Genomic DNA, 56204 nt, shown 5'->3' on the forward strand with positions numbered 1-56204 from the left:
TCAACTGATCCGCCGGCTCGACTTCGCGATGGTGTCCGTCAACGGCGCGAAATTCACCGGTGCGCCGATTCCATTCGGCGGCATCAAATCATCCGGACTCGGCCGCGAAGGCGGGGCCGAAGGTTTCGAGCCGTTCGTCGAAACCCGCTATTTCTGCCTCGGCCAGCTTGGCTTGCCGGTAACCGACAGCCTTCCCGCTCGCCGCGTAGCCGCTGCGACCGCAGCCGCCGCGACGGCCTGAGCCAGCCCATTCATTCATCGATCATACGAAGGAGATTCCGATGACCCAACTCGACCAACTCTTCGACGCCGACCGCGCGCACTTCATGCATCCGTCGACGCACGCTCACGACCATGCGAGCGGGGCGTTGCCCGGCCGCATCGTGACTGGCGCCAAAGGCATTCGCATCGAAGACCATGAAGGCAAGTCGTATATCGACGCTTTCGCGGGTCTGTATTGCGTGAACATCGGCTACGGCCGCACCGAGGTTGCCGAAGCGATCTACGAGCAGGCGAAGAAACTCGCGTATTACCACACGTATGTCGGCCACTCGACGGATACGATCATCGAATTGTCGTCGCGCATTATCGACTGGGCGCCGCAGGGCATGAAGAAGGTGTACTACGGCCTGTCCGGCTCGGACGCGAACGAAACGCAGATCAAGCTCGTCTGGTACTACAACAACGTGAAAGGCCGCCCGAACAAGAAGAAGATCATTTCGCGCCAGCGCGGGTATCACGGTTCGGGGATCGTCACCGGTAGTCTGACCGGTTTGCCGAGCTTTCATCAGTTTTTCGATCTGCCGATCGAGCGCGTCAAACACACGGTATGTCCGCACTGGTATCGGCAGGCGCCGGCCGGCATGAACGAGGCGCAATTCGTTGCGTACTGTGTGGAAGAACTGGAGAAGCTGATTGCACAGGAAGGCGCCGATACGATCGCTGCGTTCATCGCCGAACCGGTAATGGGCACGGGCGGCATTCTGCCGCCGCCGGCGGGTTACTGGCCGGCGATCCAGCAGGTGCTGAAGAAGCACGACATCCTGATGATCAGCGACGAAGTAGTGTGCGGCTTCGGCCGTCTCGGCTCGAAGATGGGCGCGCAACACTACGGCATCACGCCGGATCTGATCACCGTGGCGAAGGGTTTGACCAGCGCTTATGCGCCGCTGTCGGGGGTGATCGTCAGCGAAGGCGTGTGGGACGTGATCGATAAGGCGTCGCAGGAATCGGGCGCGATGGGGCATGGCTGGACCTACTCCGGCCACCCGATCTGTGCGGCGGCGGCACTCGCGAACCTGGATATTCTGGAGCGCGAGAACCTCACGCAGAACGCGGCGCAAACCGGTGCGTATCTGCTCGAACAACTGCACGCGGCGTTCGATGCTCATCCTTTGGTCGGCGAAGTGCGCGGTGCGGGCATGCTGGCCGCGCTCGAATTCATGGCCGACAAGGACGGCCGTCAACCGTTCGACGCAGCGCTGAAGGTCGGTCCACGCGTCTCCGCTGCGGCGTTGCAGCGTGGGTTGATTGCGCGCGCCATGCCGCACGGCGACATTCTCGGCTTCGCGCCGCCACTGGTCACGTCGCGCGGCGAGGTGGACGAGATCGTGAAGCTGGCGCGCGCGGCGGTGGATGAAGTTGCGTCGCAGGTTCTCGCTCCGGCGACTTCCGTGTAATGGGTCGGTGCGTGTAGGCAATCATCAATTGTGAAGTTGATAAAACGAAGCCGGACCAGCGGATACCGCTGGTCCGGCGTGTTTCATGCATGCCTGTTATTCAAGCCTGATTTGCGGCTTGCACGTAATGCCGGTCCGGAATCACGACGATATTGCCCACGAAGCGCTTGCCCATGAATTGCGTTTGCGCTTCATGAAACTTCGACAAGGGATAGGCTGCGGCCAGAATCGGTTTGATCGTGCCGGCCTGGATATAGTCAAGCACGCGTTTGAAAGCATCGCGTGTCCCTTGCGAAGAACCGTTCAACTGCAACTGCTTCAGATACATGGTGCGCAAATCCAGCTGGACTACCGGTCCGGCAATGGCGCCCGCCGTGGTGTAGCGACCTTCCGGCCGTAGCACGTTCAGCAACTTGCCGAACAGCGCGCCGCCGACCAGATCGGCCACCACATCGACTGGCTGGCCGCCGGTCATCCGCTCGACATCCGCAGCGAAAGTCTCGCTGTCGCGAAGCATCACGCGTTGCGCGCCGAGTTTGAGCACGGCATCTTCCTTGCCCTTGCTGACTACTGCGTACGGAATCGCCCCGCGCGCGCGGCATAGCTGAATGATCGCCGAGCCGACACCGCCGGAAGCGCCCGTAATCAGCACCGTTTCGCCGCTTTTTACCGCAGCCCGCTCGATCATCTGTTCGCCGGTGTGATAGGCGCACCAGAACGTCGCGAGTTCAGCATCCGAATAAACGGATTCGACGCGATGCGCGCTCTCGGCAGGCACTGCGGTGTATTCCGCGTAACCACCATCACGGCCGTGGCCGATGTAGTCGATATCGGCGAGACTGTCGTCGTCGCGGTTATAGATCGACGCATCGACGATCACGCGTTCGCCGATGCGCGCATCGCTCACCCCGTTGCCCACCGCGACCACGCGTCCGACGATATCCGCGCCCTGAATGCGCGGGAACGACAGCGTCGAGCGTCCGCGTCGCCAGGTGGAGACGGCTTGCGGGTCGTCGTCCGTACCGTACGCGCCCTCGCGGACCCATACGTCGGTATTGTTCAGCCCACAAGCGGTGACGTCGAGCAATACTTCGCCCGCTCGGCAGGCGGGAACCGGCACGTCGTCGCGATAGACGAGTTTGTCGAGACCGCCATGCGCGGTCAGTACGACGGCCTTCATTGTCGTCGGAAGCATGTTTCCCCTTTTCACATAGGCCTGTGCGCGCCGCGCTCGCGGCGGCACAGGGTTTTGACGGGCTTACGGTTTGACGAACAGCTTGCGCGGCGTGTTGCAGAACGGCTCGACGCCGGACTCGGTAATGAGGATGCTTTCGGTGATTTCGAGTCCCCAATCGTCGAGCCAGAGACCTGGCATGAAGTGAAACGTCATGCCAGGTTCGAGGACCGTCTTGTCCCCCGGCCGCAGGCTCATCGTGCGTTCGCCCCAGTCCGGCGGATAGCTCGCACCGATCGGATAGCCGCAGCGGCTGTTTTTCTCGATGCCGTATTTATGCAGCATCGCGAAGAACGCGTTGGCGATGTCTTCACACGTATTGCCGGGTTTGGCCGCGGCCAGACCGGCTTCAATGCCTTCGACCACGGCGCGCTCGCCTTCGATGAAATGCTTCGGCGGTTTGCCGAGGTACACGGTGCGCGACTGCGGGCAGTGATAGCGCTTGAAGCAGCCGGCGATTTCGAAGAACGTGCCGGCGTCTCTTGCGAATGGCGTGTCGTCCCAGGTCAGATGCGGGGCGGCGGCGTCGGCGCCGGTCGGCAGGAGCGGCACGATGGCCGGATAGTCGCCGCCGTGACCGTCGATACCGGTAATCCCTGCCGAGTAGATCTCGGCGACGAGGTCGTTTTTGCGCATGCCGGGCTCGATGCGCTCGACGATATGCGCATGCATTTTTTCGACGATGCGTGCGGCCACGCGCATGTACTCGATCTCACGCGGCGATTTAACGGCGCGCTGCCAGTTCACGAGACCCGTCGCGTCCAGCCATTTCGCCTTCGGAAGATGAGCGACGAGCGAGCGATAGGCCGCGGCACTGAAATAGTAGTTGTCCATTTCCACGCCGATCTTCAACGCGCCCCAGCCGCGCGCTTCGATCACTTCACGGGCCAGATAATCCATTGGATGGCGCTGCGTGGATTGCACGTAATGATCCGGATAGCCGACGATCTGCTCGTACTCCATGAACACCGTGCGCTTTGCACCATTCGCGTCCTGGCCACGGCCGAACCAGACCGGCTCGCCGTCCAGCGCCAGCAGCACGCACTGATGCACGTAGAACGACCAGCCGTCATAACCGGTGAGCCACGCCATGTTGGTCGGATCGGACACGATCAGTAATTCGATCCCTGCTGCCTGCATCGCTTGACGCGTTTTACCGATGCGGGCGGCGTATTCGGCACGTTCGAACGGCAGGCGTACGACGGGCGCCGTGGCTTGCCGTTCCTGTTGCGTTGTATCTGACATCTTCCCCTCTCTTTGAGCGTGACGGCGTTGCGGAAGGCAGTGCCTCATGCACGCAATGAGACACCTGGAGGCGTTTCTGGGCGCAGTCTAATGCCGCGAAAAACGGGCTTTCAATGTGCTAGTTCAATCTTCCTCACCGATACGATTCGGGCGTGCTGCGCTTATAGGTGTTGTCCCTGACCCGGACGTGGGCCGTCCGCACGCACCGACGTCCGCGCCATAAAAAGAATTGTTCTAGAGCAATCGGATCCCGAATATGGCTTTGTATTCTGGTTTGCAGAGTTGTTCTCGCAGCACTCTCTCAATCAGGTCAGGCATGACGAATGGGAACGGAATCGATATGAACACCGCACGAGTCACCGACATGCTGAGCGCTTCCGGCGCCGCCCCGGCGACCTTTCCATCGGACTTATCGGCGGCGCCTGCCGACAGCCGTGTACCACGCCGGGAGGCGTCGATGACGAAGCCGTTGATCAGCATCGATCGCATCACCAAGCGTTACGGCGCACTAACGGTACTCGACGAACTCTCGCTCGATGTGATGCCGGGCGAGAAGCTCGCGCTGATCGGCCCGTCGGGTTCCGGCAAGACCACGATTCTGCGCATTCTGATGACGCTCGAATCGATCGATGGTGGCCATATCGAAGTGGACGGCGAGGAACTGTTTCATATGCAGCGTGGCGGCCAGATGGTGTCCGCGAACGAGCGGCACCTGCAGAAGATGCGCGAGAAGATTGGCATGGTGTTCCAGCATTTCAATCTGTTTCCGCACAAGAGCGTGCTCGAGAACGTGACGCTCGCGCCGATGCTGACCAAAGGCGAGAGCCGTGAGTCGGCGGAAAAACGCGCGCTGGAATTGCTCGACATGGTCGGCATGGCCGACAAGGCAAAGAGCCGGCCGGCGCAACTCTCCGGCGGCCAGAAGCAGCGCGTGGCGATTGCGCGGGCGCTGGCCCTCGCACCAAGAATCATGCTGTTCGACGAAGTGACGTCAGCGCTCGACCCCGAGCTTGTAGAAGAAGTGCTGAATGTGATGCAACGGCTCGCCAAAGAAACCGACATGACGATGCTGCTCGTCACGCATGAAATGGGCTTCGCCCACGATTTCGCGGACCGTGTGCTGTTTTTCGACCGCGGCAGGATCGTGGAGGAGGGCAAGCCCGAAGATATTTTCAGTCATCCCGAGCATGAGCGAACCCAGGCGTTCCTGCGCAAGATCATCGCCGCGGGTCACCGGATCTGATCGCCCGACGCCACACGCGCTTACCGTTGCACACCACCACGCCTTAGGAGAGAAAAATCATGAAACTGAAGGGGATTCTGATCACGGGGACGTTGTCGCTGCTGACCTTGACCGGCATTGCGGTCGCCGCCCAGGACAAGTTGGCGCAACTCAGGGAGCAGGGTTTCGCGCGCATCGCTATCGCCAATGAGCCGCCGTTTACCGCGGTCGGCGCCGACGGCAAGGTGACAGGCGCCGCGCCCGATGTGGCACGCGCGGTCTTCAAGAAGCTGGGCGTCAACGACATCGTCGCGTCGGTCTCCGAGTATGGCGCGATGATTCCGGGCCTCGCCGTGGGGCGACATGATGCGATTGCCGCGGGTCTCTTCATGACGCCGCAGCGTTGTGCCGCTGTTGCGTACTCGGAGCCGGTGCTGTGCGCGGTGGAGGCGTTCGCCGTCAAGAAGGGCAACACCAAAAGCATCAAGACCTACGAGGACATCGCCAAGGATCCCAAGGCTGTGATCGGCGTGGAAGGCGGCACGACCGAACAGAAACTCGCGACCGCCGCGCATATTCCGACCGAACGCGTGGTCATCGTGCCGGACGGCCAGAGTGGTTTGAAGATGCTGCAGGACGGCCGTATCGACGCGTTCGCGCTGCCGCTGCTGTCGATCAGTGATCTGCTCTCGAAAGCGAAAGATGCCAATCTGGAATCCATCGCGCCGGTGCAAGGCACACCCGTGCAGTGTGACGGCGTGGCGTTCCGCAAGCAGGACACCGCACTGCGTGATGCTTTCGACGTCGAACTGAAAAAGATGAAGGAGTCCGGCGAATTCGCAAAGATCGTCGAACCGTACGGCTTCTCGGCTAAGGCGGCGATGTCGACGAGCCGCGACAAGCTGTGCGCGGCGAAGAACTGATTCTTTCCTGCCTGTTTGACGCGCTACGCGGTAGCACGCCAAATGGCCATTCCGTTGTCTGCGAGGTGCGCTCATGAACGACTGGTCCGGCTATCTGCAGCTGATTCTGAAAGGCGCGCAGGCGACTGTTGAACTCACTGTGATGGGGACGGCGCTTGCGCTCGTGATGGCGTTCGTCGCCGGACTCGGACGGCTGTCGCGATTCTTTGCGGTGCGCGCGCTCGCCACGTCGTATATCGAGTTCTTCCGCGGCACGTCGGTATTTGTCCAATTGTTCTGGGCATATTTCGTGTTGCCGATGGTCGGATTCACGCTCGCGCCGCTGCAGGCCGGAGTGCTCGCACTCGGCTTGAACGTGGGCGCGTATGGCGCGGAAGTCGTACGTGGCGCGGTCGTCGCGATCGGCCAGGAGCAGAGGAGTGCCTGCATCGCGTTGAATCTGTCCACGTATCAGCGCATGCGTCACGTGATCCTGCCGCAAGCCTTGCCGCTCATGCTGCCGACCTTCGGCAACAACGCGATCGAGTTGCTCAAGGCCACGGCGGTCGTGTCGCTGATCTCGCTTGGCGACATGACATTCCAGGCGCAGGTCGTACGCTCGCAGACCGGCAACACGTTGATCCCGTTCGCGACGATTCTCGCGCTGTATTTCGCTATGGCCTGCCTGATTTCGTTCGGTGTGCGCAAGCTCGAACGCCGGATGACTTTCGGTCTCGACGGCATGAGGAGATAACCGTATGGAATGGGACTGGAGTTTCGCGCGCGAGATCATGCCGATCCTGCTGCAGGGTCTGAAAATCACGGTGCTCGCGACCTTGCTCGGCGCGGTGGTGGCGGCGGTGGTCGGCATGGCGTTCGCGATCTTGCGGCTGTCGCCGAATCGCGCGGTGTCGCGCACCACCACGGCGGTGGCGAGCTTCATTCGCGGCACACCTTTGCTCGTGCAGCTTTACTTCGTTTTTTACGTGCTGCCCGATATCGGCATTCGCATGCCGGCGCTCGCCGCCGGCGTGCTCGCGCTCGGCGTGCATTACGCGACGTATGCGGCCGAGGTCTATCGGACCGGTATCGAAAACGTGCCGCGTGGGCAATGGGAAGCCGCCAAGGCGTGCAACCTGAGGCCGGCGCAGATGTGGCAGCACATCATCCTGCCCGAAGCGATCCCGCCGATGCTGCCCGCACTCGCGAATTACCTGATTTCGATGTTCAAGGAAACACCGTTGCTGTCCGCGATCACGGTGCTCGAACTGATGAACGAGGCGAAGATCATCGCCAATACGGACTACCGTTACCTCGAACCGATGACGCTCGTTGGCGTGCTGTTTCTGTGTATCAGCCTGATTGCGGTGATCGGCGTGCGGCTGCTCGAAAAACGCTTTCCCAATCCGGGGCATTGACACATGCTGACTTTCATCCATCTGTCACGCAGGGTGCCGCATCTGGACGAACGCGCGTTCGACAAACGCATCGGCCTTGTGATTCTCGCCACCGATCACACGTCCGAGCCGGACTTCGCGACGCTCGTCGCGAATGAGCGCATCGGCGTCTATGTGAACCGCGTGCCGTACGCAAACCCGACTACGCCGGAGAACCTGCTGGCCATGCAGCCGTCGTTGACCGCAGGCGCCGCGTTGATCTTGCCTGACGAAGCGCTCGACGTGGTGATGTATTCGTGCACGTCGGCGTCCGTCGTGATCGGAGACGCGGCGATCGAGCGGGCGATTCATGCAGCGAAACCCGCGGCACAAGTTGTCACGCCCACGGCCGCCGCGGTCATCGCGCTGAAAGCGCTGGGTGCGCGCCGCATCAGCGTGCTGACGCCCTATACCGTTGAAACCAGCGAGCCGATGGCCGAGTACTTCGCCGCACAGGGTTTCGTCATCGACCGCTTCACGTGTATCGGCCTGACCGATGACCGCGAGATGGCGCGGATTTCGCACGACGATATCGTCGCGTTCGCACGTGACGCGATGGCGGAAGAATCCGATGCGCTCTTCATCTCCTGCACGGCTTTGCGGGCCGCGGCCGTCATCGCGCGGATCGAGGCAGCAATTGGCCGGGCGGTCGTGAGCAGCAATCTCGCCACCGCATGGATGTGTTTGCGTCTTTGCGGCGACAACACACCTAACCCCGCGCGGGGACGGTTGATGACGCTGCCGCTGCCTGCAACGTGAGTCCAACGCGTCAGCACCCGATAGTGGGACACCATGGAAAACCCCAATGACTGCATCGTCCTAGAACATCGTTCTGCTCGAGCCTCAACGGTATTGTGAATAGAGGCGATGTTTAACGTGTCGCAAAAGCCAGAAATTCAGGAGGAGCAATGAACTACGCACAGCCATGGAACGGCGAGACCGTGCAACACCATTCACCGAGCCTGTTGCGGCGCGCCATCGCCGCATCGGCACTGGGCAACGCTACGGAATGGTTTGACTACGGCATTTATGCATACGGTCTGACCTATATATCGGCTGCGCTTTTCCCGGGCAGCACGGCGCAGGCGACGCTGTTCGCACTCGCCACGTTTGCTATTTCGTTTCTGGTTCGTCCGCTCGGCGGGCTGTTCTGGGGGCCGCTGGGTGACCGGCTGGGTCGCAAGCACGTGCTGGCGCTGACCATCATCATGATGTCGGTGGCAACACTGCTGGTCGGGCTCGTGCCGAGTTACGCCCGCATCGGATGGTGGGCTCCGGCACTGTTGATCGTCTTGCGGATGGTCCAGGGTTTTTCGACTGGCGGCGAGTACGGCGGTGCAGCGACCTTCATGGCCGAATATGCGCCCGACAAGAAGCGCGGTTTCTGCGGCAGTTTTCTTGAGTTCGCGACCCTTGCGGGTTTCTCGCTCGGCGCGTTCCTGATGCTCGGTTGTTCCGTCGCGCTTGGCAATACAGCGATGCACGCCTGGGGATGGCGGCTGCCGTTTCTGATCGCGGCACCGCTTGGCCTGATCGGTTTCTATCTGCGTTCGAAGCTGGAGGACACGCCTGTCTTCCTGGAACTGGAACAATCGACCCACAAGGAAAAGCAAGACTGTGTGCCGCTGAAAGCTCTACTGGCCGGATACTGGAAGCCGCTGCTGCTGCTCGGTGGTTTGGTGGTGGCGTTGAACGTCGTCAATTACGTTTTGCTGGCTTACATGCCGACCTTCATGCAGAAACAGCTCGGCATGAGCGATAACATGTCGTTGCTCGTCCCGCTGCTCGGCATGTTGGCGATGATGGTCTTTCTTCCTTTTGCCGGGACGTTCTCGGATCGGGTCGGCCGCAAGAACGTGTGGTGGTTTTCGCTGGTGGGGCTCTTTCTCGCAGCCATTCCAATGTTCCTGCTGATGAAGCATGGCATCGTCGGCGCACTCGTCGGATTCTCCGTGCTGGGTCTGCTGTACGTTCCGCAACTTGCCAGCATCTCGGCCATGTTCCCGGCGATGTTCCCCACGCAGGTGCGTTATGCCGGAATGGCGATTGCCTACAACATCTCGACATCCATTTTCGGGGGCACGGCGCCGATGGCGAACGAATGGCTCATCGCACATACGGGCAATGCGCTGATGCCGGCGTACTACATGATGGGCGCATGTGCGATTGGCGCAGTCGCGCTGATCTTCGTCACGGAGACATCGGGCTGCTCCTTGCGCGGGCGCGGTATTCCCGGCAAGGCGTGAGGTAAAGGTGAACGGCTCTCTCTTTTTTTGAACCCAGCGGCATGCGTCAGACATGTAGAGCGGCCCGACAGAAATAAAATACGCCGCGGGGATCGAATTCGCGCTGTCCAAGTCTCGCGCTCTACGAAATCGCGCAGGCAGGGGAGGCCCTGGCGTACGTCGGTGGATTGCGCGAGCCTCGCCTCACGGGGTCCGTGCAGGAGACCGAACTGTTCGCCGATCCTTACGTCGTGGCCTTGCGCAAGGGACATCGACTGGCCAGGCGGAAAACTGGCGAGCTCCTTGATCTCGCCGACTACGACTGGGTCATGCCTCAGCGCAACGTGCCGCAACGCGCGGTAATCGATTCGATTTTCGGGCAGTTGACTACGAGCCGTGACGCCCGGCTGCCGCGCGAACGGCGGTCAAGGGTAAACCCGATTAGGGAATTTGCATAAAATTAAAATATTGACGTTAAATTAACGAGCGACTACCTTTACCTCTAATGCGACGGACTACCCGGGGCGCAGCAATCGCGACGAGAGAGTTGCCATGTCACACACCCTGTTTCGACGTTTTCGAGGATTGGTCGTCAGCGCCCTGACGGGCGCAGCACTGGTCATGTCGACGCCCGCCTTTTCGGCCGGGGACACGCTGAGAGTCGCAACGGAGGGCACCTATCCGCCGTGGAGCTTCAAGGACGCCTCCGGCCAGCTTCAGGGCTTCGACGTAGACATTGCAAATGCCCTTTGCGCGCAGATGAAGATGAAATGCCAGATCGTCGCGCAAGCGTGGGACGGCATCATTCCTGGCCTTCAGGCCAATCGATATGACGCCATCGTTGCGTCGATGTCGACGACACCTGCGCGACGCAAACAGGTTCTGTTCACCAATAAGTACAAGGACACCACGTCCAGTTTTATCGCGGCAAAAGACAGCGGGATCAAGGACGTCTCGCCCGCGGCACTGAAGGGCAAGCGCATCGGCGTTCAACGCGGTTCCTCCCAGCACCAGTGGCTCGTCGCCAACGGTTACGACAAGGCGGCGTCACTCGTGCTGTATGACGACACCCGTCAGCCGGAACTGGACCTCGTCGCGGGTCGTGTCGACCTCATCATCGGCAACAAGGCGACGTTCTATTCCGACTTCTTCAAACGGCCTGACTCGAAGGACTTCGCCTTTATCGGACCTGAGTTCAAAGGCGGCGTACTCGGGGACGGCAACGCCATTGCAGTCCGCCTCGACGACACCGAGCTCTGCAATCGTATTAACGCAGCGTTGGCCACAATCATGGCGAACGGCACCTACGACCAGATTAGAAAGAAATATTTCCCTTTCTCTCTGATGTAATGCGGGGGCCAGCATGCTCAGCTTCACTCTGAACGGTTATGGCGGACTCATTCTGCTGGGGGCCCTGACGACGCTGCTGGTCGCACTCGCGGCCACAGCCATCGGCTCGGTAATCGGAGTTCTGATGGCGGCGGCCAAGCTGTCTTCAGTGCGGATACTCAGGCAGTTCGCCGGCGCATACACGACCACAATACGAGGTGTGCCGGACCTGCTGGTCATTTTCCTTGTCTACTACGGCGGCAGCGCAACCCTTTCTCATGTCCTAAGCCGGCCCATTGAAATCAATGCGTTCGGTGCGGGTGCTGTGTCGCTGGGACTGGTGTTCGGCGCCTACGCAACGGAAATCTTCCGGGGCGCAATCCTGGAAGTTCCACGCGGCCAATTTGAAGCCTCCGCAGCGCTGGGATTGTCGGGCGCAGGGGGCTTTGTGCACGTCATTGCACCGCAGGCGTGGCGCCTCGCTGTACCTGCTTTCGGGAATCAGTTGACCGTATTGCTGAAAGAAACTGCGCTTGTCTCGCTGGTCGGTCTGGAAGACCTGATGCGACGAACAGGCTTCGCCGTCGAGGCGACAAATCGCCCTTTTTTCTTCTACCTGGTTGCCGGCGTGCTGTACTTTGTTCTCAGCTTCGCTTTGACAAACGGTTTTAGCACGGTTCGTCGCAAGACGTCGACCGCATTGGCGAGGTGACGCATGTTTGACTTCTCATTGCTCATTTCGAGCTTTCCGCGTCTGCTGGCCGCGTTGCCCAACACGCTCGAGTTGTTCGTCGCCATCGTGGTCGTCGGTCTCATTGTGGGTGTGCCCACGGCGCTTGTGGGATTGAATTCGTCCAAAGTTCTGAGCGGTTGCGTGAAGATTTACATCGGAGCATTCCGCGGCACCCCGGCGCTCGTGCAATTGTTCTTTCTCTACTACGGATTTGGACAGTTCTCTTTTATTCGACATTCCGTCGTCTGGCCGCTCTTGCGTGACCCATTCACCTGTGCGGTCATTGCCTTGGGGCTCAATTCAGGCGCGTACACGGCGCGCATTCTGATGGGGGCGCTGTCTGCCGTACCGAAAGGCATTGTCGAAGCTGCCGAGGCACTCGGCTTGAGCCGAACTTCCATACTCGTTCGCATCAAAGCACCGATTGCCATTCGTATTGCAATCCCCGCGTATGCGAACGAAACGATTCTGAATCTGAAGGCGACTTCGCTGGCGTCGACGGTGACCATCATGGAATTGACGGGAACGTCGAAGCTGCTGGTTAGTGAGACCTACGCGCCCTATGAGATTTTCGTCGGCGCTGGAACGATTTATCTCGCGCTGACGTTTTTCCTCTCGCACGCATTCCGGATTCTCGAGTTGAACATTGCCCGCAGAACGGGGAAGGACGTCGACGTCGTCAACCCTCGAAAGCCTAAACAAGCCGCGATGTTGAAGTCTTCTGATTCTGGAGACGCTCACGCGACCTAGTCCTCTTGCAGCGCATTTTTATAGGTGGACTCATGTTCCCGAGCCCCCTACGCAAAGTTAATGGAGAAACGCAAATTGCTTCGCTTTCTGACACTTGGACCAGGTGGTAGCAATCACGAGTTCGTGACTGCCCGATACATTCAACATCACGGTCTGGAAGGGCGGGCGTCGATGGCTCTGGTGTTGAGCTTTGACGAGGCGGCACGAATGGTCATTGACGGCGAGGCCGACTATATCGTTCAGGTTGCAGTCCATCCTTCGACGGCTGACATCGTTGCGAAGTACCGCAAACAACTTTTCGTTATCGATGCATTCGTCTCTTCCAGCAAAGACATGGCCGTAGTGACCCGTATCGACGTCGACACACCGCGCACGCTCGCACTTCAGCCCGCCACGCGTGACTATGTCAATACGGATGGACTCACGCTCATTCCGGAGACATCGACAGCATCGGTTGCGAATGGACTCCTCTCGGGCAAATACGAGAGCGGTCTGACGTACTCGTCCCTTGCTACCGAGAACCCCACCCGCTTCAGAATCGACGAGCAGATCGGTACGGTCGACGACCCCTGGATTGTCTACGGCCGCGAGCGGTTGTCGGACGGGCAGGTTGTTGCCTGGAAGGAGAGCCCGGCGGCTCAGGCATTCCACGCTCAGACACTCACGCGGCTTGACACCTGAGTCGCACGAATATGCACAGGACTTTCGCTATGAATACGATCCCGAACAACGAATTCGCGATATCTATCAACGGACTCTCAAAGAGTTTTGGCGAGTTCAATGTCCTCAATTCTATTTCGCTGAATGTCCGGCGAGGCGAAAAGATTGTTCTGTGCGGACCGTCCGGCTCAGGAAAATCGACGCTGATTCGCTGCGTGAACCGACTGGAGAGGCATGATTCGGGAGACGTTCACGTCGACGGAATCGAACTCACTGACGATGTGAAACACGTCCGCATGGTACGTGCGGATGTCGGCATGGTGTTTCAGCATTTCAATCTGTTCCCTCACATGACGGTGCTGGCAAACTGCACATTGGCTCCCATGCGTGTTCGTGGTCTGAAGCGGAAGGAGGCTGAAGCACGGGCCCTTGAAATGCTCGAACGCGTTCGCGTGGCGAGTCATGCCGGGAAATATCCCTCGCAGCTTTCCGGCGGTCAACAGCAGCGGGTTGCGATTGCAAGAGCGCTTTGCATGTCGCCGACCATCATGCTGCTCGATGAACCGACATCGGCACTCGATCCGGAGATGGTCAGGGAGGTGCTCGACACGCTGACGCTGCTCGCGCAAGACGGCATGACCATGCTTTGCGTCACCCACGAAATGGGATTCGCCAGGGCGGTCGCCGACCGCATTCTGTTCATGGACCAGGGAGAAATCGTGGAAGACAACGAGCCCGCTCATTTCTTTGATGCGCCGAGGACTGAGCGAGCGAGGCGATTCCTCAGTCAGATGATTCACAAATGAATGCGTCATGTTGACCATGCGCGCGAACGCGAACTCCTCAAAGAGGTCGAGGCGCTTCGCTCACAGTAAAACGGTATCCCGCAGATCTTCAGGAGTAAGGCATGGCCACAATCAGATTTGGCACCCTCGGTCCATCCGGAACGAACCACGAGTATGTGACTCGTCGTTACATTGAATTTCACGGACTTGAGGCGGAAGTCAAACTCTTTGATAATTTCGACGACGCGCTAGCTGCGTTTGACGCCGACGAAATCGACTATCTGATTCAGTGCGCGGTTCATCCGGATACCCCGCGAGTGATGGGCAGCAACTTCCGCGAGCGGTTCGTTGTCGACACCTTCATCTCGCCGAGTCAGACATTGGCGATTCTCACGCGCAAGGACGTCGGCAAGCCGGAAACCATCTCGCTGGTTTCCCCTGCAACCGATGACTACGCAGACCTCGGTGCATATTCCAGGCTGATTCCCGCGGTCTCGATTCCGGTGGCTTTCGAACGACTGATGAAGGGAGAATGCGATTCCGCGCTGGTCTATCGATACTATTTCGATTCGCAGCCGGAGACGCTGCGAGTGGATGCCACGATCGGTTCGCCCGATGACGCCTGGATTGTGTACGGCCGGGAGCGCGTTGGAGCGGGAGAGATTGTCGCCAGTCGGGAAAGCGCGGTGGCAAAGCAATTCGCGGAGCTGCAGCGGTCACAACGATAAACCGACACGCGCGATAGGGCGGTTGAGAGAGGGTATGGCCTCTATTCTAGCTGTATTCGCGGATGTTGAAGAACACTGCGAGAAACCTGACCGGTACGCTTTCGATTTCTTCCGGACCATGCGCCGCATTCGGGTCGAACAGCAAACTGTCGCCGGGTTTCAGATCGTAGAGTCGATTGGCGTATCGGTATTTCATCTTGCCTTCGAGTACGTGAAGGAACTGAATACCCGTTGTCTGGTGGGTTGACCACGGCTGGGACTTTTCGTCGAGCGTAACGACGTACGGCTCAACGGAAAGATTCCCCGACAATACGTGGCCAACGAGCCGGTAGATGTGGCCATACGACGAACCTTCCCTGTCGACAGTCACGCCTTGTCCCGCGGGTACGAACGAGCAGTCGTGGCGTTCACTCTGATCGACGAAAAAGCGCGACACGGGTTTGCCCAACGCATTGGCCAGCCGTGTAAGCGTTTCTATCGACGGAGTGGCTGTTCCTTTTTCGATTCTTGAGAGCATGGAATGGGAAATGCCGGCCATTTTCGCGAGCGTGCCCGAAGCGATTCCTGCTGAGGTTCGGAAAGCATGAATCTGTGCAGCCAGAGCACGGGACACTTTCTCCACTGCAGGGTCTGTCTGCTTCTCTGCTACCTCGATGTCCGGGGATTCTTCAGCGGGTGACCGACTCTGAGTTTTTGGCATGGTGCCTTCAATGAAGGAGCAGTTCAAAGATGACTACTTGTTGCCATTATATGAGGCATTGCCGTGCATGAGTGTCAAGTCAGCCGCTTTTTGGCAGCACCGCGCGAGATAGCAAAGGAGATTGCCTTGATGCGTATTCGCCCTATTGCACCGACAGATGCTGGTGCCATTGCGCACCTTGTGGATGAACTTCTCGTGGAGCTTCACCATGGCGAGCTCGAACCCGCGAACCGGGTATCTATCGCTGAAACTGTGCTGGCCCAAACGAGTCGCAGCTTCGGGTATCTGGCGCTCGAAGGTGATAGTCCGGTGGGCGTACTTCTGATGACGGAAGCAATGGCAATATACGCGGGAGGGGCCTTCGGACAGATTACCGAGCTATACGTCCGACCGGAATGCCGGTCTGGTGGATTAGCCGCGGCGCTGGTCCGCGAAGCCGCGAGGTTCGGCAAGGAACGCGGATGGAAGCGACTCGACGTGGGCGCTCCTGGCCAGCCTCGTTGGACCCGGACGCTTGCGTTCTATCTGTCCGCGGGTTTTGTCGAAGTTGGACCACGATTGCGTCTTGACTTGTGATGCTGTCCGTCAGCCCAATTGGCAGCACCAGAACACGAATTTCGCTGAGGTTAAAAATGAGCAAGATCGAGCGCCTGCGATTGCCCGAAAACGATGCAACGTTCGGCGGTAACAAGATTTTCGACCTTTTCCAGTATTCGCCTGCCGTGTCGGCGAACGGTCTGGTCTTCATTGCAGGGCAGGTCGGGCTGCGAGCGGACGGGAGCATTCCGGTGTCGGTTGAAGAGCAAATCGATTTGGCGTTCAAGCGCGCCGAAGTCATTCTTCAGAATCTCGGTCTCGACTTTACCGACCTCGTCGAACTGGTTTCGTATCACGTGGACATCGCGTCACAGCTCGGTGATTTCAGGGCCGTGAAGGAGCGTTACATCCGCTCCGACTTCCCTGCATGGACGATTCTCGGTGTGGCATCGCTGGCGCGGCCCGAGTTGTTAATCGAAATCAAGCTGGTCGCCGCGCTGAGGAAATAACGTCGAAGTTTTGCGGTGAATTTTTGCGGGGTTGCAAAGGCGGGCCTCATCGGCAGCTGAAAATGTTTGTACATTACAGTATGCAAGCATAACGGCGTCGGGAACGGCCGGCCGCCATCGCACCCTTGAGCGCCCATTGATGAACCACATCGTATTCTTCGAAGGCCTGCTTCTCGTTCTGCTCGGCGCGTGCGTGCTATCGCTCATCGCCAGCCGTTTCAATCTGCCGTCGGCTGCCGTATTGCTGGTCGGCGGTGCGGCGATCGGCTTCGCGACCGATGCGCCTGTCATTGCGCTCGACCCCGACGTCATCATGGTCGTGCTGATTCCGCCGCTGCTGATGTCCAGTGCGTTCTATACCGCCTGGCGAGAGTTTCGCCGCGAGACCGCGCCAATCGCATCGCTTGCGCTCGGATCGGTGATCTTCACGACCGCGTGCGTCGCGTGCGCCGTCCATTGGGTCGATCCGCAGCTACCGTGGGCCGCGTGCGTCGCCCTCGGCGCGATCGTGTCGCCGCCCGATGCGGTCGCGGCCAAAGCCCTGCTCGGCGAGCTGCCGTTGCCAGAGCGCCTCGTCACCGTGCTCGAGGGCGAAAGCCTCGTCAACGACGCGTCAGGGCTCGTGATCTATCGCTTTGCGCTGGTCGCGCTGGCGGCGGGCACCTTCAGCGCCAGCGACGCCGTCCTCACCTTTTCGACGCTTTCGCTCGTCGGCATCGCAACGGGCGCGCTTATCGGCTGGGCAACGATCAAGCTGCTCGGCTGGCTCGAAGACACGCATCTGGCCGTCGTGCTGACCTTCCTCGCCGCGTGGGCCGCGTATCTGCTCGGTGAACGCCTGCACGGCTCCGGTGTGCTGTCGGTGGTGGCGTGCGGCCTGATCGTTGGACTGTGCCAGCACATGACACTCGACGCGACCACGCGGCTGAAGACCACGGGCACGTGGGACGTCGTCGTCTTCGTGCTGGAAGCGCTCGTGTTCATCCTGATCGGCGTGTCGCTGCCCGGTACGCTGGCAAAGCTCGACGCGGGACACGCGTTCTCATGGTGGCTGCCCGAGCGCGTGTGGGTGGTGGCCGGCGTAACGGTCGCGGTTGTGATCGTCGCGCGGATCGTCTGGGTGATGGCGGCGATCGCGTTGCCCGAATACCTCCTCTCTCGCGCGCGTGGCACCCAGCCCAGAACGGACCTCAAGCAGGCGACGATCCTCGGTTGGGCCGGAATGCGCGGCGTTGTGAGTCTCGCCGCTGCGCTGGCGCTGCCCGAGTCGCTGGCTGAGCGCGATCTGCTGATTTTCTCGACATTCGCGGTGATCTTCGTGACGGTCCTCGTGCAAGGTTTGACGCTGGCGCCGCTCGCGCGCCTGGTCGGTTTCAACGATGCCCGCGCGACCGCCGAATCGAAATATCTCACGCAATATCAGGCCCGATCCCTCACGTTTCAGGCGTCGCTGGACGCGCTGAAGCAGATCGATCTCGCGCAATGCAAAGGCAACGAAGACGTGGTACTGCGGCTGATCGACGAATACAGCTATCGTATCGACAGCAACGCGCGTGCGCACACGGGTGGCGAAACGCTCGTGCACTTGCGGCTGACGCGCCTGAACCTCGGGTTGCGGGCGGTCCAGGCGGGCCGCGCGGCGCTGCTTCAGTTGCACGACGAAAACCGGATCAAGGACAAGACCCTGCACCGGATCGAATCGGAACTCGATTTCGAAGAGGCTCGGCTGAAAAGATTGTTGGGGCCGTAAAGCGGCGATGCACGAGGAAAACGGCACAAATGCAAAGCGCAATGCTTACTGCAGGCTTGTTCCGTCGCTCCGCTCCACTCGGCCGCCAAAACGGATCTGGCCCGGCCCGGCAATCGCGATCGTGCCGAACAGAATCAGCAGCATCCACGCGAACTGTCCTTCCGCCAGCGACCAGTCGCGATGGACGAAGGCCAACGCGACCACCGTGACGATGAGGATCGGCAATGCAGCGAGCCGCGTCGCGATCCCGAAGATCATCAGCGGCGGACAGATGACTTCCGCGAAAATCGCGAATGTAATCGACACTGTTCTGCCCAGGTGAAACGGATCTTCGATCGCCGCTGCCTGGCTCGCGTAGTGCATGGCTTTCGGCAAGCCGTGAACCGCGAGGACGAGCAGGCTCGCGGTCACTCGTAAATACAACAGCCCAAGATCCGTGGTCGTAGCCCTTGATTTCACGCGCGCCTCCTTGTTCTCACCTGGATTGAGCGATCATAGGTTAGCGCGGAGTAAACGTCCTTCCAGACTCCTTAATTGTTCTTAAGTGTGGGGTAAAAAGTGTTCATGTCGGCCGCTAACCTGAACAACGGGGCCTATTTCGACTTGCTAACTCGTACTCGTCAAAGCGACGATAAAGTCAAGAAATACCCTTGCCTTGGCCGGCATGTGATGCCGTGATGGATGGTACGCATAGAGCGGGAAGCGCTCATCCGGCCAGTCCGGGAACAGGTTGACGAGCTGTCCGTCCCGGAGCAGATGCTCGGCTCCGAGCAGAAGCATCTGCGCGATGCCGGAGCCAGCCAGACACGCGTTGAGGAGTGCGCTCGGATCATTCACCGTAAGCCGTCCATTCGTTTCGACAACAAGCTTTTTGCGCTTGCGATGAAACTCCCACGGATACGGCTTGCCGGTATCCGGGTTCCGGAATTCAAGACACCTGTGCACGCCACGACCCAGCTCTTGAGGTTCCGCCGGCCGCCCCCGGCGAGCGAGGTACAAGGGCGATGCGACCGTGACAACCGCGGTGTCAAGGAGCTTTCGCGCAATCAGACTGGATGAGCGAGGTTCGCCAAATCGCAAGGCCAGATCGAAGCCGTCCATGACGAGGTCGCCGAGCTGATCTCTCGCAATGAACTCGAGCTCGAGTTCAGGATGCGCATCCATGAATTCATCGAGCTTCGGGCCCAGAATGATTCGCGAGAAAACCGGGTCAAGATTGATTCGCAGCGTCCCGCGCACTCTCGCGGCGCCTCCTGCCGCGGCTGCGGCCGCTTCCTCCATTCCCCTCAAGTGCGGCATGACCTGCTCGTAGAACCTTCGGCCCTCTTCAGTCAGGGAAACGGCGCGGGTCGTCCGGTTGAAGAGCCGTGTTTTCAGCCGCCTTTCGAGTCGAGCGATTGCCCGGCTAACCCCGGGCGGCGACATACCCATCAATTCGGAGGCGGCTGCGAAGGTCCCCGCATCGACGACGGCGGCAAACACGCTGATACCGCTAGAGAGATTCTCGCTGGACGATCTCATGGGCGCTGCATCCTGGTCATTGACTGGCTCTGCACAGTGCGTCAAAAACCGCACTATGACTGATTAGTGACCATCAGTCACTTCACAAGTGTCATTCGTGTCATTTAGTTTCTCATCGCGTTTGCCCACAATGCATTCCAACGGCCTCACCCGCCGCATCTATCTACGCAAGGAGAACTGCAATGTATGCAATCACAGGGATAACAGGAAAGGTCGGCGGCGCGGTGGCGCGCACGTTGCTCGCCGCGGGCCAGCCAGTACGCGCGGTTGTGCGCGACGCAGCCCGGGCACGTTCGTGGGCCGAGCGCGGGTGTGAAGTGGTGACAGCCGACATGGACGACGTGGCGTCCCTTACCGCCGCTTTCGAGGGCGCGCAAGGCGTGTTCATTCTGCCGCCGTCCGAGTTCGATCCGGCGCCGGGCTTTCCCGAGGCGCGTGCTGTCATTGACGCCGTGCGCGGGGCGCTTCAGTCGGCGGCACCCGGCAAAGCGGTCTGCCTGTCGACGATCGGCGCGCAGGCCACCGAGACCAACCTGCTCACGCAACGTACGCTGATGGAGCAGGCGCTTCGCGATTTACCGATCCCCGTGACATTCCTGCGTCCCGGCTGGTTCATGGAAAACGCCGCATGGGACGTTGTGCCGGCCCGGGACAATGGGATGATCTCCAGCTTTCTGCAGCCGCTCGACAAAGCTGTTCCGATGGTCGCGACCGCGGACGTGGGTCGAGTTGCCGGACAACTGCTTCAACAAACCTGGCGCGGCGTGCGTGTCGTCGAACTGGAGGGGCCGCAACGTGTGAGCCCGAACGATCTGGCCGAGGCGTTTGGTCGGGTGCTCAGTCGTCCGGTTCGTGCGGAGGTGGTGCCGCGCGCAACATGGGACGCGCTGTTTCGCAGTCAAGGTACGAAGGATCCGTTGCCGCGTATGCGCATGCTCGACGGGTTCAATGAAGGCTGGATTGCCTTCGAAGGCGAGGAAGCCGACATCGTCAAAGGCGAGGTGGAACTGGAAACCGTTCTGCGAGACCTCGTCTCGCAGGCGGGCTAACGCGGGCGATCCGGTGACGCGTACAGGATGCCGCGTCGCCGGGCGCTTTGCGCCTATCGTTCATCAAGGGACTCGTATCAAGGGCTTCGCTATGGAATACAGCACACTCGGCAGGGCGGGGCTGCGCATTTCGCGCCTTTGTCTCGGCGCCATGACCTTTGGCGCCGGCACCGGAATCTGGGGTGAAATTGCGCATGAAAGCCGCGCAAAAACGTGAGCAAGCCGCGCGCAAGACAGCATCGCGCGGCCGGAAATGCCCGTAGCACAGGCCTGAGCGGGCAATGGCACGCGCACGGCGATGCGAGTATGGAATGTGAGCTTTTACTCGTAATATCCTCCGTACGGAACGCAACGAGCGATCCGATTCAACGGAGATCGACATGACCTATATCACCACCGCCATGAAGCTCAATCACGTGAGCTTCCCTTCATCCGATGTGAGCGCCACGGCCACCTTCTTCGAGGACCATCTAGGCTGTACGGTTGCCGCGCGAGGGACGAGCTGGTTTCTGAAACGCCCCGGTTTCGACATCGTGATCGACGACGCCGCCGACCATCCGGTCGAGTGGCCCCACAACTTTCATATCGGCTTCGAACTGGCGTCCCTCGACGAGGTTCGCGCGCTTTACGAGCAGATGGCCGCCGCGGGTGTCGTGATGAAAACCGGTGTGTTCAAGCATGAACGCGGCTCGCGGTTTTTCTGCGAGGTGCCCGGCGGCGTGCTCGTCGAAATCAATACGCGTTCGGATGCCGACGAGCAATATCGCGGCACCTTCGACCTCTGACGTTCTCGGCGACCCCGCCGCGGAATGCCGAATGCTGAACCGGAACGCCGGAATCAGAAGCTGACGAATGCCTGCACGAGCCGGTTAAAAGCGCTGGCGTTCGACACATTCATGCCGTGCGACGCGCCGGCGATGGTTTGCCGCTCCGCATAGTCGATCCATTCCGCGAGCTTTTCGACGTTGTTGCGAAACATGCGCGGGCTGCGCTGCCCGTCGATCAGCAGCGTCCTGCACTTCACGCCGCGCGCGGTTTCGCGGGAATAGGCGGGCAGCGGATCGCGGAGCTGCTTGGGCAGCGTGCCCGCGTTGTCGATCGCCATGGTGCGGAACGCAACCGGGCTCTTGCGCCACGATCCGGGCACGCTCACCGAATCGACGAAAAGCTCCAGACCCGCATCGATCTGCTGGCTCTCGATGAGTTCAGCGACGCGCGCACGCAGCACATTGGTCGTGGCCGGCAGCGTCGCGTCCGGCATCCCGTCGATCTGCAGCGGACCGCCCGGGTCCGCGAGCGTCAGCGTCTTCACCAGCCGCGGATAGTCGCGCGCGACATGAAACGCCACGCAGCCGCCGCGCGAATGGCCGACCAGATGGACGGGGCCGAGGTCGATCGCCTCGATGAACTCGGCCAGCTCGGCGACGTGCGTCTGCCAGCCGAACTCGCCCTGGATGCACGCCTCGCTCGCCGGCCAGTAGTGGCTCAGGCTCACCGAGATGCAGCGGAAATGCTGCGAAAGCGCCGCGGTCTGTGCATTCCAGTAGCGATAGTCGCACAGCGAGCCGTGCACGAACACGAGCGGCTCGCCTTCTCCGCACTCGACGTACGGCACGCAGATGCCCGATGCGATGGTCGCAAACGACAGTTCGGGTACGGCAAGCACTGAGAGGTCGGTACGGGCGTTCATGGACTGGCTCCTTTGCGGCCACTATGCCCCATGTCGCTACTTTAGAAAATCGCGTAATATTGATCGAATCTATCTATTTTTCTGATACCAGACCCATTGAAAGCCCTCGACCTGGACGTGATGACCATGATCGTCGCCGTCGCCGACACCGGCAACATCAGCCGGGCGGCGGAAGTCGTGCATCGTTCGCAATCGGCGGTGAGCATGCAGATCAAGACGCTCGAGACCGCGCTGGGCAAGCCGCTGTTCGTGCGCAAGCCGAGAAACGTGGTCCCGACGCAGGACGGCGAAGTCCTGCTGACTTACGCTCGACGCATGCTCGCCTTACGCGACGAGGCGTGGGCGGCGGTGGTCCGGCCGGACGTGACCGGGCGCGTGAGCATCGGCGTGCCGGACGATTACGCGTCGTCGCTGCTGCCGCCGATCCTCAAGAAGTTTTCCGCGACCTATCCGAAGGTGGAGATTCAGGTGGTTGGTTTGCCGAGCGTCGCGCTCGCGCCGATGGTGAAAGACGGTTCCGTCGATCTGGTGTGCGCGACGCGAGTCAAGGGTTTGTCGGGCGAATTCATTCGCCATGAACCAATGGAATGGGCGGCCGCGCCGAGCGCCGATGAGATATGGCGCGAACGGCCGTTGCCGATCGCCGTGTTCCTGCCGGGCAGCGTCGCGCGCGAGAACGCGATTCGCAGCCTCGAGCGGGCGAAGATTCTCTACCGCACCTCGTATGAGAGTCCGAGTCTGCTGGGCCTGCTGTCGATGGCCGAAGCGGGGCTGGCGATTGTTCCGCTCGCGCGATGCGCGGTGCCGGCACACTTCACGCTGCTTGGACGTGCGCACGGATTGCCCGAGATCCCCGCGCTCGAAATGGTGCTGGCGCGCAGCACGGCTTCGAATCGTCCGCCGTGCGATTTTCTGGCGGAGAAGATTGTCTCCGAATTGAGGCGCTAGCTTTCCCGGTACTCGTCTCAGTTGGCCGGGGTCATGGCCCGATCTCAGCGGCTTTGAGCGCCGCTCGCGCGTGCAACTCGTCTTCGTGATCGAACATGCCGATCAGAACAATTTGCGATTCCGCGGAAGTGCGGCCCGGGGACGCGCTGAGCACGACGCGGTTGCCGACCACATGCAACTCATGCAACGCGCCGTCGCTTTCCAGGCGCACGAAGCCTTTCGCGCGCAACAGCTTCTCCGAAAAACTCCGCAGCGCTTCCTTCAATTTCTTGCGGCTCAGGCACGCGTCGGTGACAAACGAAAAGCTGCACAAATCGCACGGCGTGGGAGAAACGGAGAGTGGCAGTGCGCCGGTGTTGCGCGCGGGCAGCACATGCCGATCGAAGATCAGGCCGAGCGGCACGGCGGCGTGCGTCGCTTGCACGATGACGCGGCTATTCGCAAGCGCTTCAACGCGCGCTTTTACAGCCTCACGCGAAGGCTCGCCAAGCAGATCCATCTTGTTCAGCACGATGGCCGTGGCGCCCGCAATCTGCCGCTGCGCGATGTCGCCGACATAAGGATCGGCCAGCGTTTCTTCGACGCGTTCCGCGTCCACCAGCACAACAATGCCGTCCAGACGAAATGCGCGATCGAGCAAGCCGATCTGCGCGATACGCACCGGGTCGGACACGCCGCTCGCCTCGATGATCAGCAGATCCGGCGCGTCGCTGCGCGAACTCACGGCAAGCAGCGCCTCGACCAGCCGGCCGCCGATCGAACAGCAGACGCAGCCGTTTTCCAGATTGATCACGTCGTCCGTGCGCTGGCGAATCAGCGAAGCATCGATATTGATCGAGCCGAAGTCGTTGACGAGCACCGTGATGCGCCGCGATCCGGCGTTGCTCAGAATATGGTTGAGCAGCGTCGTCTTTCCCGCGCCGAGATAACCGCCGATGACGATGAGCGGAATCGCACTCATCCCGCCGGCGCCTGGAAGATGCGGCCGCCGAGCACCGTGCCCCACACTTCCAGATCCTTCAGACGTTGCGGCGCGACTTCGGCCGGATCTTCGGCGAGCACCGCGAAGTCAGCGAATTTGCCGACTTCGATACTGCCCACCAGATGGTCCATTTTGATCGTGTAGGCGGCGCCGAGCGTGATCGCGCGCAACGCGTCGGCAACCGGCACGCGTTCATTCGCACCGAGCACACGACCCGACGCGGTCTCGCGCTGCGACGCGCACCATGCGGTGAAGAGCGGATTGAGCGGCGTAATGGGCGCATCGGAATGAAAGGCGAACGGAATGCCCAGGCGGCGCGCCGATTCTGCCGCGTTCATGCGATTCGCGCGGTCCGCGCCCATGGTTTGTGTGTAGTGCGCGTCGCCCCAGTAATAGATGTGGTTCGAGAAGAAATTGATGCACAGGCCGAGGCTCGCCGCCCGCGCGAGCTGGCTCGCGTCCGCCATCTGGCAGTGCTGCAGCGTATGCCGGTGATCGCGCCGCGGATGAAGCGTGAGAAGCCGCTCGAAGGCATCGAGCACGAGTTCGGTCGCCTCGTTGCCGTTGGTGTGCACATGCAGTTGCAGGCCGGCTTCGTGAAACGGCGTGAATACCTCGACGAACTGGCTCGGCGGAATCAGCCACAAACCATTGGGCTTGCCGTTCAGATAACCGGGCCATTTCAGGCGTGCCGTGAAGCCCTGAATCGAACCGTCGACGATGAACTTGACCGGCCCGAAGTGCAGCTTCGGCGTCGCGGTTTGCATCGCGGAGAGCACCTGTTGGGCACCGCCTTCGGGACTGCGTTGCGGCGCGAAGGCGGGCACGATGCGCACCGGAAAATCCGCATTCCCGGTCACTTCACGCAGGTTGCGATTGCCCAGCTCGGAGAAGTCGTTGACCAGATCGGTGGCGGTCGTCACGCCGGCGAGTTGCGCGACCCGGCCGAAATTCCAGATGGCCTTCGCGCTTTCGCTCGCCGCGATCGAGAGACCCGCGCCGATCACGCGGTAGACCGGGAACATCGCGGCGAACTCCTGCAACTCGCCGGTCGGCTGTCCGTTCTCGTCCTTGTCGATGCCGTCGATATCCGTTTCTTCGTCGATGCCGGCGAGGGACAGCATTGCCGAATTGACGTTCATCAGGTGCACGCTCGCATGCAGGATCACGATGGGCCGCTCAGCCGACACCGTGTCCAGTTCGCGCACGCTCAGACGGCGGGTGCCGAAGAAGATGGGATCAAAGCCCCACGCGAGCAGCGGAGCGTCGGCCGACGTCATCTCCGCTTGTGCCGCCTTCAGGCGCTCGATCACGGCGTCCAGCGTCGTCAGGCCCGGCCAGCGCCGGCCATCGGGGCCGCGCCGGTCGTAGTAGCCGACATAGACGGCGTCCCACATCGCGCCTTCCATCAGATGGCAATGGCCTTCGACAAACCCGGGCATCAGCACTTTATCGCTGAACGTATCGACGATTTCCGCATCGCCCCACTGCTTCACGTCGTCGGCATCGCCTACCGAGAGGATCTTGCCGTCGCGAATCGCGACATGCGTCGCATAGGGTTGCATGGGATTCATCGTCACGATCTTTTTCGCAACGAAGACTTGTGTCGGGTGCTTCTCTTCTCGTTGAGTCATAGGGCAGTGATTGAAGTTCGTTCAGACCGGTTTCAACTGAGCGCGTGCGCGCGGCTCGGTTTCGCGGTGAGGTTCACCGCGGTAAGCACCAGCAGGTTCACGCCGAGGCATACCAGTCCCAGATTGAAGCCGCCGAGGTCGATCTGCAGCACGTACAGGATGATCGCCAGCACCTGTCCGGTCAACATGCCGGACGCGATGGCGGACGGCCGCACGCGCAGTCCGAACAGCACGACCATCACGCCGGGGAAGAACTGGGTCACGCCGTAATACGTGGTGTTGATCAGCGTGAGCATCAGATTCGGCGTGAGCAGCGTCATCACGATCGACACCAGCAGGTACAGCACGATCACCACTTTCGCGCTGGTTTTCTGGCGGGCCTCCGGCATGCCCGGCAAGAGATTGCGCGTGACGATCGGGCCGATCGCGAGACAGATGCCGGCCAGCACGAGCAAGCCGGAGAGCGACGCGCCGGCGGCCACGAGTCCGAGCAGCCAACCCGGTAACAGGCGGATCGCGGCAGCGAAAAACGCTTCATTGGGCGATGCAAGATGCAGGTTCTGACTGATCGCATAGTACGACGCGACCACGAGAAACGGATACATCAGCATGTAAAGCGGCATCGCGACCTGCGTGCGGCGAATCGTGTTCGCGCTTTTCGCGGTAAAGAAGTTCTGCACCGCGAACGGCATGACGTAGAAGCCGAGCGACTGGAACAGCATGGTGCTCATCGAGAAGGTCAACTGGTGCGAATTCATCCGGTTGCTGACATGCAGGCTGGCCGCATGAAAGACCTCGGTTACGCCGACTTCCATCGAGACGGCGACACCGGTGACGACGATCGCGACGACCATCAGGATATCCTTCAGCACGGCGATATACGCCGACGCGCGCACACCGGCGATCGCGATATAGGTGAAGGCGAGCAACGCCGCAAACAGGATCAGATACAGCGGTTTGAAGTTCCAGCCCAGACCGTTCAATGCGGCGACGAGTCCGGTGAACTGCAACTGTCCCCACGGCAGCAGAAAGACGATCGCGGAGCCCGCGACGATCAGTTCGAGCGAGCGGCTCTGGAAATGTCCCTTGAACAGATCGGGCAGGGTGATCGCGTTATAGCGCTTGCCGGCTTGCCAGATCTTCGGGCCGATGAAATAGCCGACGGGATAGGCCAGCAGAATGTAGCCGAGAAACCAGACGCCGTATGTCGGGCCTTTGGCATAGATGCCGCCCGGAAAACCGACCATCGTGCCGATGCTGTAGATCTCGCCGGCCGCGAGGAAGAACACGAGGTAGGCGCCGAACTGCCGCGACGCCACGAAGAAGTCATGCACGCTTTGCGGTCCACGTCCCTTGTTCGAACGGATCGCCAGGTAGAGCGAGAAAGCGAGAAAGCCGAGAAAAACTGCGGTGGCCATCCGGACACTCCTTTAGCGGTTTTGCGGGTGGGACTCGTCGTGGCGGCAGTCGAACACGCGCCAGCAGATCATCAGGCACCCGGAGGTGAGGATGAACCACGCGAAGATCCAGGCATAGATGAACGGCACGCCCAATACGAAGCGATCGACGGACGCCACCCATGGCAGCAGGCCGACTACGCCCAGATAGGGAATGCCGAGTCCGATAAACAGTTTGAGCACCTTAACTCCTCGCAGCGTGAAGTCGTGGACAGGGCGCGGCCAACAGCTCTGGCAGTCGCGCAAGGACAGGCAATCGGTGAAGATAACGGCCAGTACCCTCAGTGTTGCCGAACAAAAAAATAGAACCATAGAGCCAGTTGGCGGGAGTCGATGAGTCCAATTCGGCAAATGCCGTAGATACGGCGAAACCCGCGTCCCTCTTCGCTGCACCAGGCGAAAGCACCGCACTGGACCTACCCGTCAGACAAACCCCCTGCCTACAATTTCCTCACGGATCGCCAGCCGCTGGCTGCGTCTCATGCCTTATCGAAAGTCATCCAGGAGGAGCAAGCAATGACTCAAACACAGACCCCGCTGCAGCACGTCACGGCCGAGACGCTGGCCGCGTTTTCCGATGCGTTCAATCGTCATGACGCGGATGCGTTGATGACCTTCATGACCGACGATTGCGTGTTCGATGCAGCAGGCGGTCCGGAGGTCTTCGGCACGCGCTTCGTGGGCCGGGACGCGACCCGCGCGGCGTTCGAAGCGGTCTTCAAGACCTTTCCCGACGCGCATTGGGGCAACGGCCGCCACTACGTGAGCGGCGAACGCGGCGTGTCCGAGTGGCTGTTCACGGGAACGCATGCGGAAGGCTGGCGGATCGAGGCGGAAGGTTGCGACCTGTTCGAGTTCCGCGATGGTCTCATCGCGGTCAAGCGGGCCTTCCGCAAGGAACGTCCGAAGCAGAACCTCGCACGCTGATCGGGAGCTTCACATGGAGCACAGTGAAATCGAACGGGTCGCGCAAGGCATGCCGTCCGCCCGCGAAGACGATACGCGCTACGATCCGGCGTACGACCCGCTGGTGTCGCCGGGACCGGGCTGGGGCAAGCAATACGCGCCGACCTACTGGGTCGCGACCGCGGGCACGCCGCCCGAAGACGATGGTCCGATCACGGCGGACGTCGACGTGGATGTGGCGATCATCGGCGGCGGCTATACCGGGCTCGCCACGGCGCTCTGTCTCGCGCGGGAGCACGGCATCAAGGCGGTCGTGCTGGAAGCCAACAAGACGAGCTGGGGCTGCAGCAGCCGCAACGGCGGGCAAGGTCAGAACGCCTCGGGGCGGCTGTCGCGTTCCCAATGGATCGAGCGTTGGGGTAAAGACGTCGCGTTGAAAATGCACGATGAGATTCAGGAAGGGTTCGATAACTTCAAGTCGCTGATCGCGGAGATCGATTGCGATCCGCAACCCGGCGGCCACTTTCTGATCGCGCACCGGCCGCGCATCATGCAGAAGCTCGCCGCCGAGGCCAAGGTCTGGAAGGACGTGTTCGGCTATCCGTCCGAGCTGATCGACAAACAGACCTTCCAGCGCGAGTACGTCAACGATCACGAAGCGGCCGGCGCGCTGCACGAGCCCGAGGGCATCGGCATTCATGCGTTGAAGCTCGCCTTCGGTTATCTGCGGCTGGCCCGCGAAGCGGGCGCCAAGGTGCATCCGGCGAGCCCGGTGCTCGGCTGGGAAACGATCAACGGCGTGCATCATTTGCGCACGCCTGGCGGCATCGTGCGTGCGCGCGCGGTTGGCATTGCAACGGGCGCCTATACGGCGCAAACGTTGCACGCTTCGCTGCGCAGCCGGATCATGCCGATCCTGTCGAATTCAATGGTCACGCGTCCGCTCACGAAGCAGGAAATCGACGCGTGCAACTTTCGCACGACCCAGGTGCTGACCGATACGCGCACGCTGCGCTTCTACTATCGCTTTCTGCCGGACAACCGCTTGCAGATCGGCAGCCGTTCCGCGATCACCGGCGCCGACGCGCCCAATTCGCGCCACTACGATCTGCTGGTGGAAGGCATGCTGCGCAAGTTTCCGGCTTTGCGCGGCGTTCCGATCGACTATTCATGGTGGGGCTGGGTGGACGTCAGCCACGACATGATGCCGCGCGTGTATCAGCCGGATCCGATGCAGACGGTGTACTACGCGCTCGGCTACGGCGGCAACGGCGTGTCGTATTCTCAGCAGGCCGGGCGGCGGCTCGCCGAACGCATCGCGGGAAAGAGCGCGAAGCAGACGTTGCCGATCTTCACCTCGCCGTTGCCGGGACACCCGTTTGCGCCATTCCGGCGAATCGGCCAGCGCATGCTGTATCAACTGTATTTCCGCCGCGACGAAAAGCCTTGATGCAGCGGGCGGAGAATCGCCCGCGCGCTGTGCGGCGCTGAACTCGCAACTTGCCGCGCGCACTGTGCAAACGGCGCACCAAACGGCGCACACTTGCACCATGCGCGAGAGTTGCGCGGTGCTTCATAAAAAATCATAGGGCGAGACGCATGGGCGTCCTCGCCCCATCCAGTATTGACGACGATAGGACTCGGGCGGCTGCGAAAGCAGACCGGCCCGGTCCGCGATCGGATAACGGAATTGGAGGTGACATGCAGCGATCTACAGACACAACGGAATTGAAGGCGGGTCTCAAACAGCGCCACATGACGATGATCGCGCTCGGCGGCGTGATCGGCGCGGGGCTCTTCGTCGGCAGCGGCGTGGTCGTGCAACAGGCCGGCCCCGCAGCGGTGCTGTCGTTTCTGATCACCGGCGCGCTGGTCGTGCTGGTCATGCGGATGCTCGGCGAAATGGCCTGCGCGATGCCGGCCGTCGGTTCGTTCTATGAATACGCGCGGCTCGCGTTCGGCGGCAAGCGCGCCTCCGGCAATCTCGCGGGCTTTCTCACCGGCTGGATGTACTGGTATTTCTGGGTCATCGTCGTCGCGGTGGAGGCCGTGGCGGGGGCGAAGCTCGTGCAGTTCTGGCTACCCGACGTTCCCGCGTGGGCGATCAGTCTCGTGTTGCTGGTCACACTTACCGCGACCAACCTGGTCTCGGTCGGCAGTTATGGCGAGTTCGAGTTCTGGTTCGCGTCGATCAAGGTCGCGGCGATCATGGTGTTTCTGTTTCTCGGCGGCATGTATGTGCTGGGACTGTGGCCCGCGGCGAAGCACGTCACCGCCGTGCTGCCGACACTGCTCTCGCACGGCGGCTTGATGCCGAAGGGAATCGGACCCGTGTTGAGCGGCGCGGTTGCGGCCACGGGCTTTTACTTCGGCGCGGAAATCGTCACGATCGCGGCGGCCGAAGCGCAGGAGCCCGCGAAGGCCGTCGCCAAAGCGACGAACTCGGTGATCACGCGCGTGCTGGTTTTTTATGTCGGCTCGATTCTGCTCGTCGTCGCGTTGGTGCCGTGGAATTCCCCGAAGATGGCAACGCCGTATGTGAGCGCGCTCGATGCCATGGGTATTCCGGCGGCCGCCAGCGTCATGAACGCCATCGTGCTCACGGCGGTACTGTCGGCGCTCAACTCGGGGCTCTACGCCGCGTCGCGGATGATCTTCGCGCTGACGCGCCACGGCGACGCGCCCGCCGCGCTCGCCAAGGTCAACCGCCGCGGCGTGCCGGTTCGCGCGATTCTGATCGGCACCGTGTTCGGCTACGCGTCGGTGGTGATGTCCTATGTGTCGCCGGATACGGTGTTCGCCTTCCTCGTGAATTCGTACGGCACGGTGGCGATTTTCGTCTACGTGCTGATCGCGATATCGCAACTGAAGCTTCGCGCCCGCATCGAACGGGATGCGCCGCAGACGCTGCGCGTCAGGATGTGGTGCTACCCGTACCTCACGTGGGTTGCGATCATCGGCATGGTCGGCATTCTGGTGGCGATGGCGTTCATTCCCGAGCAACGTCAGCCGTTGTGGTTCGGGGTCGCGAGTCTCGGCGTGCTGCTTCTCGCTTATCTGCTGCGCGTCCGCAAAACCGGCGCTGGGTTCAGCGAACCGGACACGCTGGAATACCGGCACCACCATCACTGATATGAAAGTTGCGCAGTGTTTATAAAAAACGAGATGATTTGTATCGAAAAAAGAAAGTGCGTATGATGGACCGGCGAGGCCGCGCCGCCAGCTTGCTGGGCGCCGGCCGTCGTCGTGACGAAGCGCGGAGGAGACCGTAGTGACCGATATCGTGACAGGCAAGCCGGACCGGATGGTCTCGGTGCGCACGTTGTTTGGCATCGACTCAGGCTTGATGGTGCCGGCCTTCAGTGAACGCGACGACCACGTTCCGGAAATCGACAAGGTGTACCGCTTCAATCCTGAAGTGACGCTGGCGATTCTCGCCGGCTTCATGCGCGAGCGCCGCGTGATGGTGCAGGGTTTGCACGGCACGGGCAAATCCACGCACATCGAACAGGTCGCGGCGCGTCTGAACTGGCCCTGCGTGCGCGTGAATCTGGACGGGCATATCAGCCGTCTCGATCTGGTGGGCAAAGACGCCATCATCGTGCGCGACGACGTGCAGGTCACCGAGTTCCAGGAAGGTATCGTGCCGTGGGCGCTGCAACGGCCCATGGCGTTGATCTTCGACGAATACGACGCCGGCCGTCCCGACGTGATGTTCGTGATCCAGCGCATTCTGGAGCGCGACGGCAAATTCACGCTGCTCGATCAGAATCGTGTGATTCATCCGCATCCGTACTTCCGGCTGTTCGCAACGACCAATACGGTCGGCCTCGGCAATCTGAACGGTCTTTACCACGGCACGCAGTTGTTGAATCACGCACAGATGGACCGTTGGAACGTGGTCGCCACGCTCAACTATCTGCCGCGCGCCGAGGAGGCCAGCATCGTGCTGGCGCGTGTGCCGGAACTCGCCGACGAGGCCGGCCGCGCGCTGATCGAGTCGATGATCAGCGTGGCGGAATTGACGCGCAAAGGCTTCGCCACCGGCGATCTCTCCACGCTGATGTCGCCGCGCACGGTGATCGACTGGGCGGAAAACTGCCAGATCTTCCGCGATCCGGCGATGGCGTTTCGGCTGACCTTCGTCAACAAGTGCGACGAGGCCGAACGGGCCATCGTGGCCGAGTATTTCCAGCGCTGCTTCGATAGGGAACTGGAAAGCGCGGCGGAGCGCGAGGCGCGCTCGACGGTGCCGCAATGACGCCTGCCGAGCGGCAAGCGACACGCCGCGCCGAACAGCGTCAGAACCTGTGCGCGGCGGCGGTGCGGGCATTGACCGGGGACGCTGAGCTGCATTACCGCGCCGGCCGTTTATTCCGTGGACTGCGTCCGGTGCATCTGCATGCGCCGCATCTGCGCACTGACCCGCAACTAGATGATCTGCGTTCCTTGCGCGGCGCGGCGGACGGGGCAGCATTACGCCTCACGCATTCCGACGCGAATCTCCACGCAAGTCTGTGTCCCGCCGAGCCGGTCGAGCGGCTCCTGTTCGAACTGTTCGAGCAGTTACGCTGCGAAGCGCTTGCGCCGGCCAGCATGCCGGGGCTCGCGCAGAATCTGCGCCATCGCTTCGAGACATGGTCACGAGCGTTCTATCGCACTGGACTGATCGACGGCCACCTTGGCATTCTGCTTTACACCGTGGCTCAGATCGTCTGGTCGCGCCTGTCGGGCTGGCCCGTGCTGGAAGAAACCGAAGGTCTGATCGAGGCCACGCGCGCCGCGATCACGCCGACCTTGGGCGTGCCGCTCGCGGCAATGCGGCGGCATCGGATGGAGCAGGGCGCGTTCGCGGTTCATGCGCTCGAATTGGGCCGCCTCGTCAGCCAGATGATGCGTGACGCCCGTGCGCAGTCTCTCGAAGATGAAGACATGCAAGCGCCGGAAGACGACGAAGCCGTGCGCGCCATGTTCGCGCTCTGGTTCGACACCGACGACGGCGAGCAGGTCGACATGGGCCTCGCCGCCACCGGCGACAGCCGCGTTCTCAGAGACGCCGAGCATCGCTACCTGGCGTACACCACGCGCTACGACCGTGAGTTCGTGCCGGGCTCGCGGATACGCAGCGAGTTGCTAGCCGAATACCGTGACCAGCTCGACAAGCGCATCGCCGCACAGCGCATCAACGTGCCGCGGCTCGCATACGCGCTCAAGGCCGCGCTCGCCGTGCCGCAACGCGACGGCTGGTCGTTTGGTGAAGAGCACGGCCGCATCGATGGCCGGCGTCTCGCGCAACTGGTCAGCTCGCCTGCTGAGCGGCGCCTGTTCCTGCTTGAACGGCACAAGCCGCTCGCCGATTGCGTGGTGAGTTTTCTCATCGATTGTTCGGGGTCCATGCGAACCTATATCGAGCCGGTCGCGCTGCTCGTGGACGTGCTCACTCGCGCGCTCGATCAGGCCGGTGTCGCCAGCGAGGTGCTGGGTTTCTCGACCGGCGCCTGGAACGGCGGCCGCGCGCGGCTCGACTGGCTGGCCGGCGGCCGGCCGCATCATCCGGGGCGGCTCAACGAGGTCGCCCACCTCGTCTTCAAGGATGCGGCGACGAGCTGGCGGCGCGCTCGCGCCGACATCGCCGCGTTGTTCAAGGCCGATCTGTTCCGCGAAGGCGTGGACGGCGAGGCGGTCGACTGGGCCTGCACGCGGCTGCGCGCGCGTGCCGAGGCGCGGCGGATTCTCGTCGTGATCTCGGACGGCAGTCCGATGGATAGCGCCACCGCTCAGGTCAACGATACCTATTACCTCGACCATCACCTGAAGCAAGTAGTCGCACGCAACGAAGCCGCGTGCGATGTCGAGTTGCTGGGCCTCGGCGTCGGACTCGATCTCAGCCCGTATTACCGCCGTTGTCTTGCTGTCGATCTATCCGCGCCACCGGACATGTCGCTGTTCGCCGAACTCGTCGGCTGGATCGGCGCGCGGCGGTAGGGGGACCGGGATGTTGTCACGCGCCTCAGCGGAGCAACTGCTGCAACGCGTGCAGGATGAGCGATCCGCCGATCACCACCAGAATCGCGTACGCGATGCGGCGTGTCATCACACCCGACAGCGGCGGCGGATACTGCCGCGCCACGATCGTCATCAACGCGACGACCGGGACCGCGAACGCGGCCTGCATCCAGATATCGGCGTCGAGTTGTCCCTGGTACGCGCTGAACAGCGTGCGAGTGATCGAAGTCACCGTGAAGATCAGAATCAGCGCATAGCGGATCTGCATGAGCGAGAGCGGCTGGCGGTAGAACTGAAAAATCAACGGCGGCCCGGATACGCCGAACATGCCGCTCAGCAGGCCGCCGAACACGCCGCTGACGAAGAAACTCCGATCGCCCGAGCGGCAAGCGAGCGGCGCCGGCCGCAGCGCCGCGCTTAAGCCCCCATACAGCACCACGCCGCCCAGCAGCAGTTGCAACACGCTGGAAGCCGCATTGCTCAATAGATCCAGCACCAGCACGCCCGCCACCACGGAGGGCAGAATACCCAGCGTGGCGGCGCCCACCGCGCGCCAGTCGATGTGATGGAATTTGCCGGGCAAGGCGGTCGCGCTATTGGCAAGTGTTACGAGGCTGAGCAAGGCGGCGAGACTCGTCACCGGCGCCAGCTCGAAACCGCTGGCGGCGCCGATGACGATCATGCTCAGGCCGAAGCCGGTAATGGTTTGAAAATAGCTCGCGACGCCCATCAGCGCGAGGAGAGGCAGTAACTTCTGAACGATCATGGATGAGACGGCGTGAGGAGGGCGTCGGGATGCGTGAGCGCGGCTTGCGCCTGAACCGCCGTGACGGCGGTGACGTAGTAGATGTCGTCCGCGCTGCAGCCGCGCGACAGGTCGTTGGCGGGCTTGCGCAGGCCTTGCAGCAAGGGGCCGATCGCCTTCGCGCCGCCGATCCGCTCGGCCAGCTTGTAGCCGATGTTGCCCGCCTCGAGACTCGGAAACACCAGCACGTTGGCGTGGCCCTCTACCTGCGAGTGTTTGACCTTGCGCAGCGCGATTTCGGAGACGATGGCCGCGTCGAGTTGCACGTCGCCGTCGATCGCGAGATGCGGGCGGCGCTCCTGCACGATGTGGGTTGCGTTGACCACCTTGTCGACGGCCGCGTGGTGAGCGCTGCCGCTGGTCGAAAACGACAACATCGCCACGCGCGGTTCGTCCATCAGCAGGCTTTTTGCGCTGTCCGCCGCAGCGATGGCGATTTCGGCGAGTTGGGCGGCATCCGGTTCCACCACGAGTGCGCAGTCGGAAAAGATCAGGCCGCCCTTGAGCGTGTGAAACGGCTCGCACAGCATCATCAGAAAGAAGCTCGACACGAGCTTGAATGAAGGCGCGATGCCGATGATCTGGATCGCGGTGCGCACCACGTCGGCGGTGGTGTTGACCGCGCCGGACACGGAACCGTCGGCGTGACCGAGGCGCACCATCAGGTTCGCGAAGCACAGCGGGTTGAGGATTTCTTTCTGCGCCTGTTCGAGCGTCATGCCTTTTTTGCTGCGCAGAGCGAACAGTTCCTCGACATATAACGGTGCGAGCGCAGAAGCGGCGGGATCCACCAGTTCCATCCCGGACAGATCGACGTCGAAGCGGGTGGCGGCTTCGTGGACGCGCGCGGCGTTGCCCACCAGCAGAATGCGGGCAATGCCTTCGCGGCTCGCGCGTTGCGCCGCCTGCAACACGCGCGGATCCTCGGCCTCGCTCAGCACGATGCGCATCGCCGAACGACGCGCTTGTTCAATGATGCGGTTGATGGCTTTCATAGGAATGGCCGAAGAGGCAGCGAGAGGTGTAACGAAGAAGCCGGAAACAGAGCGCCCGCGCGGGCGCGCCCTGTTTCCGGCCAGTCAGCGCGGCGGCCTCCACTCGCCTTGGCATGGAGCCCGCCGCGCGCCCAAAACGCTCAGACGTAATCCCTGTACTTGTCGAGCATGCGCACCGGCTTGGAGAGCGCGTCGCGGCGGAACGGGTCACCCAATTCACGCGTACACATGATCTCGATGATGGTGGTCTTGCCGTGATTCATCTGCGCGTCGATCGCGCGCTTGAGCGCCGGGCCCACATCTTCGAGACGGTCCACCACGATGCCTTCGGCGCCCATCGCGCGGGCAATCGCCGCAAAGCTCTGGTTGTCGAGCTCGCCCGCCACGAAGCGGCGATTGTAGAAGTCCACCTGGTTCTTCTTCTCGGCGCCCCACTGACGGTTATGGAACACCACTGCCGTCACCGGAATGTTGTGGCGCACGCAGGTCATGGTTTCCATCAGGCTCATGCCCCATGCGCCATCGCCCGCATACGAAACGGCCGGACGGTGCGGCGCGGCGACCTTGGCGCCGATGATGGTCGGAAACGCGTAGCCGCAATTGCCCCAGCTCATCGCCGCGAAAAAGCTGCGCGGCTTGTTGAAGCGCAGATAGCTATTGGCCACCGAGTTGATGTTGCCGATGTCGGTCGAGACCATCACGTCCTCGGGCATGGCCTTTTCCAGTTCGCGCAGCACCTGGCGCGGATGCAGATAGGTGCCGCCGCCGGGCGTGCGTTCCTGCTTCTGCTCCTCGATCATGTCGAGGCTGTAGGCGTCGCGTTCGTGCGTCCAGTCGTCGAGTTCCTTCTCCCAGGCCGCTTTCTCCGATGCGATCTGAGCGCCGCGTTCCTCGCGCGTGGCGTCGCATGCAATCTTGCGTCCCGCAAGGCGCTCGGTCAGCGCGACGGCGGCGGCTTTCGCGTCGCCGCAGATGCCCACCGAGATCTTCTTCACCAAGCCGAGCATCTTGTGGTCGGCATCGATCTGGATGATTTTTGCGTTGGCCGGCCAGTAATCCATGCCGTGCTGCGGCAGCGTACCGAACGGGCCGAGGCGTGAGCCGAGCGCGATCACGACGTCGGCGCGCGACAGCAGTTTCATCGCGGCTTTCGAGCCCTGATAGCCGAGCGGGCCGCACCACAGCGGATGATTGGCGGGGAAGGAATCGTTGTGCAGATAGCTGTTGACCACCGGCGCGTTCAGACGCTCGGCGAGCGCCTTGCACTCTTCGATCGCATCGGCCATGACCACGCCGCCGCCGGAAATGATCACCGGGAATTTGGCTTGCGCGAGCAGTTCAGCCGCTTCGTTCAGGCTTTGCTCACCACCCGCACCGCGATCGAGACGCTGCGGCTGAGGAATTTCAACCTTGACCTGACCGTAGAAGTAATCGCGCGGGATATTGAGCTGCGTCGGTCCCATTTCCGCCATCGCGCGGTCGAAGCAGCGGCCCGTGAATTCCGCCATGCGGGCCGGATGGGTGACGTGGCCTTGATACTTGGTGAACTCCTGGAACATGGGCAGTTGCTTGGCTTCCTGGAAGCCGCCCAGACCGATGCCCATGGTGCCGGCCTCCGGCGTGACGATCACGACCGGGCTGTGCGCCCAGTACGCCGCCGCAATGGCGGTGACGCAGTTGCTGATGCCCGGGCCGTTCTGGCCGATCACCACGCCGTGACGTCCCGAGACGCGCGAATAACCGTCGGCCATGTGGCCGGCGCCTTGCTCGTGCACCACCGGAATCAGGCGGATGCCGGCGGGCGCGAAGATATCCATGGCGTCCATGAAGGCGGAGCCCATGATGCCGAACATATCGGTCACGCCGTTGGCCGCCAGGGTTTCGACAAACGCTTCCGACGGCGTCATGGCCTGCGGGCCGCTGGCACGGTTGTCGGCGGTAGCGTCACGCGGGGAAGGATTCTGCTCGCTCATGGGGTGTCTCCAGCTCTTTGAGATAAGTGGAACAAAAAATACCGAAAAATGCTTGGTGTCTGAAATGTAGGCCAGCAGTTTCAGCGCGTCAACCAGAATTCAAATAAATGGAACATTTTGTATCAAAAAATGCGTATGCGACGTATGGAGATCGTTCGGGTGGTTTCGTCCCCGAGGCGAAGGCCGTCACTCCGTCCTCACTGCCACGGCAACGAGTACGTCTTCACGTTGGTGAAGCTCTTGATCGCTTCCTGAACGCCTTCCTTGTAGCCGAGCCCCGAATCCTTGATGCCGCCGAACGGCGTCAGTTCGAGCCGGTAGCCCGGCACCTCGCGCACGTTCACGCTGCCCACCTCCAGCTCCGCGATAAACCGCGTGATGTAGTCGAGCCGGTTCGTGCAGACGGACGAGGACAGGCCGTAATCGGTGGAGTTGGAAATATGGATCGCTTCGTCGATATCGCGGAAGCGGATGACCGGCGAAACCGGCCCGAAGGTTTCATAGCGGACGAGCGGCATATCCGGCGTGACGTGGTCGACCACGGTCGGCGCATAGAGCGCGCCGCGGCGCACGTTGCCGACCAGCAGCTTCGCGCCGCGGCTCACGGCGTCGTTGACCTGCGCTTCGAAGAACTTCGCGGCGTCCTCGTCGATCACGGTGCCCATGTCGGTGGCGGGGTCGGCTGGGTCGCCGTAGCGTATCGCGCGGGTCTTCTCCACCAGCAATTCGACGAAGCGGTCCGCCACCGCTTCATGCACGAGCATCCGCTTGATGGCGGTGCAGCGCTGCCCCGAGTTTTTGTACGAGCCGGAAACGGCCAGCGTGCTCGCTTCGTCGAGGTCCGCGTCTTCCATCACGATGATCGGATCGTTGCCGCCCAGTTCCAGAACTGCTCGGCGGTAACCCATCTTGTTCGCAATGTATTTGCCGATCGCCACTCCGCCCGTGAACGTAATGAGGTCGACGCGCCGGTTCGTGATGAGTTCATCGGCGATGTCCTTCGGGTCGCCCGTCACCACCTGGAGCATCTGTTGCGGCAGGCCGGCGCTGTAAAGAATCTCGGCGAGGAGGCACGTGGACAGTGGCACCTTTTCCGACGGCTTGACGACGATACGGTTGTTGGTGGCGATGGACGGCACGATCTTGTGCGCCACCTGGTTCATCGGATGATTGAACGGCGTGATCGCGCAGATCACGCCGAGCAGCGGCTCGCGCTGCGTGTAAACGCGGCGCTGTTTGCCGTGCGGCGTCAGATCGCAGGAGAAGATCTGCCCGTCGTCCTTCAGCGCTTCATTCGCGCCGAATACCAATACGTCGCTGACTCGGCCGGCTTCGTATAGCGAATCCTTTTTGCAGAGTCCGGATTCCGCTGTAATCAGGTCGGCGATTTCACCGGTCCGCTCGCGCACGATATCCGCCGCGCGCCGCAAAATCTGCGCGCGCTCATAGCGGGTGAGTCGGGCGCGATACGCGTGCGCGTACTCGAACGCGTGGCGCACGTCGTCCACGGTCGCTTTTGGAACGGTGCCGACCCGCTCGCACGTATAAGGGTTGAATACCTCGATGACCTCAGCGCGCGTGACCCTTTCACCGCCGATGCGCATGGCCTCGTGCCGCCCCTCAAAAGACAGCTTCGGTTTAACGATGGCGTTCACGCGGCCCCCTGACTGGATTGACGATCGTGGAAGGTAAATGTCTTACCGTTGAGGTCGATATTGCCGGTGGGCACGGCAATGGGGTAGAGCCAGCTTGGGGGAGTCGCTGAGTCCAGCGCCGTGTCACGACGTGACGCAAAAAAAGAAAGGGCCCGAAGAAGGACCCTTGTCAGCGAAGTACGGCGACGCTATCTCAGACTTTGCCTTTCCAGGGCACCAGCACGCGCTCGATATAGCGCATCAGCAAATCGAAGCAGAGCGCGAAGAAGCCGATCACGATGATCCCCATGATCACCACGTCGCTCGCGAGAAATTCCGCCGCGTTGAGCACCATGAAGCCGAGGCCGCTGGTCGAGGCGACCATTTCGGCGGCCACCAGCGTGGTCCAGCCCACGCCGATGCCGATTCGCATGCCGGTAAAGATCTCCGGCATCGCCGACTTCAGGATCACGTACAGCACCACTTGCGTGCGCGAGGCGCCCATCGAATACGCGGCGTGAATCTGTTCGATCGACACCGACCGCACGCCGGCGCGCGCCGCAATGGCGAGCGGCGCGAAGATCGCCAGGTAGATCAGCAGCACCTTCGAGAATTCGCCGATACCGAACCAGATGATGATGAGCGGCAAATAGGCGAGCGGCGGCAACGGCCGGTAGAACTCGATCGGCGGATCGAATGCGCCGCGCGCGAAACGCGACACGCCCATCATCACGCCGACGGGTATCGCCGTGAGACAGGCGAGTGCGAACGCACCAAACACCCGCAGCAAGCTGATGCCGGTGTGCTGCGCGAGCGTCGAATTGGCGAAGCCTTCCCTCGCGACGTAGATGAACTTCGCGTAGACGGCCTGTGGCGATGGCAGGAACAGCGGCTTGATCCAGTGCAGATTGGTCGCCGCGAACCAGAGTGCGACGAACGCGGCGACGGTGATCAGGCTGGTGACGACACTGCTGCCTTGCCCCGGCACGCCGAACGTGTCGCCGGGCCGGGCGGGTTTCTTCGCGAGCATACGAGGTCCGCGCCCGGGTCGGCGGGGCGGGCGGATCGGCGTGTTCGTCTCCATGGGCGCGGCCTCGCCGTGCAACACGGCATGAGCGGATTTAGAACTAAACATGAGCGACTCCGGCCTCGGCGCCGTGCAGCTTCTCGTCGCCGTAAATGATGTTGAGAACCTGCTCGCGCATCGCGATGAAATCGGGACTCGATTTGATCGCCCGTGCGTCGCGCGTTTCGAGAAAACGGCGGTTGAAGTCCAGTTCGTAGGTATGCGTGATGCGGCCGGGACGCGGCGACATCACGATCAGGCGGCTCGCAAGGAACAGTGCTTCCTCCACGCTGTGCGTGATGAAGAAGAACATCTTGTTGGTCTTCTTCCAGACGTCGAGCAGCAACTCCTGAATGGTCTCGCGCGTGAGCGCGTCGAGCGCGGCCATCGGCTCGTCCATCAGCAGCATCGCCGGATCGCAGGTGAGCGCGCGGGCAATGCCGACGCGCTGCTGCATCCCGCCGGAGAGCTGATAGATCATGTGCTTGTGGAAATCCTGCAAGCCGACCAGCGCCAGATTGCGCACGGCGATTTCGCGCCGCTGCGCGCGCGGCACGCCTTGCAGCTTGAGGCCGAATTCCGCGTTGTCGATCACGTTCAGCCACGGCAGTAGCGCATGCTTCTGGAACACCACGCCGCGGTCCGCGCCCGGCCCCGCGATGGGTTCGCCGCCGAGCAGCAACTCGCCCCGGCTCGGCGCGATGAAGCCGGCCATCAGCGATAACAGCGTGGTCTTGCCGCAGCCGGACGCGCCCAGCGCGACCACGAAGTCACCCGAGCGGATAGTCAGGTTGATATCGTCGAGCGCCTGCACGGTCTGGCCGGGACGCCGCCCCGGAAACACCACGCTCACGTTCCTGACAGTCATGTTTTCCATGTTGCCTCCTGATCTCGCGGATCACGGTTACGTCATTTGAGTTGCGCGGCGGCTTCGGCATAAGCCGGCGTCACGAATTTCGCGTAGTCCGGCAAGACAGTGCCGATCTGTTTCTGGCTCTTCAGGAACTCCGAGGTGTCCTTCAGCGCGAGCGCGGCGCGGCTCGTCGTACCGCCGCCCAGCCATTGCGCGGACGCCTGCTCGCTGACCGTGGGGAACGCATAGAGCGACAGCGACGCCGGCACGTCCGCCGGCGAGCCGCCGATCATCTTCGCAATGGCCGCGGCTTGCGGCGAGGTCGCATTCCATTGCGACGGATTGCTGCGGTATTGCTGGTCGGCGTCCGCGATTGCCTTGACGAGTTTCGCCATGAAGTCCTTGTGTTCCTCGCCCCATTTGCGATCGACCGCAATGCCGTCGAAGGTCGGCTTGCCGAGTTTCGAGAGGTCGCCGGACGTGATCAGCACCTTGCCGCTTTTCTTCAGCTCGGCGAGCGCGGGGTCCCACACATAGGCGGCATCGATGTCGCCGCGCGACCAGGCCGCGACGATCTGATTGGGCTGCATGTTGAGGATCTTCAGGTCAGACGGATTGATGCCCCAGTGCTGCAGCGCGAACATGGTGTGATAGTGGGTCGTCGACACGAACGGCACGCCGATGGTCTTGCCCTTCAGGTCCGCCGGCTTCGTGATGCCGGAGCCGTTGCGCACCACCATCGCTTCGGCCTGGTTGATGTTGTCGAGAATCCAGAAGAGTTGCAGATCGAGACCCTGGCTCACGGCGGCGGCGAGCGGGCTGGAGCCGATCACGCCGACCTTGACGTCGCCGGATGCGAGCGCGGTCGCGACTTTCGCGCCGGACTCGAACTGCCGCCAGTTGATCTTGTAGCCGGTGGCCTTTTCGATCGAGCCGTTCGCGATGCCGACCACCCACGGATCGACGATCTGCTGATAGGCGATCGTGATTTCCTTGTCTTCGGCGTGGCCGGGCGTTGCCACGAGGCTCGCCGTGGCGGCGAAAACCAGCGACAGGACGCAACGCGCCGTCCATTGGAACCACGGCCGCAATGTCGAGTTTTTATGGCGTTTCATAATAGGTCTCACAATAGGTTTGAACAGCGGGTCTGAACAGCGGCTGTCTATGGAGCATGGAAGTCGTGTGGCCACGACGGGTGCTTGTCCCAATCGCCTTGGACGGGGTGAGTCGAGTATCGTCAGTAAAAAATAGAGCAAGTTAGTGCCAGACGGCGCCGATCGTTGAGTCCACATCGGCGGGCCGAACTGCTCTGGCCGGCCCGCGCCGTCGCCGCTCATGCGGCAGAAGGCCGTCACGTGCAGCGTTGCCGTGACTGGCGCGGCTCTTTCACTTTCAGGAGGAAGCATGTCTAGCCGTACAGCGACGGCCCTTTGGACGCAGCGTTTTCAGCGTCCGAGCGACTCGAACATGAGCCTGCAGGGGCAGATCCGCCAGATGCTGGTGGCCGCGATTCTGGACGGCCAGCTGCCGCCGCAGACCGCGTTGCCGTCCAGCCGGGAACTGGCCGATCAACTGAGCGTCGCGAGAAATACGGTGGTGCTGGCGTACCAGCAACTCGTGGAGGAGGGCTATCTGATTTCGCGCGAGCGCAGCGGCCACTTCGTCAATCCGGCGATGCTGGAGGGACGCCACGGCTTCAAGGCGCCGGCGCGGACGGCGCCCGGCAGCGAGCAGGACCAGGCGCCCGCGCGGCCCGATTGGGCCCAGCGTGTGCAACGGCGGCCGTCCGCGCAGCGCAATATCGTCAAGCCGGGCAACTGGCAGGACTACGAATATCCCTTTATTTACGGGCAATTCGACCAGTCGCTGTTTCCGACCAACGACTGGCGCGAATGTTGTATGAAGGCGCTGTCGGTGATGGAGATCCGCAACTGGGCGCCCGATCTGATCGGCCGCGACGACGACACGCTGATCCAGCAGATCCGCACGCGCGTGCTGCCGCGGCGCGGCGTCTTCGCGATGCCGGATGAAATCGTCATCACGATCGGCTGTCAGCAGGCGTTATATCTGGTCGCCGATCTGCTCGCGCGCCAGCGCACCACGGTGGGCTTCGAGAACCCCGGCTATCCGGACGCGCGCAATATCTTCGAGAACCGCAATGCGCAACTGGTGCCGCTGCCGGTCGATGAAGGCGGCGTGCGCCCCATCGAGGACGCGCATCTGTTCGCCCAGTGCGACTACGTCTACGTGACGCCGAGCCATCAATGCCCGACCACGGCTACGATGCCGATCGAACGCCGGCATGCGTTGCTCGAACTCGCGCAGAAGCACGACTTCGTGCTGATCGAAGACGACTACGAAAGCGAAAACAACTTCTCGGGCCTGCCGCATCCTGCGCTCAAGAGTCTGGACAAGGCCGACCGCGTGATCTACATCGGCAGTCTGTCGAAGACGTTCGCGCCCGGCTTGCGGCTCGGGTATATCGTGGGTCCGCGCGAACTGGTGCACGAGTTGCGCGCACTGCGCCGGCTCATGGTGCGGCATCCGGCGGCGTATATTCAGCGCGCGTTCGCGACGTTTCTCGCGCTCGGCCATCACGACGCGCTGCTGCGTAGGCTGGCCCACGCTTATCGCGAGCGTGCGCTGGCGCTGATGGCGGCGCTCGATACGCATATGCCCGAAGCGCGTCACATCCCGATCACGGGCGGTGCTTCGTGCTGGGTCGAAGGCCCGCCGTGGCTCGACGCCGTGCGTCTTGCCGCCGACGCCGAACAGCACGGCATTCTGATCGAACTGGGCGGCGTGTTCTTCATGGATGGACTGGAGCAGAAGAACTGCTTCCGCATGGGCTTCTCGGCCATCAAGCTCGACAAGATCGACGCCGGCGTACGCCTGTTGGCCGAACTTGTGCGCAAGCAGAAGCCCGCGCTGTGAACGCGCGTTGCGCCTGAAAAGGCTGGCAACGGTTCTCGCGTCAGAAGGTTGCCGCGAGTTCCTTGGCGGCTTCCTGAAGACGCGGCACGAATTCGAGTGCGCGCGACAGCGGCGCGCGCGAAACCGGCGCATGCACGGCGATCGCCGCGATGCACGCCCCGCTCTCATCGATAATCGGCGCCGCTACGCACACGATGCCGGCCAGAAACTCCTCGTTATCGATCGCAATGCGCTTGTGCGCGGTCCGGTCGAGTTCCGCCTCGAGCAGTTCCGGATCGGTGATGGTGTTCTGCGTGAAGCGTTCGAGCTTCAGCGCGCGCACGAGCGCCGAGCGCTGTTCGCGTGGCAGCATGGACAGCAGCAATTTGCCGCTCGCGCTGCAATAGGCGGGGACGTGCGAACCGGGTTTGAGATCGAGGCGCAACGGCCACGGCGCTTCCATGCGGTCGAGGTACAGCACTTCGGTTTCATGCAGCATGGTGAGATTGCAGGTCTCGCCGAGATCGGCCACCAGACGCGCGAGGATCGCATGACGCAGACGTCGCGCGCCGGAATGCATCACGACCCCTAACGCGAGTTGCGCGAGCCGCGGCCCGATCACATACGCGTTCTTCTGGCCGGGTTCGCGGATCACGAGCCCGCCCGCCTCCAGCGAAGCAAGCATGCGATGCAGCGACGCCTTGGGCAGCGCGACGTCCTGCGCGATGTCGGCAAGCGAAACCGGCCCGTCCGAGTTGACGAGGTGTTCGAGCAACGCAAACGCGCGCAACGTCGGAGTATCCGCTTTGGTCATGCCTGCCGTTCCGGAAAATGGATCGGCGTCATTGTACAACTCGGCTTCAGGCCGCCCGGCCTTGGCGCTGCGGGGTGGGGACTCTGCCGTGTCTAACGGATCGCTCATGGGAAAGGCCTCAGCGCTCATGGTACGGATGCTCCGTGGAAGGGCCGGCGGATAACAGCGGAGCCAGCTTCAACGCCGCGTCCTTGAGTTTCGGCACGGCCTTCAGCAGGTCGTTCAGGCTTGCTCTCGCGGTCGGCGCGTGAATCGCGAGCGCGGCCAGTACGTTCCCGGCAGTGGCATCGCGCACCGGCACCGCAACCGCCACCATGCCGCGCACCAGTTCCTCGTTGTCGATGCCGATCCCGCGCACGGCGAGCCGGTCGAGTTCCGCTTCGAGCAGATTCAATTCGGTCAGCGTGCCTTGCGTTCTGCGCTCTAGCGTCAAACGCGCGAGCACGGGACGGCGCTCGGCCGGCGGCATCTGCGACAGGAACAGCTTGCCGCTCGCGGTGCAGTGCAAGGGCACGCGCGTGCCGGGCTGCAGATGGAGGCGCAGCGGTTCAGTGGTCTCCACGCGCTCCAGATAGAGGACGGTGTCGCGGTCGAGCGCGGTGAGATTGCAGGTTTCGCCGAGCGAGTCCACCAGCGAGCGCAACAGCGATCGGCAGGCTCGCCCGAACGTGTTGTTGGACAGCGTGGTCAGCGCGAGCTGCGCCGCTTTCGGGCCCAGCGTGATGCCACGGTCCGTGCCGCGCGAATCGGGCAGATGCGTCACATAGCCCTGCGCTTCGAGCGATTCGATCAGCCGCATCAGCGTCGCCTTGGGAATGTGCAGGCGCAGCGAGAGTTGCGAAAGCGAAAACGGCTGTCCCGCGGCCGCGAGCTGTTCGAGCACGGCCAAGGCGCGCAGCGCCCGTGAATCCTCGGCGAGAGGTTCACCGCGTGGGGACGAGCAGAGTGCTTGCATACGCTTCCTTGCTGTCGATCAGTGGCTGCCCAGCGTCCGCGTACGCCGCGCGAGCCGGCCGGTCATTTCTAAAAGTGAAACAAAAAACGCTGTTTCTGTTTCAGATGAGCCGATAGTAGCGGGAATTTCTTGAACAGGAAACGGGCTGAACATAAATTTCAACGAAACATACCGTTTTTTATAAAACATGCAGGAGACAGGTCACATGGCAGACCGATTCGACTTTGTCGTCGTCGGCGCGGGATCCGCGGGTTGCGTGCTGGCGAACCGGCTTTCCGAAGGCGGCCGCTACTCGGTATGCCTACTCGAAGCCGGTCCCGCCGATCGCTTCATGTGGATTCATATCCCCATCGGCTATGGCAAGACGATGTTTCACCCGGTCTACAACTGGGGCTTCTATACCGATCCCGATCCGAACATGCACAATCGCCGGCTCTATTGGCCGCGCGGCCGCACGCTGGGTGGCAGCAGTTCGATCAACGGTCTGATCTATGTGCGCGGACAGAAGGACGATTACGACCACTGGGCGCGGCTCGGCAATCGCGGCTGGAGCTGGAAAGACTGCCTGCCTTACTTCACGCGGCTGGAACACAACGAGCTGGGCGAAGGGCCGACGCGCGGTGTCGACGGACCGCTGTGGGCCTCGACGATCAAGCAGCGGCATGAACTGGTCGACGCGTTTATCGCGGCCTCGAACTCGTTAGGCGTGGCAAGCATCGATGACTTCAACACGGGCGATCAGGAGGGCGTTGGCTACTATCAGTTGACTACCCGCCGTGGCTTCCGCTGCTCGACGGCCGTCGCTTATCTGAAGCCTGCGCGGCAACGCCAGAACCTGCGTGTGGAAACCGACGCGATGGCTTCGAAGATTTTGTTCGAAGGCACGCGCGCCTGCGGCGTGCAGTATCGCCAACACGGTGAACTGCGGGAAGTGCGCGCCGATCGCGAAGTGATCCTGACCGCCGGGGCGCTGCAGTCTCCGCAATTGCTGCAACTGTCGGGCGTGGGACCGGCGGCGCTACTGCGCGAGTTCGGCATTCCCGTGGTGGCCAACCGCGCGGGCGTCGGCGAGAACTTGCAGGACCATCTGCAAATCCGTCTGATCTATGAAGTAACGAAACCGATCACGACCAACGACCAACTGCGCTCGTGGACGGGGCGCGCGAAGATGGGCCTGCAATGGGCGCTGATGCGCAGCGGTCCGCTCGCGGTCGGCATCAACCAGGGCGGCATGTTCTGCCGGGCGTTGCCGGAGGAATCGGCGACACCGGATATCCAGTTCCATTTCTCGACGTTGTCGGCGGACTCCGCAGGCGGCAACGTCCACGACTTTCCCGGCTGCACTTACTCGATCTGCCAACTGCGCCCCGAATCGCGCGGCGTGGTGCGCATTCGCAGCGCCGATCCGCGTGAGGCGCCGTCCATTCAGCCCAACTATCTGGACACGGATCTGGACCGGCGCACGACCATCGCCGGGGTGCGTTTCGCGCGCCGCGTCGCGGCGGCCGAGCCGATGGCCGGGCTAATGAAACGCGAAGTGCGGCCGGGCGCGGACGCGCAGACCGACGACGAACTGCTCGATTTCTGCCGGGAGTACGGACAGACAATTTTCCATCCCTCTGGTACAGCGAAGATGGGAACGGCGGGCGATCCGCTCGCGGTGGTCGATGAACGTTTGCGCGTGTACGGCACGCAGGGGCTGCGCGTGGTCGATTGCTCGATCATGCCAACGCTCGTGTCGGGTAATACGAATGTGCCGATCGTGATGGTGGCTGAAAAAGCGTCGGACATGATTCTGCACGACGCAAGCGGCGTCGATCGAGGTGTGGCGACGACGCCCGCGGCGAAAGTGGCCGCTTGATCCAGCAAATGAAGTAGCAGGTGCAAAACGACGGCGGGCACTATCCGCCGCAATACGCAGTCGCGGGACGGCCAGCGAATGGACGCCTCGGAGACTGCACATAAACTGCCCCGGAGGAGACAACTGGGGTTACCGGCCAGCCGTGCGTGTCGATATGCATGGCATGGCCGTCCATTGAGGAGCTGCTGCTATGGCAATCGATCCCCGCGCTATCCGTCGCGTTGCGTTCGCCAGTGTGATCGGCGCAACCGTCGAATGGTATGACTTTTTTCTCTACGGCGTGGTCGCCGGTATCGTCTTCAACAAGCTCTATTTTCCCGCCAGCGATCCGCTCGTGTCGACGCTGCTCGCTTATTCGACCTTTGCAGTGGGCTTCGTGACGCGGCCTCTGGGCGGCGTGATATTCGGCCATTTCGGCGATCGGATCGGCCGCAAGTCCGCGCTGATTCTGACGCTGATCATCATGGGGATTTCGACGGCAGGCGTCGCGTTCGTTCCGACCTATGCGCAGATCGGCATCTGGGCGCCGATCCTGTTGTTGTCGCTGCGCGTGTTGCAGGGCATCGGGCTCGGCGGCGAATGGGGCGGCGCGGTGTTGATGGCGTATGAGTACGCGCCACCCGAAAAGCGAGGCCTGTACGCGAGCCTCCCGCAGATTGGTCTTTCCATTGGCCTATGCCTCGCATCCGGGATGGTTGCGAGCCTGTCACGCTTATTGCCCGAAACGGCCTTCCTGTCGTGGGGCTGGCGGATCGCATTCGGCGCCTCGCTCGGTCTCGTTCTGATCGGCCTGTATATTCGCGCCAAGGTGATGGAGACGCCGGAATTCCTCGCGCTCAAACGCAACCGGCGCGAGGCCAGGATTCCGTTCGTCGACATGATCACGCGCTATCGCGGCGCCGTAGTGCTCGGCATGGGCGCGCGTTATATCGATGGTGTGTTCTTCAATATCTTCGCGGTGTTTTCGATCGGCTACCTCACGCAGCATGTCTCGATGAGCCGCACCGACGCCTTGCTCGGCGTGATGATCGCGGCCGGCGTGATGTGCTTCTTCATCCCGCTGTTCGGCAGCCTGTCCGACAAGCTCGGCCGCGCGCGCGTTTATTTCTGGGGCTCGCTGATTTGCGGCGTGTCGGTGTTTCCGGCTTTCTGGCTCATCGAAATGCAGCCGGCCAACACGCTCTTGATCTGGGCGGCCATCGTGGTGCCGTTCGGCATTTTCTACGCGATGGTGTACGGCCCGGAGGCGGCATTGTTTGCCGAACTGTTCGACGCCGAAGTGCGCTATACGGGCATCTCGTTCGTGTATCAGTTCTCGGGTATTTTCGCGAGCGGTCTCACGCCGATCATCGCGACGATCCTGATGCGGTTGAATGGCGGTAAGCCATGGACTGTGTGCGCGTATGTGCTGTTCTCGGCTTTGATATCGGCGCTGTCGGTGCGCGCGATAGAGAGGAAGCGGGTGGGTGCGTTCGATGCGGTGGTGCATGCGCGATCGTGATTCTGTACCCGCTTTGAATCGCAGAAGCGCGGCGCGTGACGCACAGCGCGCCGCGGCGAAGACCGCACTGCCGCGCACGCTGCTAAACCACCGTGGCTTCAGGCAGCGTCATTCCCGAAACGTCTTCGCCGTCTCTTCCGCCGCGTGGCGCAGATCAGGCACAAACGCGAGTAGATCGTCGAGCGTGACTCTGCCCACTGGCGCCTGCACGGCAATCGCCGCGCAGGCGCGATTGCGATCCAGCATGACAGGCACCGCAATCGCGATCAGCCCTTGCAGATGTTCCTGGTTGTTGATCGCGAGAAGCCGCCGCCGCGTGGTGCTCAGTTCCTTGCGCAACGCGTCGCGATCGGTGATCGTGCGTTCCGAATAGCCGCGCAGCGGCAGCGTCTCGATCACGCGTTCGCGTCTGTCCTTCGGCAGAAAACTCAGTAGCAGCTTGCCGCTCGCCGAGCAGTGCAGCGGCACATGCGAACCCGGCTGCAAATGCATGCGCAGCGGCCACTCGGTTTCGACACGATCCACGTAGACGATATCGTTGCCTGACAGCATGGTCAGATTGCAGGTCTCGCCGATTTTCGCCACCAGTTGTTCGAGCAGCACGTGGCGCGCGGCGGCCGGTCCCGCGTGCATCAACACGTTGACCGCGAGCATGCGCACACGTGGCGAACATTCGTAAAGACGATCGCCCGCACCGCGCGTGACGAGCCACGCGTCCATCAATTGCACGAGGATCCGGTGGACGGTCTGCTTGGGCAGGCCGAGCGCATTGACGAGTTCCGTCATCGAAAGCGGGCCGCCCGCTTCGGCAAGCGTTTCGAGAACGCGAAACGCGCGCACTGCCGCTGCATTCGACTGGTTTGACGTCGACATCCCACTCCCTCGCCAGCGTATTCACAGCGTTGATTTTGCATCGACTTCATTGCTTTTCGGGACTATGGAAAGTACCGAATTTTGCGCTTTCCGATGCTGGCGAGCGCACTGCAATGGATAGCTCGAAAAACGGGACTTCGCGTCAGGCGAGGCTGGCTAGATTGATAGCACTGCAATCGATCTATTCACACGGAGCGAATCCCTATGAACGTCAGGGCCACAGGAGCCGCAATCGCGGGCCATCATGCGGACGGCGAAGCCGAGCGCATCGTCGCCACGCTCGTTGCGAAAGCGCGCGTGGCGCAGCGCGCTTTCGAGAATGCAGGACAACAGGCGCTCGATGCTGCCGCCGACGCCGCCGCGTGGGCCATCATGGAGCCGGAGCGCAACCGGCAACTGGCGGAACGCGCCGTGGACGATACGGGTCTCGGCAACGCCGACGACAAGTTCCGCAAGAACTATCGCAAAACGCTCGGCCTGCTGCGCGACCTGCACGGACAGAAGACCACCGGCGTCATCGCGGAAGACAGGGCAAGCGGTATCGTCGAGATCGCGCGCGCGGTAGGCGTGGTGGCGGCGATCACACCGTCGACCAATCCGGCGGCGACGCCGGCCAACAAGATCATCAACGCGCTCAAATGCGGCAATGCAGTAATCGTCGCGCCGTCCCCCAAAGGTTACTCGTCTTGCGCGTTGTTGATCGAGTTCATTCACGCGCAATTCGCCAAGGCCGGTATCGATCCGGACCTCGTGCAGATGCTGCCCGCGCCGATCAGCAAGGCGGCGACTGCCGCGCTGATGCGGCAGTGCGATCTGGTCGTGGCCACCGGCTCGCAGGCGAACGTGCGCATGGCGTATGCGAGCGGAACGCCCGCGTTCGGCGTGGGCGCGGGTAATGTCGCTTCGATCGTCACTGCATCCGCCGATCTGCATGATGCGGCGCGCAAGATTCTGCGCTCGAAAACCTTCGACAACGCGACGAGCTGCTCGTCCGAAAACAGCGTCGTGATCGAAGACGCCGTCTATCAGCCGATGCTGACCGAACTGGCCGCGTGCGGCGGAGTACTCCTCGACGCCGGGCAGAAGGCCCGCTTGCAAGCGGTGATGTGGGTCAACGGCAAGCTCTCCGAACAATGCACGGCGAAATCCGCCGAGGTGATCGCCCGCGTTGCGGGTCTGGATGAAGTGGCCGCGCGTCACCCCGCTTTCCTGATGGTGGAAGAGAGCGGCGCGGGCAGCGACTATCCGTTTTCCGGCGAGAAACTCGCGCCAGTCCTCGCCGTGTATCGCGGCGCCGATTTCGATGCCGCAGCCGAAGTAGTGCGCGACATCTACGCATATATGGGTGCGGGCCATTCGGTCGGACTGCATTCGACGGATGCCGCGCAAGCGATTCAGCTTGGCGTCACGTTGCCCGTTGCGCGCGTGATCGTGAATCAGGCGCATTGCCTCGCCACCGGCGGCAACTTCGATAACGGCTTGCCGTTTTCGCTGTCGATGGGCTGTGGCACGTGGGGCCGCAACAACTTTTCGGGCAATCTGGGCTTCCGCCACTATCTGAACACCACGCGGGTTGCCTATCCGATCGAAGAGCGCGTGCCGGAAACGGACGAATTACTCGGCGATTTCTTCGCGAGGTACGGCCGATGAACACGCCCGCCACCCTTCGCGCGCTGATCGACGAGCGCGCCGCGCTGCATCCTGACAAGCCTTTCCTGCTGGCCGCGCTCGACGACGACGAGACGCCCGTCCTTGATCGGCGCGCTACGGTGTTGACGTTTCGCGAGCTGCGCGACGACTGCCGCGTGCTTGAGACAGGCTTCAGAGATGCCGGCCTGCGGCCGGGCGATGTCATTTCCGTGTTCATGGGCAACGGAATTCAGACGGCCCGTCTGTTGCTCGCGGCCATGTACAGCGGGCTGGTCGCCAATCCGCTCAATCTCTTGTGCCAGCCCTCACAGGTGCGCTATATCGTCGACCATTCCGATACGCGGATGATCTTCGCCGCGCATGACACGCAGGCTGTGATCGGCACGGCCGTTGCCGAATTGCGCGCCGCCGGCTTGACGCGCGAGATCGCGTTGATCCAGACCGAACCGGCCGATGCCGAACCGCCTTCGCTGGCGAAGCGTGAACCTGCTTTAGCCGAAGCCGCGGCACATGGCGCTGCGCCCGCGTCCACTGCACGCAGCGTACCGCGGCACACGGCGGATGCCGCAACGGCGCATGAACCTACGGCAAACGACGTCGCATTGCTGATGTACACCTCGGGCACGACAGGCACGCCGAAAGGCGTCCTGCTGACGCATCGCAATCTAATGGCGAACGCGCGCAACGTCAGCGCTGAACACCGGCTGACGTCGGACGATCGCGTGCTCGCGTCGCTGCCGCTCTATCACATCAACGGCCTGGTCGTGACGCTGCTCGCGCCGCTGTTTCACGGCGGCTCCGCGGTCATGACATCGCGCTTCTCCGCCCGCACGTTCTGGCGCGACGTCGCGCTTCATGCCTGCACATGGATCAACGTGGTGCCGACGATCGTCGCCTATCTGCTCAATGCCGACGAAGCGTGCACCTACGATCTGTCGGCGCTGAAGTTTTGCCGCAGCGCGTCGGCGGCATTGCCCGCCGATCATCATCGCGCGTTCGAGGCGCGTTTCGGGATCGGCGTGATCGAAACCATGGGCATGACGGAAACCGCCGCACCGGTTTTTAGCAATCCGTACGAAATGGACCGGCGGCGCGTCGGCAGCATCGGTCTGCCTTCGGGCGGCGAGGCCCGCGTGATCGACCGCGAAGGGCGCGAATGCGCCGCCAACGAATGCGGCGAGCTGGTGTTGCGCGGCGAGCAGGTGATGGGCGGCTATTACAAGCGGCCCGAGGAGACAGCCGCCGCCTTTACGCCGGACGGCTGGTTGCGCACCGGCGACCTTGGTTATCGCGACGAGGACGGCTACTTCTATATCAACGGCCGCGCCAAGGAATTGATCATCAAGGGTGGCGAGAACATTGCGCCGCGCGAAATCGACGAAGCCTTGTTGCGCCATCCCGGTGTGCTGGATGCTGCGGCGGTTGGTGTGCCCGATCCGGCATACGGCCAGGAGATCGTCGCTTTCGTGGTGCCGCGCACGAGCGAGGGACGCAGCGCACCCGACCCGGCCGATCTGCGCGAGCACTGCGTGCGCGAACTCGGGCGCTACAAGACGCCGAAAGAATTCCGTTTCGTCGACGAACTGCCGCGCGGACCTTCCGGCAAGGTGCAGCGGCTCAAGCTGGTGTCCACCTGACGCGACGCCGCCCGCGAGCGGGCAGGGCGCGGGCGGAGACAGGCAGGCAGTTGCAGTCCGGTAAATCGGGCGGCCGCTCGCGGCCGTCGTCGATACATAAAATAGACAGGAGACAGCATGGAAACGCGTATCCGGCGTGTCAAGACACGCCATATCATCCTGGCGGTCATGTGCCTGATGTACTTCATTTCGTACATCGATCGCGTGAACATTGCGGTGGCCGGCCCGTTGATTCGTCACGAGATGGGACTCACGACCGTTCAGCTCGGCCTGGTGTTCTCGGCCTTTGCTTATCCGTATGCGGCGATGCAGATCATCGGTGGCTGGCTCGCCGACAAGTACGGACCGAAACTGGTGCTCACCGTGCTGTCGCTGATCTGGGGCGTGGCCACCCTCGCCACCGGTTTCGCGGGCAGCGTCACCATGCTGGTCGTGATGCGCTTCGCGCTCGGCGTCGGCGAAGGCGGCGCGTTTCCTACCGCGACGCGCGCCTTTACCTACTGGATGCCGGTCGCCGAGCGCGGCTTCGCGCAAGGCATCACGCACAGCTTCGCGCGTCTGGGCGGCGCGATCACGCCGCCGCTCGTGCTGGCCGTGGTGGCGACCGGCGGTTGGCGCGACGCGTTCATCCTGCTCGGCATCGCGAGCCTCGCGTGGACCGTGCTCTACCTCTTCGTGTTCACCAATTCGCCGGAACAGAACCGGCGCATCACGGCCGAGGAAACCGCGGAGATCGGCTATCGCGCCGGCGATTGCGACCGCGCCAAACATGCGGCTACGCCGTGGCGCAAACTGGTGCGGCGGATGTGGCTCGTCACGTTCGTCGACTTCTGCTATGGCTGGTTGCTGTGGGTCTATCTGACCTGGTTGCCGTCCTATCTGCGCGAGTCGCGCGGATTCGATCTCAAGCAGCTGGCGCTCTTCACCGCGCTGCCGCTGCTCGCGGGCGTGGTCGGCGACACGCTCGGTGGCGTCGTATCGGACAAGCTCTTCAAGATCACGGGCCGCTTGCGCTTCGCACGCTGCGCGGTGCTGGTGGTGGGCATGGGCGGCTCGCTGGTGTTTCTGCTGCCGATGGTGTCCGCCACCGATCCGCTCACGGCGGTGTGGTTCCTGTCGGCTTCGTTCTTCTTCCTTGAAATCACCAACCCTGTCCTGTGGACGTTGCCGCTCGACATCGCCGGCAAGTATGCGGGCACGGCCGGCGGCATGATGAACACAGGTTTCGGCGTAGCGGGCATGGTATCGCCGGTGGTGTTCGGCTATCTGATCGAGAAGACCGGCAGCTACAACGTGCCGTTCAATATCTCCGCGGGCCTGCTCGCGGTCGGTATGCTGGCGGCGCTCTTCATCGACACCAGCAAGACCGTCGAGGCCGATGAAGAGCGCGAGCGCGCCGCTGGCGTGGAAATGGGCGGCATGCCGTCATTCCTGCACGCGGGGGCCGCAGTGCGGCTGGAGCGCCATCACTTGCGCCGGCCGTTGCGGTGGCGCAAGTGATGCGAGTGACACAAGTGGCGCAAATGACGTAAGTGACGCAAGTCACGCAAGGCGGGCGCGTATGCAGCGCCCGCCGCTGTTATTTCGCCGCCTTGAGCGCCCGCAAACGCCAGATCAGGCTCGATGTGTCGAATCGCTTGCCGCCGAGCGCCTGCACGTCGGCATAGAACTGATCGACCAGCGCCGTCACCGGCAACGACGCGCCATTGCGCTTCGCTTCGTCGAGACAGAATCCGAGGTCCTTGCGCATCCAGTCGACGGCAAAGCCGTAGTCGAACTTGCCGTCGATCATGGTCTTGCCGCGATTGTCCATCTGCCAGCTGGCCGCCGCACCCTTGCCGATCACTTGCAGCACCAGCGGCATGTCGAGGCCCGCGAGCTGGCCGAAGTTGATCGCCTCGGACAATCCCTGCACCATGCCGGCGATGCAGATCTGGTTGACCATCTTCGCCAGTTGCCCGGCGCCAACGGCACCGATCAGCGTGACGGCCGCGGCGTAGTGCGCAAGGACCGGTGATGCCTGCTCGAAGACGCCGGCCTCGCCGCCGCACATGATC

54 protein-coding genes and 1 pseudogene (2 of these 55 cut by a window edge) are annotated in these 56204 nt (G+C 62.1%); 33 read left to right on the forward strand and 22 right to left on the reverse strand.

Annotated features, from left to right (window positions below):
- Together PQR32_RS03605 and PQR32_RS03610 are read left to right on the forward strand one after the other, a co-directional pair.
- A protein-coding gene (locus PQR32_RS03605) for an NAD-dependent succinate-semialdehyde dehydrogenase (RefSeq protein WP_408222330.1) crosses the window boundary here: on the forward strand, nt 1-241 show its end. The gene continues 1283 nt to the left of window position 1, outside the view; only the last 241 of its 1524 coding nucleotides appear in the window; its start codon lies off the left edge, out of view; it ends in the stop codon at nt 239-241.
- 40 nt (nt 242-281) lie between these two features.
- Nucleotides 282-1679 carry an aspartate aminotransferase family protein gene (locus PQR32_RS03610; RefSeq protein WP_408222332.1) on the forward strand — a complete coding sequence of 466 codons (1398 nt, stop codon included), beginning with the start codon at nt 282-284 and terminating at the stop codon, nt 1677-1679.
- Nucleotides 1680-1779: 100 nt separating this feature from the next.
- Here the strand turns inward: PQR32_RS03610 and PQR32_RS03615 are convergent, their stop codons facing one another.
- The 3 genes from PQR32_RS03615 to PQR32_RS03625 form a co-directional block, all read right to left on the reverse strand.
- Nucleotides 1780-2874, reverse strand: coding sequence for an alcohol dehydrogenase family protein (locus PQR32_RS03615; RefSeq protein WP_408222334.1), 1095 nt, complete (start codon nt 2872-2874; stop codon nt 1780-1782).
- A 63-nt stretch (nt 2875-2937) separates the two neighbouring features.
- The gene (doeA, locus tag PQR32_RS03620; RefSeq protein WP_408222336.1) at nt 2938-4158 is read right to left on the reverse strand and encodes an ectoine hydrolase DoeA; all 1221 of its coding nucleotides are present in this window, start codon (nt 4156-4158) and stop codon (nt 2938-2940) included.
- 234 nt (nt 4159-4392) lie between these two features.
- Nucleotides 4393-4638, reverse strand: a complete 246-nt coding sequence (locus tag PQR32_RS03625; RefSeq protein ID WP_408222471.1) for a hypothetical protein — start codon at nt 4636-4638, stop codon at nt 4393-4395.
- Between PQR32_RS03625 and ehuA the strand changes: the two genes are divergently transcribed.
- The 13 genes from ehuA to PQR32_RS03690 all read left to right on the forward strand — a co-directional run bounded on the left by ehuA (nt 4523) and on the right by PQR32_RS03690 (nt 14928).
- A complete protein-coding gene (gene ehuA, locus PQR32_RS03630; RefSeq protein ID WP_408222459.1) occupies nt 4523-5401 on the forward strand; it encodes an ectoine/hydroxyectoine ABC transporter ATP-binding protein EhuA in 879 nt (292 codons plus the stop codon). The genes PQR32_RS03625 and ehuA overlap by 116 nt on opposite strands.
- A 59-nt stretch (nt 5402-5460) precedes the next feature.
- Nucleotides 5461-6303, forward strand: a complete 843-nt coding sequence (gene ehuB, locus PQR32_RS03635; RefSeq protein WP_408222338.1) for an ectoine/hydroxyectoine ABC transporter substrate-binding protein EhuB — start codon at nt 5461-5463, stop codon at nt 6301-6303.
- 73 nt (nt 6304-6376) lie between these two features.
- Nucleotides 6377-7036 carry an ectoine/hydroxyectoine ABC transporter permease subunit EhuC gene (gene ehuC / locus PQR32_RS03640; RefSeq protein WP_408222340.1) on the forward strand — a complete coding sequence of 220 codons (660 nt, stop codon included), beginning with the start codon at nt 6377-6379 and terminating at the stop codon, nt 7034-7036.
- A gap of 4 nt (nt 7037-7040) precedes the next feature.
- On the forward strand, nt 7041-7700 hold the full coding sequence (gene ehuD / locus PQR32_RS03645) for an ectoine/hydroxyectoine ABC transporter permease subunit EhuD (RefSeq protein WP_408222342.1): 660 nt from the start codon (nt 7041-7043) through the stop codon (nt 7698-7700).
- 3 nt (nt 7701-7703) lie between these two features.
- Nucleotides 7704-8477: an ectoine utilization protein EutA gene (gene eutA / locus PQR32_RS03650; RefSeq protein WP_408222344.1), complete on the forward strand. Its 774-nt coding sequence runs from the start codon at nt 7704-7706 to the stop codon at nt 8475-8477.
- A 149-nt stretch (nt 8478-8626) separates the two neighbouring features.
- Nucleotides 8627-9964, forward strand: a complete 1338-nt coding sequence (locus tag PQR32_RS03655) for an MFS transporter (protein WP_408222346.1) — start codon at nt 8627-8629, stop codon at nt 9962-9964.
- A gap of 230 nt (nt 9965-10194) precedes the next feature.
- The gene (locus tag PQR32_RS03660) at nt 10195-10401 is read left to right on the forward strand and encodes a type 2 periplasmic-binding domain-containing protein (RefSeq protein ID WP_408222461.1); all 207 of its coding nucleotides are present in this window, start codon (nt 10195-10197) and stop codon (nt 10399-10401) included.
- Between the two features lie 94 nt (nt 10402-10495).
- Entirely contained in the window at nt 10496-11293 is a 798-nt protein-coding gene (locus PQR32_RS03665; RefSeq protein WP_408222348.1) for a transporter substrate-binding domain-containing protein, read from the forward strand.
- A gap of 13 nt (nt 11294-11306) precedes the next feature.
- Nucleotides 11307-11984, forward strand: a complete 678-nt coding sequence (locus tag PQR32_RS03670; protein ID WP_408222350.1) for an ABC transporter permease — start codon at nt 11307-11309, stop codon at nt 11982-11984.
- A gap of 3 nt (nt 11985-11987) precedes the next feature.
- A complete protein-coding gene (locus tag PQR32_RS03675; protein WP_408222352.1) occupies nt 11988-12755 on the forward strand; it encodes an ABC transporter permease in 768 nt (255 codons plus the stop codon).
- 60 nt (nt 12756-12815) lie between these two features.
- The gene (locus PQR32_RS03680; RefSeq protein ID WP_408222354.1) at nt 12816-13436 is read left to right on the forward strand and encodes a type 2 periplasmic-binding domain-containing protein; all 621 of its coding nucleotides are present in this window, start codon (nt 12816-12818) and stop codon (nt 13434-13436) included.
- Nucleotides 13437-13465: 29 nt separating this feature from the next.
- The gene (locus PQR32_RS03685) at nt 13466-14221 is read left to right on the forward strand and encodes an amino acid ABC transporter ATP-binding protein (protein ID WP_408222356.1); all 756 of its coding nucleotides are present in this window, start codon (nt 13466-13468) and stop codon (nt 14219-14221) included.
- 101 nt (nt 14222-14322) lie between these two features.
- Nucleotides 14323-14928, forward strand: a complete 606-nt coding sequence (locus tag PQR32_RS03690) for a hypothetical protein (protein WP_408222358.1) — start codon at nt 14323-14325, stop codon at nt 14926-14928.
- A 46-nt stretch (nt 14929-14974) separates the two neighbouring features.
- On the opposite strand, the gene PQR32_RS03695 is transcribed toward PQR32_RS03690, so the two are convergent.
- A complete protein-coding gene (locus PQR32_RS03695) occupies nt 14975-15628 on the reverse strand; it encodes a helix-turn-helix domain-containing protein (RefSeq protein ID WP_408222360.1) in 654 nt (217 codons plus the stop codon).
- 129 nt (nt 15629-15757) lie between these two features.
- Between PQR32_RS03695 and PQR32_RS03700 the strand changes: the two genes are divergently transcribed.
- The 3 genes from PQR32_RS03700 (at nt 15758) to PQR32_RS03710 (ending at nt 18424) form a co-directional block, all read left to right on the forward strand.
- Entirely contained in the window at nt 15758-16204 is a 447-nt protein-coding gene (locus tag PQR32_RS03700; protein WP_408222463.1) for a GNAT family N-acetyltransferase, read from the forward strand.
- 56 nt (nt 16205-16260) lie between these two features.
- Nucleotides 16261-16674, forward strand: a complete 414-nt coding sequence (locus PQR32_RS03705; RefSeq protein ID WP_408222362.1) for a RidA family protein — start codon at nt 16261-16263, stop codon at nt 16672-16674.
- Between the two features lie 139 nt (nt 16675-16813).
- Complete coding sequence (locus PQR32_RS03710) at nt 16814-18424, forward strand: Na+/H+ antiporter (RefSeq protein WP_408222364.1); 1611 nt, start codon at nt 16814-16816, stop codon at nt 18422-18424.
- 45 nt (nt 18425-18469) lie between these two features.
- Here PQR32_RS03710 and PQR32_RS03715 read toward each other — a convergent pair whose 3' ends face one another.
- Nucleotides 18470-18883 carry a DoxX family protein gene (locus tag PQR32_RS03715; protein WP_408222366.1) on the reverse strand — a complete coding sequence of 138 codons (414 nt, stop codon included), beginning with the start codon at nt 18881-18883 and terminating at the stop codon, nt 18470-18472.
- 147 nt (nt 18884-19030) lie between these two features.
- Nucleotides 19031-19945 carry a LysR family transcriptional regulator gene (locus PQR32_RS03720; protein ID WP_408222368.1) on the reverse strand — a complete coding sequence of 305 codons (915 nt, stop codon included), beginning with the start codon at nt 19943-19945 and terminating at the stop codon, nt 19031-19033.
- A 182-nt stretch (nt 19946-20127) separates the two neighbouring features.
- On the opposite strand from PQR32_RS03720, the gene PQR32_RS03725 reads away from it, so the two are divergent.
- The 3 genes and pseudogenes from PQR32_RS03725 to PQR32_RS03735 all read left to right on the forward strand — a co-directional run bounded on the left by PQR32_RS03725 (nt 20128) and on the right by PQR32_RS03735 (nt 21779).
- Complete coding sequence (locus PQR32_RS03725; RefSeq protein ID WP_408222370.1) at nt 20128-20994, forward strand: NmrA family NAD(P)-binding protein; 867 nt, start codon at nt 20128-20130, stop codon at nt 20992-20994.
- A 91-nt stretch (nt 20995-21085) separates the two neighbouring features.
- Nucleotides 21086-21187: pseudogene (locus PQR32_RS03730) on the forward strand (aldo/keto reductase); the annotation flags it as partial.
- Between the two features lie 187 nt (nt 21188-21374).
- Nucleotides 21375-21779, forward strand: a complete 405-nt coding sequence (locus tag PQR32_RS03735; RefSeq protein WP_408222372.1) for a VOC family protein — start codon at nt 21375-21377, stop codon at nt 21777-21779.
- A gap of 53 nt (nt 21780-21832) precedes the next feature.
- On the opposite strand, the gene PQR32_RS03740 is transcribed toward PQR32_RS03735, so the two are convergent.
- Nucleotides 21833-22684 carry an alpha/beta fold hydrolase gene (locus PQR32_RS03740; protein WP_408222374.1) on the reverse strand — a complete coding sequence of 284 codons (852 nt, stop codon included), beginning with the start codon at nt 22682-22684 and terminating at the stop codon, nt 21833-21835.
- Nucleotides 22685-22810: 126 nt separating this feature from the next.
- On the opposite strand from PQR32_RS03740, the gene PQR32_RS03745 reads away from it, so the two are divergent.
- Nucleotides 22811-23632 carry a LysR substrate-binding domain-containing protein gene (locus PQR32_RS03745; protein WP_408222465.1) on the forward strand — a complete coding sequence of 274 codons (822 nt, stop codon included), beginning with the start codon at nt 22811-22813 and terminating at the stop codon, nt 23630-23632.
- A 31-nt stretch (nt 23633-23663) separates the two neighbouring features.
- On the opposite strand, the gene PQR32_RS03750 is transcribed toward PQR32_RS03745, so the two are convergent.
- The 4 genes from PQR32_RS03750 to PQR32_RS03765 are packed head-to-tail and all read right to left on the reverse strand — an operon-like array spanning nt 23664 to nt 27888.
- On the reverse strand, nt 23664-24593 hold the full coding sequence (locus PQR32_RS03750) for a CobW family GTP-binding protein (RefSeq protein ID WP_408222376.1): 930 nt from the start codon (nt 24591-24593) through the stop codon (nt 23664-23666).
- Nucleotides 24590-26248 carry an amidohydrolase gene (locus PQR32_RS03755; protein WP_408222378.1) on the reverse strand — a complete coding sequence of 553 codons (1659 nt, stop codon included), beginning with the start codon at nt 26246-26248 and terminating at the stop codon, nt 24590-24592. The genes PQR32_RS03750 and PQR32_RS03755 overlap by 4 nt, the downstream gene beginning before the upstream one ends.
- A gap of 32 nt (nt 26249-26280) precedes the next feature.
- Nucleotides 26281-27666, reverse strand: coding sequence for a sodium:solute symporter family protein (locus tag PQR32_RS03760; protein WP_408222380.1), 1386 nt, complete (start codon nt 27664-27666; stop codon nt 26281-26283).
- A gap of 12 nt (nt 27667-27678) precedes the next feature.
- Entirely contained in the window at nt 27679-27888 is a 210-nt protein-coding gene (locus PQR32_RS03765) for a DUF3311 domain-containing protein (protein WP_106300676.1), read from the reverse strand.
- A 333-nt stretch (nt 27889-28221) separates the two neighbouring features.
- On the opposite strand from PQR32_RS03765, the gene PQR32_RS03770 reads away from it, so the two are divergent.
- The 5 genes from PQR32_RS03770 to PQR32_RS03790 all read left to right on the forward strand — a co-directional run bounded on the left by PQR32_RS03770 (nt 28222) and on the right by PQR32_RS03790 (nt 34596).
- Nucleotides 28222-28632, forward strand: a complete 411-nt coding sequence (locus PQR32_RS03770; RefSeq protein ID WP_408222382.1) for a nuclear transport factor 2 family protein — start codon at nt 28222-28224, stop codon at nt 28630-28632.
- Between the two features lie 13 nt (nt 28633-28645).
- The gene (locus PQR32_RS03775; RefSeq protein WP_408222384.1) at nt 28646-30061 is read left to right on the forward strand and encodes an NAD(P)/FAD-dependent oxidoreductase; all 1416 of its coding nucleotides are present in this window, start codon (nt 28646-28648) and stop codon (nt 30059-30061) included.
- A 251-nt stretch (nt 30062-30312) separates the two neighbouring features.
- Nucleotides 30313-31743, forward strand: a complete 1431-nt coding sequence (locus PQR32_RS03780; RefSeq protein ID WP_408222386.1) for an amino acid permease — start codon at nt 30313-30315, stop codon at nt 31741-31743.
- Between the two features lie 139 nt (nt 31744-31882).
- Complete coding sequence (locus PQR32_RS03785) at nt 31883-32872, forward strand: AAA family ATPase (RefSeq protein ID WP_408222388.1); 990 nt, start codon at nt 31883-31885, stop codon at nt 32870-32872.
- Nucleotides 32869-34596, forward strand: coding sequence for a cobaltochelatase CobT-related protein (locus tag PQR32_RS03790; protein ID WP_408222390.1), 1728 nt, complete (start codon nt 32869-32871; stop codon nt 34594-34596). The genes PQR32_RS03785 and PQR32_RS03790 overlap by 4 nt, the downstream gene beginning before the upstream one ends.
- 25 nt (nt 34597-34621) lie before the next feature.
- Here the strand turns inward: PQR32_RS03790 and PQR32_RS03795 are convergent, their stop codons facing one another.
- From PQR32_RS03795 to tauA, 7 genes are all read right to left on the reverse strand, one after another.
- Nucleotides 34622-35383, reverse strand: coding sequence for a TSUP family transporter (locus PQR32_RS03795; protein ID WP_408222392.1), 762 nt, complete (start codon nt 35381-35383; stop codon nt 34622-34624).
- Nucleotides 35380-36417, reverse strand: a complete 1038-nt coding sequence (gene pta, locus PQR32_RS03800) for a phosphate acetyltransferase (protein ID WP_408222394.1) — start codon at nt 36415-36417, stop codon at nt 35380-35382. Before pta ends, PQR32_RS03795 begins: the two co-directional genes overlap by 4 nt.
- A 140-nt stretch (nt 36418-36557) precedes the next feature.
- The gene (xsc, locus tag PQR32_RS03805) at nt 36558-38390 is read right to left on the reverse strand and encodes a sulfoacetaldehyde acetyltransferase (RefSeq protein ID WP_408222396.1); all 1833 of its coding nucleotides are present in this window, start codon (nt 38388-38390) and stop codon (nt 36558-36560) included.
- A 197-nt stretch (nt 38391-38587) separates the two neighbouring features.
- Nucleotides 38588-39994 carry a phosphonoacetaldehyde dehydrogenase gene (phnY, locus tag PQR32_RS03810; protein ID WP_408222467.1) on the reverse strand — a complete coding sequence of 469 codons (1407 nt, stop codon included), beginning with the start codon at nt 39992-39994 and terminating at the stop codon, nt 38588-38590.
- Nucleotides 39995-40238: 244 nt separating this feature from the next.
- Nucleotides 40239-41159, reverse strand: a complete 921-nt coding sequence (locus PQR32_RS03815; protein ID WP_459252002.1) for an ABC transporter permease subunit — start codon at nt 41157-41159, stop codon at nt 40239-40241.
- The gene (locus PQR32_RS03820; RefSeq protein ID WP_408222400.1) at nt 41152-41967 is read right to left on the reverse strand and encodes a taurine ABC transporter ATP-binding protein; all 816 of its coding nucleotides are present in this window, start codon (nt 41965-41967) and stop codon (nt 41152-41154) included. Before PQR32_RS03820 ends, PQR32_RS03815 begins: the two co-directional genes overlap by 8 nt.
- A gap of 32 nt (nt 41968-41999) precedes the next feature.
- Nucleotides 42000-43058: a taurine ABC transporter substrate-binding protein gene (tauA, locus tag PQR32_RS03825; protein ID WP_408222402.1), complete on the reverse strand. Its 1059-nt coding sequence runs from the start codon at nt 43056-43058 to the stop codon at nt 42000-42002.
- 289 nt (nt 43059-43347) lie between these two features.
- Here tauA and pdxR point away from each other — a divergent pair, with 289 nt between their 5' ends.
- The gene (gene pdxR, locus PQR32_RS03830; RefSeq protein WP_408222404.1) at nt 43348-44877 is read left to right on the forward strand and encodes a MocR-like pyridoxine biosynthesis transcription factor PdxR; all 1530 of its coding nucleotides are present in this window, start codon (nt 43348-43350) and stop codon (nt 44875-44877) included.
- A 40-nt stretch (nt 44878-44917) separates the two neighbouring features.
- Here pdxR and PQR32_RS03835 read toward each other — a convergent pair whose 3' ends face one another.
- The gene (locus PQR32_RS03835) at nt 44918-45670 is read right to left on the reverse strand and encodes an IclR family transcriptional regulator (RefSeq protein ID WP_408222406.1); all 753 of its coding nucleotides are present in this window, start codon (nt 45668-45670) and stop codon (nt 44918-44920) included.
- Between the two features lie 118 nt (nt 45671-45788).
- Complete coding sequence (locus PQR32_RS03840; RefSeq protein ID WP_408222408.1) at nt 45789-46625, reverse strand: IclR family transcriptional regulator; 837 nt, start codon at nt 46623-46625, stop codon at nt 45789-45791.
- Nucleotides 46626-46830: 205 nt separating this feature from the next.
- Here PQR32_RS03840 and PQR32_RS03845 point away from each other — a divergent pair, with 205 nt between their 5' ends.
- Together PQR32_RS03845 and PQR32_RS03850 are read left to right on the forward strand one after the other, a co-directional pair.
- Complete coding sequence (locus PQR32_RS03845; protein ID WP_408222410.1) at nt 46831-48486, forward strand: GMC family oxidoreductase; 1656 nt, start codon at nt 46831-46833, stop codon at nt 48484-48486.
- A 190-nt stretch (nt 48487-48676) separates the two neighbouring features.
- Nucleotides 48677-49987, forward strand: a complete 1311-nt coding sequence (locus PQR32_RS03850) for an MFS transporter (protein ID WP_408222412.1) — start codon at nt 48677-48679, stop codon at nt 49985-49987.
- 108 nt (nt 49988-50095) lie between these two features.
- Here PQR32_RS03850 and PQR32_RS03855 read toward each other — a convergent pair whose 3' ends face one another.
- Entirely contained in the window at nt 50096-50860 is a 765-nt protein-coding gene (locus PQR32_RS03855; protein ID WP_408222415.1) for an IclR family transcriptional regulator, read from the reverse strand.
- 204 nt (nt 50861-51064) lie between these two features.
- Here PQR32_RS03855 and sauS point away from each other — a divergent pair, with 204 nt between their 5' ends.
- The 3 genes from sauS (at nt 51065) to PQR32_RS03870 (ending at nt 55647) form a co-directional block, all read left to right on the forward strand.
- Nucleotides 51065-52510 (forward strand): acylating sulfoacetaldehyde dehydrogenase, encoded by a 1446-nt coding sequence (sauS, locus tag PQR32_RS03860; RefSeq protein ID WP_408222417.1) that lies wholly within the window; start codon nt 51065-51067, stop codon nt 52508-52510.
- On the forward strand, nt 52507-54147 hold the full coding sequence (locus PQR32_RS03865) for an AMP-binding protein (protein ID WP_408222419.1): 1641 nt from the start codon (nt 52507-52509) through the stop codon (nt 54145-54147). The genes sauS and PQR32_RS03865 overlap by 4 nt, the downstream gene beginning before the upstream one ends.
- A 117-nt stretch (nt 54148-54264) precedes the next feature.
- Nucleotides 54265-55647 (forward strand): MFS transporter, encoded by a 1383-nt coding sequence (locus PQR32_RS03870; protein ID WP_408222421.1) that lies wholly within the window; start codon nt 54265-54267, stop codon nt 55645-55647.
- 79 nt (nt 55648-55726) lie between these two features.
- Here the strand turns inward: PQR32_RS03870 and PQR32_RS03875 are convergent, their stop codons facing one another.
- A protein-coding gene (locus PQR32_RS03875; protein WP_408222423.1) for an NAD(P)-dependent oxidoreductase crosses the window boundary here: on the reverse strand, nt 55727-56204 show its 3' portion. It continues 440 nt past the right edge of the window; 478 of the gene's 918 nt are visible here — the last part of the coding sequence; its start codon lies beyond the right edge, outside the window; its stop codon occupies nt 55727-55729.

The organism is Paraburkholderia dipogonis (assembly GCF_046027395.1).
Taxonomy (GTDB): Bacteria; Pseudomonadota; Gammaproteobacteria; order Burkholderiales; family Burkholderiaceae; genus Paraburkholderia; species Paraburkholderia dipogonis_A.

Excerpts from the sequence above, each read along its gene's own strand:
- PQR32_RS03865 (WP_408222419.1), top strand. The coding sequence starts at position 52,507 with ATGAACACGCCCGCCACCCTTCGCGCGCTGATCGACGAGCGCGCCGCG.
- PQR32_RS03740 (WP_408222374.1), bottom strand. The coding sequence starts at position 22,684 with ATGAACGCCCGTACCGACCTCTCAGTGCTTGCCGTACCCGAACTGTCG.
- pdxR (WP_408222404.1), top strand. The coding sequence starts at position 43,348 with ATGTCTAGCCGTACAGCGACGGCCCTTTGGACGCAGCGTTTTCAGCGT.
- PQR32_RS03745 (WP_408222465.1), top strand. The coding sequence starts at position 22,811 with ATGATCGTCGCCGTCGCCGACACCGGCAACATCAGCCGGGCGGCGGAA.
- PQR32_RS03690 (WP_408222358.1), top strand. The coding sequence starts at position 14,323 with ATGGCCACAATCAGATTTGGCACCCTCGGTCCATCCGGAACGAACCAC.
- PQR32_RS03850 (WP_408222412.1), top strand. The coding sequence starts at position 48,677 with ATGGCAATCGATCCCCGCGCTATCCGTCGCGTTGCGTTCGCCAGTGTG.
- ehuA (WP_408222459.1), top strand. The coding sequence starts at position 4,523 with ATGCTGAGCGCTTCCGGCGCCGCCCCGGCGACCTTTCCATCGGACTTA.
- PQR32_RS03780 (WP_408222386.1), top strand. The coding sequence starts at position 30,313 with ATGCAGCGATCTACAGACACAACGGAATTGAAGGCGGGTCTCAAACAG.
- PQR32_RS03695 (WP_408222360.1), bottom strand. The coding sequence starts at position 15,628 with ATGCCAAAAACTCAGAGTCGGTCACCCGCTGAAGAATCCCCGGACATC.
- PQR32_RS03705 (WP_408222362.1), top strand. The coding sequence starts at position 16,261 with ATGAGCAAGATCGAGCGCCTGCGATTGCCCGAAAACGATGCAACGTTC.
- PQR32_RS03775 (WP_408222384.1), top strand. The coding sequence starts at position 28,646 with ATGGAGCACAGTGAAATCGAACGGGTCGCGCAAGGCATGCCGTCCGCC.
- xsc (WP_408222396.1), bottom strand. The coding sequence starts at position 38,390 with ATGAGCGAGCAGAATCCTTCCCCGCGTGACGCTACCGCCGACAACCGT.
- PQR32_RS03735 (WP_408222372.1), top strand. The coding sequence starts at position 21,375 with ATGACCTATATCACCACCGCCATGAAGCTCAATCACGTGAGCTTCCCT.
- PQR32_RS03835 (WP_408222406.1), bottom strand. The coding sequence starts at position 45,670 with ATGACCAAAGCGGATACTCCGACGTTGCGCGCGTTTGCGTTGCTCGAA.
- PQR32_RS03760 (WP_408222380.1), bottom strand. The coding sequence starts at position 27,666 with ATGGCCACCGCAGTTTTTCTCGGCTTTCTCGCTTTCTCGCTCTACCTG.
- PQR32_RS03725 (WP_408222370.1), top strand. The coding sequence starts at position 20,128 with ATGTATGCAATCACAGGGATAACAGGAAAGGTCGGCGGCGCGGTGGCG.
- PQR32_RS03790 (WP_408222390.1), top strand. The coding sequence starts at position 32,869 with ATGACGCCTGCCGAGCGGCAAGCGACACGCCGCGCCGAACAGCGTCAG.
- doeA (WP_408222336.1), bottom strand. The coding sequence starts at position 4,158 with ATGTCAGATACAACGCAACAGGAACGGCAAGCCACGGCGCCCGTCGTA.
- eutA (WP_408222344.1), top strand. The coding sequence starts at position 7,704 with ATGCTGACTTTCATCCATCTGTCACGCAGGGTGCCGCATCTGGACGAA.
- phnY (WP_408222467.1), bottom strand. The coding sequence starts at position 39,994 with ATGCGCATCGGCGGTGAAAGGGTCACGCGCGCTGAGGTCATCGAGGTA.
- PQR32_RS03610 (WP_408222332.1), top strand. The coding sequence starts at position 282 with ATGACCCAACTCGACCAACTCTTCGACGCCGACCGCGCGCACTTCATG.
- PQR32_RS03655 (WP_408222346.1), top strand. The coding sequence starts at position 8,627 with ATGAACTACGCACAGCCATGGAACGGCGAGACCGTGCAACACCATTCA.
- ehuB (WP_408222338.1), top strand. The coding sequence starts at position 5,461 with ATGAAACTGAAGGGGATTCTGATCACGGGGACGTTGTCGCTGCTGACC.
- PQR32_RS03680 (WP_408222354.1), top strand. The coding sequence starts at position 12,816 with ATGGAGAAACGCAAATTGCTTCGCTTTCTGACACTTGGACCAGGTGGT.
- sauS (WP_408222417.1), top strand. The coding sequence starts at position 51,065 with ATGAACGTCAGGGCCACAGGAGCCGCAATCGCGGGCCATCATGCGGAC.
- pta (WP_408222394.1), bottom strand. The coding sequence starts at position 36,417 with ATGAAAGCCATCAACCGCATCATTGAACAAGCGCGTCGTTCGGCGATG.
- PQR32_RS03670 (WP_408222350.1), top strand. The coding sequence starts at position 11,307 with ATGCTCAGCTTCACTCTGAACGGTTATGGCGGACTCATTCTGCTGGGG.
- PQR32_RS03820 (WP_408222400.1), bottom strand. The coding sequence starts at position 41,967 with ATGGAAAACATGACTGTCAGGAACGTGAGCGTGGTGTTTCCGGGGCGG.
- PQR32_RS03625 (WP_408222471.1), bottom strand. The coding sequence starts at position 4,638 with ATGCTGATCAACGGCTTCGTCATCGACGCCTCCCGGCGTGGTACACGG.
- ehuD (WP_408222342.1), top strand. The coding sequence starts at position 7,041 with ATGGAATGGGACTGGAGTTTCGCGCGCGAGATCATGCCGATCCTGCTG.
- PQR32_RS03845 (WP_408222410.1), top strand. The coding sequence starts at position 46,831 with ATGGCAGACCGATTCGACTTTGTCGTCGTCGGCGCGGGATCCGCGGGT.
- PQR32_RS03855 (WP_408222415.1), bottom strand. The coding sequence starts at position 50,860 with ATGTCGACGTCAAACCAGTCGAATGCAGCGGCAGTGCGCGCGTTTCGC.
- PQR32_RS03755 (WP_408222378.1), bottom strand. The coding sequence starts at position 26,248 with ATGACTCAACGAGAAGAGAAGCACCCGACACAAGTCTTCGTTGCGAAA.
- PQR32_RS03770 (WP_408222382.1), top strand. The coding sequence starts at position 28,222 with ATGACTCAAACACAGACCCCGCTGCAGCACGTCACGGCCGAGACGCTG.
- PQR32_RS03710 (WP_408222364.1), top strand. The coding sequence starts at position 16,814 with ATGAACCACATCGTATTCTTCGAAGGCCTGCTTCTCGTTCTGCTCGGC.
- PQR32_RS03795 (WP_408222392.1), bottom strand. The coding sequence starts at position 35,383 with ATGATCGTTCAGAAGTTACTGCCTCTCCTCGCGCTGATGGGCGTCGCG.
- ehuC (WP_408222340.1), top strand. The coding sequence starts at position 6,377 with ATGAACGACTGGTCCGGCTATCTGCAGCTGATTCTGAAAGGCGCGCAG.
- PQR32_RS03750 (WP_408222376.1), bottom strand. The coding sequence starts at position 24,593 with ATGAGTGCGATTCCGCTCATCGTCATCGGCGGTTATCTCGGCGCGGGA.
- PQR32_RS03665 (WP_408222348.1), top strand. The coding sequence starts at position 10,496 with ATGTCACACACCCTGTTTCGACGTTTTCGAGGATTGGTCGTCAGCGCC.
- PQR32_RS03685 (WP_408222356.1), top strand. The coding sequence starts at position 13,466 with ATGAATACGATCCCGAACAACGAATTCGCGATATCTATCAACGGACTC.
- PQR32_RS03615 (WP_408222334.1), bottom strand. The coding sequence starts at position 2,874 with ATGCTTCCGACGACAATGAAGGCCGTCGTACTGACCGCGCATGGCGGT.
- PQR32_RS03815 (WP_459252002.1), bottom strand. The coding sequence starts at position 41,159 with ATGTTTAGTTCTAAATCCGCTCATGCCGTGTTGCACGGCGAGGCCGCG.
- PQR32_RS03675 (WP_408222352.1), top strand. The coding sequence starts at position 11,988 with ATGTTTGACTTCTCATTGCTCATTTCGAGCTTTCCGCGTCTGCTGGCC.
- PQR32_RS03700 (WP_408222463.1), top strand. The coding sequence starts at position 15,758 with ATGCGTATTCGCCCTATTGCACCGACAGATGCTGGTGCCATTGCGCAC.
- PQR32_RS03870 (WP_408222421.1), top strand. The coding sequence starts at position 54,265 with ATGGAAACGCGTATCCGGCGTGTCAAGACACGCCATATCATCCTGGCG.
- PQR32_RS03840 (WP_408222408.1), bottom strand. The coding sequence starts at position 46,625 with ATGCAAGCACTCTGCTCGTCCCCACGCGGTGAACCTCTCGCCGAGGAT.
- PQR32_RS03720 (WP_408222368.1), bottom strand. The coding sequence starts at position 19,945 with ATGAGATCGTCCAGCGAGAATCTCTCTAGCGGTATCAGCGTGTTTGCC.
- tauA (WP_408222402.1), bottom strand. The coding sequence starts at position 43,058 with ATGAAACGCCATAAAAACTCGACATTGCGGCCGTGGTTCCAATGGACG.